Genomic DNA, 57671 nt, shown 5'->3' on the forward strand with positions numbered 1-57671 from the left:
ACCACCGCAGGACGCGGCGGTGGCGTATAAGCCGGTGCCGCTGCGGGCTGAAAAGTCACCACCTCGGTGCGACGCGGTTCGGCTTCACGCACCACTGCAGGACGCGGCGGCGGCGTATAGGCCGTCGGCGCTGCCGGCTGGAAGGTCACCACCTCAGTACGACGCGGCTCGGCTTCGCGTACCGCCGCAGGACGCGGCGGCGTATAGGCCGTTGCCACTGCGGGCTGGAACGTCACCACCTCAGTGCGACGTGGTTCGACTTGCCGTACCGCCGGACGCACGGCGGGACGCAGATCCTTCCCGGGTGCCGCCGCCAGAAACGCGAGGAATTCATCGGCCTGAGCCGAAGCGCTGTGCAACCCCACCGACAGGCTCCAGACCAGTGTGGCCAGCAGGCTCAGGCGAAACGCCGGCGCAGCCGTGCCCTGTGCCGACGGCTTCGGCCGTCGGTCATGTGTGTAAGTCATGATCATCTCTCCCGGAAGGCTTCGCGCGCCTTGAGCACGGGCTTGAGCAGGTAATTGAGGATGGTCTTTTCACCGGTACGGATTTCCACCGATGCCACCATCCCCGGAATGATCGGCAGCGACTTGCCGCCCGCCGTCAACTCACTGCTGTCGGTCAACACCAGCACGCGGTAGTAGGTGTCATCCGGGCGACCCGACGCCGCTTTCTGGTCGTCCTTGAGGGTGTCCGGGCTGATGTGTTCCACCCGGCCCTTGAGGCCGCCATAAATCGCGTAGTCGTACGCGGTGATCTTCACGGTCGCCGCCAGGCCTGGGCGCAGGAAGGCCACGTCCGAAGGGCGGATCTTGCCTTCCACCAGCAGTTGTTCTTCCAGGGGCACGATCTCGAGGATGTGCTCACCCGGCTGGATCACCCCGCCAATGGTGCTGACGCGCACGTTTTTCACGGTGCCGCGCACGGGGGCGGTGATGGTGGTGCGGTCGTGCACATCCGCGCGGCCAATCAGGTTTTCGCTGATCTGCGACAGTTCCAGCTCCAGCTTGGAAAGCTCGGAGTTGGCGTCTGCCTGGAACTTGTTGGTGCGCTCGACGATTTGCGACTTGATGTCGTTGGCCGAACGGCGGATACGCAACAGCTCCACTTCCGACATCAGGCCCTTGGCCGCCAGCGGCTCGGCCAGGCGCACCTCACGGGTCGATAACTGATAGCTGCGCTCCAGGGCACTGATGCTGTCGTTGAGCGCGCGTTTGCGCGACTCGTAGGCACGGGTCTCCTGGGCCACCACGTCCTTGTCCTGCTTGACCTGGTCGTCGAATTGCAACGGCTGGTTATACGCCTCGGAACGCAGACGGCTGATCGACGCCTTGAGGCCGATCACCTTGGACAGCACCTCGCGGTAGCTGGACTCGGCACGGGTCGGGTCGATGCGCAACAGCACATCGCCCTTCTCGACGATGGCGCCTTCGCGCACATTCATGTCCAGCAGAATCCCGCCTTCCAGGCTCTGGATCACCTGCTCGCGGCTCATGGAAATAATCTTCGCTTCGCCCAGGGTGATTTCCTCGACGCGGGCGAAATACGCCCACACCACGCCGATCACCAACACGGCAGCGATGAGGTACAACACCAGCTTGGAACCCGGCGTGGTCTGGGACAGCAACGACTCTTGTACATCGTTCATGAACGCGGCGTCGCCGGGCTCAAGGTTGGCCTTGGGTTTGCGGCCGAAAAGTGTGCGGATCACGGGGCTACCTCTCCTGTCGCGGGGCCTGAAGCAGGGGAAGCCGCGGATCGTGTTGCGTGGTTCGGTGACGCTTGAGCACGGGGGCTTACGCTAAATGAAGGGGCCGCTTTGGCTGACGTCGGCGCTTGCACCGGACGAACCGGAGCCGGGGCCGGACGTGCCCTGGCCGGCGCAGCCTTGGCAGGTGCAGCCTCAGCCGTTTGCATCGCTTGGGGGTCGGCCTTGCTGGTCAACGCCTCAAGAATCTGTGCTTTCGGGCCATCGGCCACGACCTTGCCGTCGTCGACCACCACGATGCGATCCACCAGCGCCAGCAACGAGGGGCGATGGGTCACCACCACCATGGCCTGGCCTTCGGTGGCACGCTTGAGGTGGTCCAGGAACGCCATCTCGGTCTGGGTATCCATCGCGCTGGTCGGCTCGTCGAGCAGCAGCATTTTCGGCCGCGCCAACAGGCTGCGTGCCAGGGACACCAACTGCCGTTGACCGCCCGACAAGCCCTCGCCCATTTCGCCAATCGGCAAGTTGATGCCCTTGGGGTGCTTGGCGGCGATATGGTCCAGGCCGGTCAGGCGCAGCACCCGCAGGAACTCCTCGACCGTGGCATCCGGGCGGCCGAGCATCACGTTTTCACGCAGCGAGCCGTAGAACAGGCGTGCATCCTGGCCGACATAACCCACCGCCTTGCGCCAGTCGGCCGGGTCGATCTGGTTGACGTCCAGGCCATCGGTGAACATCTGCCCTTCCACCGGTGCGTACAGCCGGCCCATCACGCGCAACAGCGTGGACTTGCCACTGCCGATACGGCCGAGGATCGCCACCCGCTCGCCGGGGGCGACGGTCAGGTTGATGCCTTGCAGCACCGGTGGGTTGGGCTGCATCGGCGGTGCCGGGTACGAAAAGCCGACGTTCTTGAGGGTCAACTGGCCCGACAGCGGGGGCTTGGACAGGTACTGGCCTTTAGGGTCGCGGTCCACCGGCATGGCCATCAGGCCGTTGAGCGAACCGAGCGCGGCCTTGGCTTGCTGGAAGCGTACCGCCAAGCCGATCACCTGGCCCAACGGCCCGGTGGCGCGGCCGGCGAGCATCACGGTGGCGATCAGGCCGCCCATGCTGAGGTCACCGGCGTCGATCAGGTACACGCCGATGATGATCAGCACCACGGTCTGGATCTGTTGCAGGAACGCCACCACGCCGGTCGCCAGGCTCGACAGCGAACGGGACTTCATGGACGTGGCCGCCGACAGCGCGCTGAAGTTTTCCCAGCGACGCTGCATGTAGGCTTCGCCGCCCACGGCCTTGAGGGTTTCCAGGCCTTCGACCGACTCCACCAGCACGCCTTGCTTGAGCGCGCCTTCGCGCATGTTTTCTTTCATGGTGCGCGCCAGTGGCCATTGGATGATCACACTGATGATCAAGATCAGCGGAATCAGCAACAACGGCACCCAGCCCAGCGGGCCGCCCACCACAAAGATCACGCCGACGAACATCAGCACGAACGGCAGGTCGGTGAGCGCCGCCAGCGTGGCCGAGGTGGCGAAGTCGCGCACCGATTCGAACTCGCGCAACTGGTTGGCAAACGAGCCGGACGAGGCCGGTTTGTTTTCCATGCGAATCGACAGCGCCTGGCGGAACAGCATGGTGCCCAGCACCAGGTCGGCTTTCTTGCCGGCCACGTCGAGCAAGTGCGCCCGCACATACCGTGCAATCGCTTCGAAGATCATGGCGATAGAGACGCCGATGCCCAGCGACCACAACGTGACAAACGCCTGGTTCGGTACCACGCGGTCGTACACGTTCATGGTGAAGAAAATGGTGGCCAGGCCCAGCACGTTGATCAGCACCGCGCCAATGGCCGCACTGCGGTAGTAGCTGCGATAACGCCACAGGGTGCTGAGCAACCAGTGGCCGGCCGGGCGCGGGGTTTCATCGCCGGCGCGCAGGTCGACCTTGGCGCGGGGCTTGACCAGAATCGCGTGGCCGGCGTACATCGCATCGAGGCCAGCCTGGTCCAGCTCGACCGGCTCGAGGCTGACTTCCGGCAGGATCACCTGGTAGTAGCAGGCGCGCTTGCCTTCGGCGTCGTCGCGCAATGTGCGGCCGAGCAAAATGCAGCCGCCCTGCTCCTTGCGCAGCAATACGATCGGCACCAGTTGCTGGGGCAACGCTTGGGCGCGGCGCTCCACCAACCCGGCACTCAGGCCGGCGGCAGACAACGCGGCCAGCGCCAGCGACGGCGCCAGCATGCCACCCTTGGGTAGGCCAGCGGTCAGCGCTTCAGGGCTTTTGCCCACGCCGTAGTGATCGCAGATCCACGACACGCTGTCGAGCAGCGTGTCCTGGACCGTCGTTTGGGTGGCGGGCAACACGGGGGGCTGCTCGCTTGGGCCAACAGGCGCGTCTGTAGTCATCACAAGAGTCCTGGGCCGCCGGTGGCGACCGCATTGAAAATGGATGTCTCAAGGCTGGCCCTGTCGAGCAGGCCGGCCTTGGAAACCGTTAGGAGAATTCTGACGAGACGGCCTGCCTCTAAGAATAAGACCTGTCCCAAAAGGGCTGACCCCACCGCCCTTGCGGGCAGGTGCACGCCCCACTGACAGCACGTCTCACGGACGGCCCAGCTCCACCTTCACCACCACACGCCGGTTCGGCGCATAGCAGGCAATTTGCTGCGCACGGCTGCCGTAGCAGCTGAACACCGCCGGCTCGCGGTTGCCGGCGCTGGAGGCGCTGATGATGGATTCCGGGATGCCTTTGTTGATCAACAGCTGGCGCAGTGTGTCGGCACGCTGCTGGCCCAGTTGCTGGTTTTTGGCTTCGTCGCCGATCGGGTCGGTATGGCCGATCACCTGCACACTCTTGACCTGTGCATCGTCGTCATGCAGGTCGTTGATCAAGCGCGCAATGGCCTGGTGCCCGGCTTTGGAAATATCCCCCGAGCCGGCTTTGCCAAACGCAAACAGCACGTCACTGGCCAGCTCGTAGTGCTTGAAGCGCGATTCGTCCACCAGGTAGTCGTAATGCCGGCACGCTTCGACCGACGCCGCGCGGGACACGGCGTGCACCTGGGTGCGCGAGGTGGTCAGTTCGGCCTCGGCCGCATCGCGGGCCACCGGCAGCGGGAAGGTGTTGCCGTCTTCGCGTACACGCAGGTAATAGGTCTTGCCGCCTTGCAGCGTGGCCTGGTACAGGTCGCTGTGCTTGCCTTTATAGGTCGGCATATCGTCCAGGTAAGCGCCCAGGGTATGGGTGCCCGGTGCCACGCAAAACGTGGTGTGGCCGCCCGGCAGCAGGCCGGCGTGGAACTCACGGTCGACGTACACATGGGCCGCGCCTTTGCGCTGCACCCCGCCCAGCGCGCGGTAATACACGACCTGGGCCTGGTCTTCGCCGATGGCCGCCACCGGCTCGTAGGTGGCATCGAACACTTTGCCGGCCACGGGTGCCGGCACATTGGCCAAGGCCTGGAAATTGAACAAGGCTGCGCCGATCAGCACGGCAGCTCGGTTCCTGTTAAGTAAAAACATGGGCGTCACTCCGCCGTGGCCACCAGCGAACCGGTGACGGTTTATTGAGTCGAGAAAAAGGCCGCAAACGCACAGCGCTTGCGGCAAAGAACGGGAAGCCCGAAGGCCTCCCGGGGCGGTTTTAGCGTGAGGGCGTTACTGGCCGCTCACGTCCACGCGGACCACGACGCGACGGTTTGGCGCGTTGCACGCCACTTGCTCGGCCTTGCTGCCGTAGCATTCGTCGGTCACGGGCTCACTGCTGCCGGCGCTGCGCGCAATCACGGCGGTGGACGGAATGCCACCGTCGATCAGCAGGCGGCGTACGGTTTGCGCACGCTTGAGGCCCAGGGTCTGGTTGGCCTGGTAGGAACCGATCGGGTCGGTATGGCCCACTACAACCACGCGGTCGAGCTTGGCGTGTTCGCGATTGAGTTGGGTGACCAACTCCAGGATCGCCACACGGCCACGGCTGCTGATGTCCTGGTAGCCCGACTTGCCGAAGGCAAACAGTACGTCGCCGGACAAGGCGTAGTCCTTGAAGGCCTCGGCCGGTTTGTCGACGAAGTTGCACTGCTGCACCTTCGAAGCACGGGACAGCGCCTGCACCTGGGCACGGCTGCCGGCCAGCTCGCGCTCGGCGTCGGCACGGGTCACGGCCAATGGCGCGCCGTTACCGTTTTCACGAACCTTGAGGAAGTAGGTCTTGCCGCCTTCCAGCTTGGCCGAGTACAAGTCGGTGGTTTTGCCACGGTAGCTCGGGGCATCACCGATGTAGGCACCCAGGGTACGGCTGCCCGGCTCCACGCAGAAGGCGGTGTAGCCGCCTGGCAGCAGGCTGGTGTGGAACTCGCGGTCAACGTAAACGTTGGCCGAACCGCGTTGCTGGCCATCGGTGCCACGGTAGTAAATCACCTGGGCCTGACCGTCGGAGACCGGGGCCACCGGCTGGTAACCATTGCCGAACGACTGGATGTCCGCCGACCGGTAGGTGTATTGCTGTTCTGCGTGAGCCAATGGCATCGCGCAGACGGCCGCCGCGAACAGCGCAGCGGTAAGGGTGTTGTTGCGTGTAAACATGATCAAAACTCCGCACGGGTGCCGCTGGGCACCCGGGCTAAAAAAGTAAAAGACAATTGAAGAGCGGCAGTCACCTGCCTGGATCAACCTGGGCACCCGAGCCCCGGGACAATCCCCGGGGCCGGGTGGGCCGGCTTACACCAGGTTGGTGGTGACGCCGTCTTGAACCAGCAGTTGTGCGTCCTGGGACGAGTGTTGGTAGACGTTGTAAACCACGCCCGCCACCGTCGCGGTGCCCGCACTGGCCCAATCACCCGGATCGGTGCCGTCTGGCAGCAGATCCGCGAGGTTGACCACATCGCCGGCATTGCCCTTGATCATCATCTGCGTGCTGTCATCACCGGTGAACAGACTGTTGCCACCCTGTGCCAGGACATCGCTCAGCGACAGGTTCAACACGTTGTCGCCGGTGCCGGTGATGTCGATGACTTCCATCGACGTCACTTGGCCTTCGGCCAGGGCGGTCAGGTCAAGGACCTGGTTCGCGCCGGTGAGGGTCAGCGTGTCGATGGCGTCGGTGCCTTCGGCTTCGACGGTGCGCTCTTCGCCTTCGGCCACTTCGATGAGTTGGTCGGCGGCGGAGAGGTCGTCGTTGAGGTCGCTCAAAGAAACGTTATCTTCCGGAACGTTTTTTTCATCGCCAAAAATTATATTATCAATACTCATTATAATATTTTGACCAACCGGAGGCTGTAACTGAACCACTTCAAAACTCGAGAAGATTTGCCCATCGGGGATCTTGATAGTTGTAAGGTTATTCGTTTCTCCAGCTCGAATATCATAGGTATGAACTACCTCACCATTCTCACCAAAGAAAACAATTTTCCCTACAATAGTGCCGTTAGGCCTATCGGTATTAACACCAATCTCGAGGGAAAGTTGACTAGCCGAAACCCCCTTCATATCAAAAACAGCTTTTTGCTCGGCATAACCGATTCCGTTCCCCCCAAAATCCCCGCTCTGAAAAACCAGGGCACTACCGCCAGACAACTTGTTAACAACGCTCGAACTACCCGAGGTCACTACTCGAGTCACAGTTAGGCTGCCTATGTCATGCGTTACGCCATCTACAAGGAGCGAATAAGGACCAAAACTACTTACAACAGAAAAATCGTTGGCACTAGTGACAATATTGTCCACATGCATTTGAATATGGTGACCAGAAGGGGGCTGCAACTGAACCAATTCAAAACTCGAGAACATCTGCCCGCCGGGAACTTGAATATTTTTAAAGTTATCCACCTCCCCAGTGCGAATGTCATAAGTGTGAACTACCCCACCACCCTCATCAAAGAAAACAATTTTCCCTACAATAGTACCGTCAGGCCTACTGGAATTCATGGCTATTGTAAGGGAAAGTTTATTAGCCGACTCGCCTTTCAGATCAAAAACCGCCTTTTGTTCAGCATAACTGATTCCGTTCCCCCCAAAATCCCCGCTCTGAAAAGCCAGGTAATCACCGCCAGTCAACTTGCTAATAGCGCTCGAACTACCCGAGGTCACTACTCGAGTCAAACTCATAGGGCCAAGGTCAATAGTTACACCATCACCTATAAGGGCATATGCTCCAAAAGAGTCCACCACAACCGGCCGATGGAAAACACTCACCAAATCAAAATCAAACAACGCACTTTGCGGCCCGGTATTACCCGCCGCATCCGTTGCAGTGGCGGTCAAGCTATACGCCCCCAACTCCAAAGGATCCGCAGGCTCGAGCGACCAATTACCGGACGCGTCGGCCTGGACCGAATCCAGCAGTTGACCATTGGCATAGACGGTCACGATGGCGCCCGGTTCGGTCGTACCGTTGATCACCGGCGAACGGTCATCGGTTTCACCGCCATTGGCGATGGTTTCTGGCAGTGTCGGGGTACCGGTGCCTACGTCATCGCTCAGAGAAGTGATGACAGCCACTGGGCCAACGGTGTCGACAATCACAACCCATGGTGCAGACGGCGCACTGGGGTTGCCGGCCTGGTCACGGGTGATCACGGTCAGCGAGTGGGAGCCATCGTTGAGGGAGGGCGAAGGGGTGAAGCTCCAACGCCCATTCTCATCGACCTTCTCAATCCCGAGCAGCTCGCCATTGTCGTAGATTTCGACCGTATCACCGGGTTCCAGGCCCTCACCGCTGAGGGTCGGGGTGTTGTCGTCGGTGGTCTGGCCACTTCCGATCGGGCCCTGGATCGTGCCTACGTCGTCTGTCACCGCGCCAATCGCCGGAGCAGACGGCGCCGTGGTGTCGACGATGACGGTGAAGGCCGGCGTCGGTGCACTTTCGCCGCTCGCCGGGGTGGTGATAGTGGCCGTCAGGTTGTGAGTGCCAGGGGCCAGCTCGGGCATCGTGAAACTCCACGCACCGGTCACTGGGTCGGCCACAACGGAATCCACCAAGGTGGTGCCGTTGTAGATGTTGACGGTCGCACCCGGAGTGGCCTGGCCATTCAGGGTCGGGGTGGTGTCATCGGTGGATTCACCGCTTTCCAGCGGACCTTTGTAGAAGCCAGCGTCGTCGACCACGGAGGTGATGGAGATCTCCACGGCCGTGGCATCCACGATGAACGTCATCGCCGGGCCCATCGGGCCAACGTTACCAGCGGCATCTACCGCCTGGGCAGTCAGCGAGTGCGGGCCGTTCTCCAGGGCTATGGTCGGGGTGAAGCTCCAGTTGCCGTCGCTGTCAGCGGTACGGCTGTCGAGCAGGGCGCCATTGTCATAGATCATGACCACGGAGCCAGGCTCCGCCATGCCTACGAACGTCGGGTTGGAGTCGTCGGTGGTTGCGCCGGACGGAATCGGGCCGGTCACGGCGCCAACGTCATCGATCAACTGCTGCTGAGTGGGAGCGGCCGGGGCGCTGGTGTCCACGATAATCGTGTAGACACCCGTGGCCGGGCTCAGGTTATCGGCAGGGCTTTTGGCCTGGGCGGTCAGGTTGTAAGTGCCGTCCACCAAAGCCGTTTCAGGGGTGAACTCCCACTGACCATTCTCTACTTTGGCAGTGCCCAGCAGCTGGTCACCGTTGTAGATCAAGATGGTATCGCCCGTTGTGCCGGTACCTGTGATGGTCGGCAGGTTATCGTCCGTCGTTGCATCTTTACTCACGTTGCCCTGGATGCTGCCTTGATCGTCCACCACACCGGTGATGGCAGGCGCGGACGGCGAGCCGCCAGTGACAATCTGCAGATCGAAGGCAGGGGTAGGCAGGCTGACGTTGCCGGCGCTATCGGTCGAGGTCACCGTGAACGAGTGCGGGCCGTTGCTCAATGGCAATTGCGGCGTGAAGCTCCAGCTACCATCGGCACCTGCCGTGACTTTGTCAAGGATGGCGCCGTTGTCGTAAATGGTCACCACGGAGCCAGGCTCGGCGGTGCCAGTCAGCTCCGGGCGGGCGTCATCGGTAACGTCACCTGGGTTCAGGTTGCCGGTGGAGTCACCTTCGTTATCGATGACCGCACCGAGGGTCGGGGTAACCGGTGCCTGGGTGTCGACGATAATGGTGATCGGATCGGAAGGCTCGCTTGGGTTGCCCGATGGGTCTTTGATCACGACCACGATTTCGTGGCTGCCTTCAGCCAGCTCTTTGCCAGTCTCCGGAGTGAATTCCCACTTGCCGTCGTCGCCCACAACCACGCTACCGATTGGCTCGCCGTTGTCGATGATGACCACGGTATCACCCGGCGTTGCGCCGCCACCGCTGAAGGTTGGGGTTTTGTCGTCGGTGCTGTCGCCGTCGCCGATGCTGCCTTGGACAGGGCCGACGTTGTCGAAGATGTCGTCAATGCCGCCCTTGCCCGGGCCTGGTTTTTCAGGTGCGGTGATGTCGATGACGATAGGGAACGGCAGCGAAGGCACGCTGATGTTGCCGGCAGCGTCTTCAGCGGCGATGGTGAACTCGTGGGCGCCCTCGGCCAGTTCAGTTTTCGGGGTGAACTCCCAGTTGCCGTGTTCGTCTGCGAGGGCGGTGCCGATGGGTTCGCCGTTGTCGTAGATGTGCACGATGGCGCCCGCTTCAGCGGTGCCTTTGAGCGTCGGGGTGGTGTCGTTGGTGCTGTCGCCGCTGGCCAGCAGGCCCTCGTTTGGCGCGGTGTCGTCGTACACGCTGTCGATGAGCGGGGCAGCGGGTGCGACGGTGTCGACGATGATGATGTGGCCAGGCGAAGGCTCGCCTTTGTTACCGCCAGCATCAACCGGAACGATCACGATGTTGTGGGAGCCGTCAGCCAGACCTGGCTCTGCAGGGGTGAACTCCCACTTGCCGTCGTCGCCCACCGGCGCGGTGCCGATGACTTTGCCGTTGTCTACGATTTCTACAGTGGTACCCGGCCTGCCGATACCGGTGAAGGTTGGGGTTTTGTCGTCGGTGGATTCGCCTGGGCCGATCAGGCCTTGTTTGTCGCCCACGTCATCGGTGACGCTACCCAGCGAGCCTTTGTCGCCGTTACCGCCGCCAACCGGGGTGGTTGGGTCGTTGTTGTCGTCTTTGTTACGCGTGGCGGCATATACGCCACCGAGCAGGCCCAGTGCGCCCAGGCCCAGCAGTGCAGGCCAGAACCAGCCGATACCGGCGCCAGCGACCAGGCCATTGCCAAAACCGGCCAACGGTTGGGCGCCCAGCACTTGGGCCGACTCTGCGCCGTCGTACAGGAACGCAGCAGCGCCATCCTGGTCACCGTCAGAGGAGATGTATTCGTAGTAGGAACCGTCTTCGGCGAGGCCGACCAGTTGGCCGCCGCTGCCTTCGAAGTTTTCGATGATCAGTTGAGCCTGGTCCGGGTCAGTGCCTTCCAGGGCGATGTGCAGGTTTTTGCCCACACGCTTGATGGTGAGGTTTTCGGGCGCGAAGCCTTTTTCGCCTTCGCCAATGATGTACTTGCCACCCTGTACGGCCTTGATGCGTACAGGAAGACCCGTTTTGGCGGCACCGAGGTCCACCGTTTGGGTAATCGTCTTGCCGTCTACCACGGCGATATTCACAGAGTTAGCGTTCACGTTTTCTGCCTTTGAGTTAGTCAGGATTGCGTACACCGGTTTGTCCGGCATTCCTATCAACCAAGCCACTCCGTTAAGAGGAATCCTTGGATGTCGGAATTCTCCTCACTCGACGTAATAGGCAATATAAGAACTGTCTCAAAACCCCTCAGGCTTAACTATTTTTGTGTGCAATTACTGTGTTGACCGCGCATAAACAAAAACCCGCACGAGGCGGGTCTTCACGATAAAACGAATAACTAACATTGCCAGGGTCAGGCTGTCTTTGAGATTTGTCTCAAAGCCCTTTCATCGTTCGGTATTGGGACAGACGCTTGAACAGATCCATGTCACTGGTCACGCCCAACTTGCGGTACGCCGCCAACTTTTGCGTGCTGACGGTTTTAAGGCTGCGGTTGAACATTTCAGCGATTCGCGTCACGGTCAGCCCGCTGATGCACAGCCTCAACACTTCACGCTCGCGCAAAGACAGCGAAGCGTGGGACGCCAAGGCTTCTTCTGCGCCGGTGGCCTCCCACCAGGTCGACACGGTGTCATTCTCTTGCGCCACGACGATGCTGGAGCAGAGGTAGCGCTGGCCGCATGCCAGCATTTCGATTGCGCGGATAAACACGCCCAGGGGCTGGCGCTTGCAGACCACGCCTTGCACACCGGCGGCCAGCAGGAGCATGGCAACCCTGGGGTCGGCCTCGGGCACCACGACCAATACCCAAATATGCGGGAACTGCGCCCTCAAGGCCTTGATGAAGTCCTGCGCGGCACTGTGTTCCAATTCATTGTCCATGACCAACAGGTCCAAATGGCCCTGCTCGATCGCCTGCCAGGCACTGTCCGTGGTCTCGAACAGGCCTGTTACTTCAATACCGGTTTGATCAGCCAGGTGGTAACGCAACCCCTGACGGACCACCTCATGTTCATCCAGCACCCCCACTCTGATTAACCCAGACATCACACACCTCGTCTTCCCAGGAATTTAACCTGCATCCTTTTTCGCGCGGCCTAAACCATTTAACGCCGAATTGAATAATGGCTTCGCTGCTGTTAGCGAATACCCCGTATTAGAACTGTCGGGCGCAACACCCGTTAAAAGGTCACTTCACACCCAGGCTGCGAACCGGAATGTTCGATCGATAGAACCACAGTAAGGGCTGAGACAAAGAAAGGCTTTAAGAACTGTCTCAATAACCGAGACACACAACACCTCGGCCAAACTTAGTTAATTGAGACATTTCTTAAATCACTGAGGGGTGTGCGGCGGACACACTAAAAAGTACTCACGCCTGCCAACACAGTCCCCAGCGGGTTGATGTTGGCTTATTCGTCTTATTTGGAGCCTTACCATGTTTGCCTGCACGCCTGTGCGTTTCGCTCGTCCCTTGCAGCTGTTATGTGTACTGACCCTGGGTTCTGTTTCAGTGGCCGCCCACAGCAGCCCACTCACCCGAGACAATGGCGCGGCGGTGGGCGATAACCAGAACTCGCAAACGGCCGGAACCAACGGCCCGGTGCTGCTGCAAGACGTGCATCTGATCCAGAAGCTGCAGCGTTTTGATCGCGAGCGCATTCCGGAGCGCGTGGTGCATGCACGGGGCACAGGCGCCTACGGCGTGTTTACCGCCAGCGAAAACCTGGTAGACCTCACCAAGGCCGCGCTCTTTACCGCCGGCACCGTCACACCGGTGTTCGTGCGTTTTTCTTCCGTGGTGCACGGCACCCATTCACCCGAAACCCTGCGTGACCCACGAGGGTTTGCCACCAAGTTCTACACGGCCGAAGGCAACTGGGACCTGGTCGGCAATAACTTCCCGACGTTTTTCATCCGTGACGCGATCAAGTTCCCCGACATGGTCCACGCGTTCAAGCCCGACCCACGCACCAACCTGGGCAACGATGCGCGGCGCTTCGATTTCTTTTCCCACGTGCCGGAAGCCACCCGCACCCTGACCGAGCTGTATTCCAATGCCGGCACCCCGGCCAGTTACCGGGAAATGGATGGCAATGGCGTGCATGCCTATAAGTTCGTGAACGCCAAGGACGAGGTGAGCTACGTCAAGTTCCACTGGAAGAGCTTGCAAGGCGTGCGCAATTTCACCCCGGAAGAGGCCACCCGTGTGCAAGGCACCGACTTCAGCCACATGACCCTCGACCTGATCAAGCACATTGAAAAAGGCGAATTCCCGAAGTGGGACCTGTACATCCAGGTGCTCAAGCCCCAAGCGCTGGCCACGTTCGACTTCGACCCGCTGGACGCCACCAAGGTCTGGCCAGAAGTGCCCATGCGCAAGGTCGGCCAACTGGTGCTCAACCGCAACCCCGCCAACGTGTTCCAGGAAACCGAACAGGTGGCGATGGCCCCTTCGAACCTGATCCCCGGCATCGAGCCGTCGGAAGACCGCTTGCTGCAAGGGCGCTTGTTTTCTTACGCCGACACACAGATGCATCGCCTGGGGGCCAACGCCCTGCAACTGCCGATCAATGCCAGCAAAGCCCCTGTCGATAACGGCAATCAGGACGGCGCGATGAACACCGCCTCGACCCTCACCGGTGTCAATTACCAACCGAGCCGGCTGTTCCCGCGCGAGGAATCTTCCGCTGCACGTTACAGCATGCTCCTACTGACCGGCAGCACCCAGCAGGCCAAGATCCAGCGCGAGCAGAACTTCAAGCAGGCCGGTGATTTGTATCGCTCGTTCAACAGCAAGGCGCGCAAAGACCTGATCCACAGCTTCGGCACCTCCCTGGCGCAGGCCGACACCGTGAGCAAACACCACATCCTGTCGTTCCTCTACAAGGCCGACCCGGAATACGGCGCTGGCGTGACGGATGTGGCGAAAGGCGACCTGGAGCAAGTGAAAAAAATGGCGGCGCTGTTAAGCGACTGAGCCTTCCCTCGACGGCCGCTTCGGCCATCACCCCACAAGGCCTGCGCTCACTGCGCGGGCCGTTTTTTTTATCGCGACAAGGTGCAACGTGGATTTCAAATTCGATCAACTGATTCAACACAGCGAGGCTTGGTTACCCGTCATTCTGGAACACAGCCTGAACATTACCCTGGCCGGCCTCACCCTGGTGCTGGGTTGGTGGTTCATCAGCACGGTGACGCGGCGCATCGGTGAAGTGCTGGGCAAGCGCAGCGTCGACAAAACCTTGCAGGGTTTCGTCGGCAGCCTGGTCAAGATTGCCCTGAAGATCATGCTGGTGATCAGCGTGGCCTCGATGGTCGGCGTGCAGACCACCAGCTTTGTCGCCGCCCTGGGTGCGGCGGGCCTGGCGATTGGTCTGGCGTTGCAAGGCAGCCTGGCCAACTTTGCCGGTGGCGTGTTGATCCTGCTGTTTCGCCCGTTCAAGGTGGGCGACAAAATCGAAGTTCAGGGCGTGTATGGCACGGTCGATGCCATCCTGATTTTCCACACGGTGATTCTCAGCACCGACAACAAACGCATCGTCGTGCCCAATGGCGGTTTGTCCAATGGGGTGGTGGTGAACTTCTCCAGCGAAGCCACGCGCAAAGTGGTGTTCGACGTGGGCGTGGACTACACCGCCAACCTGGACACCGTGCGGCAGGTGCTGCTGGGCCTGTGCGACGACCCGCGCATTCATCGCGACCCCGAGCCGGTGGTGGTGGTGACCACGTTGGGCGACAGTGCGATCACCGTATCGCTGCGCGTGTGGACCGACAATGATGACTACTGGGACGTGCTGTACCGGCTCAACGAGAAAACCCGCTGTGCCTTGGCCAAACAGGGTATCGGCATTCCCTTCCCACAACGGGTGGTGACCTTGGTCCAGGGGTGATCCGGCCGGCACAAAAAAGCCCCGCGCTCTTGGCAGAGGCGGGGCTTTTTTGTTTAACGCGTGTTGATCAATGAAAGCGCTTGGCGGTCAGGTAGCTCTTGTTCCAATAGGTGTTGCTCAACGAGTCGATGCGGATGGTCTTGCCGGTCCTGGGCGAGTGAATAAAGCGATCGTTACCGATGTAGATCCCCACATGTTTAAGCTGCGCGGCCCCGTTATGTTTAAAGAACACGGCGTCGCCGACTTTCAATTGGTTGCGCGCCACGGTCTTGGCGTTCGACGCCAGCATCGTGGTGGTGGTACGCGGCAGCTTGATACCGGCCTCGGTGCGGAACAGGTACACCAGCAGCCCGCTGCAATCGAAGCCATCCTTGACTGTCTGGCCGCCCCAGCGGTAAGGCGTGCCGATCAGCTCGTGGGCCCGCTCCACCACGCCGTTGATCCTGGGGTTCGCCTGGGCGGCGAGGCTTGAGTCGTGGCGCATAAAGCTCACGTTCATCGCGTCGGCGCGGGAAATAGATGCGAATAAATACTCGAACAAACAAAAAACAGAACCTGCCACTAACGATAACTTGAACACGATAAACACCCTTGAATGTTTCTAAACCAGAAGAAACACAAGGGTATTTATAGGAACCCTCCCAAAATATGAGACTTGTCTCAGTAATCTTGGGAGCGCTCTTAGGCCGACAAACGGAAATTCCTACGCTTATCGGTAAGACAACGTCAGTGCATCAGCACAGCCGGATAGTCATGCAGCAACACCGAACCCTGCATGGCCGCCAGGGCGTCCTTCAAGGTGGATTGCTCCAACGCGTCCTTGGACTTTTTAACCTCCTTGGCTGCGTGTTCCAGCAACGCCAGGTAGTCGCGTTTGGACGAGCCATCTTTGGGCTCCACCGTGTCTGACACCAACTGGGCCATCTCGTACTTCTGGGTCCGGGTGTTCTGCACCGCCGACTGCGACACAGAAGCACTCGCCAGTTGGCCATCCTTATAGGAGAAGCTCGCGGTGCTGCTGGCCTTGTCCTGCACGTGCACATACAGGTAGTTCTGCGATTTGCGGGTATCATCCAACACCGGTGGCTCGCCACCGCCGAGGCTTTTGTGGAAGTTTGCCGACAGCACCGACTGCTGGTTCTGGGTCACGCTGCGGTCCGCGCTGCTGCGGCCATTGACCTCGGTCTTCTGCGACACGGTGTAGGAGAAGCTGTCGACTTCCTTAGGACGCATCGGGTTGGACGCACCGACGGCCTGCTTGATCGAGGCCTTGAAGTCCGCCAGCCCCGTCAGCAAACCTTTGTCGGTCGGGTTGTTGCTCAAGGCATTCGGTGCGCCAACCGTTTGGGGATGGTTGCTGTTCATGGCACTGAACGCGTCCTTGAACATCGCCATCAAGTCAGCATTGGCGCTACCGCGCTCCTGCACCCGGTCGAACTGGGCGAGGTAGGTTTTCAGCGCGTTGGCTTGCTGTTTGGCGTCACCCTGTATTGCGGTGTTTTTCAGGTCCACGGCCAAGTCGATGTCACCGGCCGGGCCACTCATGCGTGTGGTGCGGGTTTGGCTGTCGGCGTGGAACGCCAGGCTCAGGTCCTCGTCCGCCTGGTTTTTGAGCTTGGCGTTGAGGTCCACCGACTTCAGCACGTGGGTGTCGAACTGGGTCAGTTTGCTCAGGTCGAGTTTCGGCGGTACGGCGGTCAAGCCATCGACCGACGCCTGAAACGCCGCCCCCAATTGGCCGACGGCTTTGAGTTCATCCGCGGTCAAATCGCCGCCGTCGACGGTGGCCTGCACGCCCAAGCCGTGTTTCTGACTGAACAGGCTGAACGTCACCGTCTTGCCGCTGGCGGTCTTGATGCTGAGGCTGACCTGGTTGTCGGCCTTGCTGTGCAACACCGCCTGGTCGGCCTTGATCCCGCCCGTATCACCGGCACGCTCTGCCGTGGTGTTGAGCACCGATTGTGAAATCCCCGCCCCGCCGCCCCCGATGAACTGATCCACCAACGCAGCACCGAGGCCGCTGTAACGGCTGGCCGTGGAAATTGAACCGAAGCGTTGGCTGATCAACTGGGTGACGGCGTCCTGATTATCGTTTTCCCAGGCCCACACGGTCTCGCGGCCGGGGAGCTGCCCGTTTTTGGAATAGAGATCGATAACGTCGGCCACGGGATTTCCGAGGCTGACCACGGAAGAGGGCCTGGTCGGCGAGACGTCGAGGGTGTTGGCCAGTGCTGCCGGGGGTGAGGTCGTGGCGGCGCGAAGAATGAGGGGATTGGTCGCGATGATCGGCGTTAGCGTAGTCATGACAGTCCGTGTCTTAAAAGCTGATTAGCCTTCAATCTAACCAAGACACGCCGCGATTGACAGCATTGAGATCAAAATTTACGGCAAAGGGCCACGTCAAAAAACCGGCCCTTTGCCATTATCTTCAGGTCAGAAGCGGTAAGTCACCGAACCACCAAAACCATTGGCGCTGTTTTCGTACTTGGCGTCGTAGGTCAGGGCCAACTGAGGGTTGTTGTCGCGCACCTTGATCGGCTCTTCCTTCAGGTAGGAATAGGCCACGTCGAAGGTCAGGTTATCCACAGGGGTCCAGCCGGCACCAAGGCTGAACACGGTGCGGTCGCCCGTCGGAATACGCACGGAGCGGTCGGTGTTGTTGGTTGGGGTCTGGTCCACCGAGAAGCCGGTACGCAGCACCAATTGCTTGTTGAGCTGATACGACAGGCCGATCGCATGGGACCAGGTGTCGTGCCAGTGCTGCTCTTCGGTGATGGAGTCCAGGCCGGCCAGTTGCGCAGTGAGGTCGGACACGCCGGTGTTGTTGACCGTGATCTTCTTCAACTGGCTCCAGCGGGTGTAGGTACTGCCCACGTAGAGGGTCAGGTCATCGGTCAATTGGTGGGTGACCGAGAAGTCCACAGACGATGGGGTGGTGACGTCCAGCTTGGCGTCATACTTCTGCGGCCCGCCGTCCAGCAGGTCGGTCAGCACGCCCGAGGCGTTGGTGTGACCGCTCAGGTGGTAGACCACTTGCGAGTGGTACGTGACGCCGATGCGGGTGCTGTCCAGGGCCTGCACCAGGATACCGGCGTTGAAGCCCGTGGCGGTGTCATCCCCTTTGATCTTGGCGGTTTCGGTGCCCAGGCCAAACGCCGGGACCTTGGAATCCAGCTCGCCGCTGATTTTGTTGAAGGTAGGGCCGAAACCGACCGAGACCTTGTCGTTGAACGCGTAGCTGACGGTCGGCTGCACGGTGATGACCTGAACCTTGCTCTTGTTGCCAAAGCCGTTGCCCTGGAAGCTGTGTTCATAGTCGGTCACCAGGCCAAACGGAGCGTAGACCCCCAGGCCAAAGGCCCAGTGCTCATCGATCGGCGTGACCAGGTAGCCCATCGGCACGGCAATGCCGGGGACCATGTCGCCTTTGTTGGTGCCCGGGTTGTCGGCGCCGCCTTGGGAAGAGCTGGCGTCCTTGATGTTGGATTTGGCATCGAGGTAGGTCGCGCCGATGCTCACTTCATTCTGTTTGATGCGGGACATGCCGGCCGGGTTGCCGAACACCGTGCTGGCGTCGTCGGCCGAGGAAGAGCGACCGGCGTAGCCCGTACCCATTGAACTGATGCTTTGTTCATTGAGCGCGAAACCACCGGCGAGCAGGTGTGTGGAGGCAAGCGAAACGGCGAGCGCCAGGGCGCTTCTCAGAGTTTTTTTATTCATTATTAGGACTCGAATGATTGGGCAGCGATGAGGAAACTACCAACGATCGAGCGGGGCGATTATGAAGAGTTTTTCATGCTCAGGATTGTCGGACAATCCTATTGGTTTCAAAGACTTTGAGCGTTTTACGCTGTCTTTTTATGACTTTTTAACCCGATCGTGACCGGCGGGTTTCACACCGTTGACCCTGTCGATTCCAACGTTTTTCAGGGGCAGCCAATGGCAAGCATTGGCTGCCCTCTTCGCCCTACGGGTTCCAGTATTTATTGGCCGCCGCGATGGTGGCGAATTCTGTCGCCACCACCTGGCCGATGCCTATCAGCATTGCCGCGTCATTGGCGTACACATCGCGCAAGCGGCCGCGCACCGCCTCGTCGGGTTGGGTGGCCTTGATCACCAGCCGCGCCATCTTGATCGCCAGCTCGCGCCCCTCTTCCGGGGTGGCGGTGATCAGTGAATTGTTCGGTATCAGACTCATCAGGGCGTTCCTCTTATTATCGATGGGGCGATGGCTTACTGCCGACGGCCGAATGAAACAGGGTAGGCGGCGGAACGCGCATTGATCATCGGATCCTGCGGTTCGATGCCGGCCGGCACGTTGTTGGGCAGGAACATCAGGCTTTTCTGCGCGGCGACGTTGTCGGCCACGGCCTGGGTGATTTCAAGCGTGCCCAGTTCTACCACGGGGCGGCTGGCGGGCCAGGCGATGGACGGGTCGTCGAGCTTGTCGCCCTCGGCGGCTTGCTGCACCACCAGTTTGAAACGCACGGCGCCCTTGGCGATGCGCTGCTGGATCTCGTCGCTCAAATAATCCGGCTTGGCCTTGGCGGTTTGCGCCTCGCTGAGGAAGTGGCTGCCGCTGACCGGCAGGAACTGGTAGCGACCGAAGGTGACCTTACCCGCCGCGTTGATGAAGCGGAACGTGTTCACGCCGTAGTACGGCAGCGTGGCGAAGCTTTGCGGCGCCGGTTTAGGTGCGGTGAGGAAGGCCTTGGCCACCGGGTGCGTGCCGAGGTAGCCGTCCAGCGGGGTCGGCTTGGCGACATCCGGGCCGCTGGTGCCCAGGGCAATCAGCAGGTCGCGGAAATCATCGGCCGTAGGCGACGGAAAGCCGTTGAACGAGTGCGCGACGATATCGGTGCTGCCACCGCCCGGCAGGCTGAAACGCACCGCCAAGCCACGTGGGCTGGCCAGGCCGTGGTTGTCCGGAATGTCCGGGATACCGGCGAAGTTGGAGAAACGCACGGTGACCGGCACCGCCGTGGCTTGCAGGTGCGGCGCCTTGCTGATGGCCGCGGCGGCAGGGCTTGGGGTGAAACGGCCTTCGAGCACGGTCCCTTTGGCATGCACCGCACGGGCGCCGGCGTGTTTACCGAAGACGCCGTTCAAGGCGTCCACCAGTTGGGTGGGTGTGGACGATTGCGGTGGGTCTTGCGCCAGGGCGCTGCCTATCAAGGAGAAGGCGAACGGGAGCGCGATCAACAAGCGTTGGGCGTTTTTCATGGGACGGACCTGCGGGTGGGTGGGGGATTTCGGCGAATTCTAATCACCTAACGACAATAATGACAATATGTTTTGTCATTATTGTTTTTCCTCTTCGATCCACGCCGTATGGCGTTATACTCAGCCTCCCTCAAACCCCAGCGAACCGAGCCACTCGTGAGTACCAAAAGTGACATCCTGCACCTCCTCCAGCGCGAGCCACTCACCGTGGTGCAGTTGTGCGAATCCCTGGCAGTCACGCGCAATGCGGTGATCGTGCAGCTCAAGCAACTGGAGGCCGAGGGGCTGGTGCGGCGCAGCAAGGTTCGCCCGCGCAACACAGTGGGCAAACCGCCGGTGGTGTTCGAAGCGGCGCCGGGCAGTGAGGACGTGACGTCCACGGCCTACCAAGTGTTGCTGACCCAATTGCTCGCCACGCTCAAGGATCGCTACGACGTCGACGAACTGGGCGATGTGCTGGAACAGACCGGTCGCCAACTCGCGCAACGTGCCGGCCTGGCCAACCCTGCCACGTTCGACAGCGGCCTGCGCGCCGCCATGGCCGCCGCCGATGCCCTGGGCGCCAGCACTGAGGCCGTGCCGCAAGAAGGCGGCGTGATGGTGCGCAACTTCACCTGCCCGGTGGGCAGCGTGGTGCGCGAAGAACAGTGCGTGTGCCGGGCGATGGCGGCGTTTTTCTCCGAAGCCACGGGGATGCCGGCGAGCGAGCAGTGCCTGCGTGAAGATCGGCTGATTTGCCAGTACTTCATCGAACAACAGCCAGCGACGGCTGAATAAGGCGGTCGGCACCGCCAATCGCAAACATTTCTAAATGTTTCTTCATAAAGCCAAACCGTCATCAAAAAGACACATATCGGGAATTAAATCGTCACGTCTTAGACAGGTGGACCCCTCCACTTACCCCTTCCCTTGAGGTGTTGTCGTGATGTTGCCGACTAAAAAAACGCTGTCTGTTTTGTTGTCCGCCCTGTGCCTGAGCGGCGTGGCCCACGCCACCGACGTGACCGGTGCCGGCTCCAGCTTTGTGTACCCGGTGCTGTCCAAGTGGTCCCAGGACTACAGCAAGAACTCCAGCAACCGCATCAACTACCAGTCGATCGGTTCGGGTGGCGGCATCGCCCAGATCAAGGCGGCCACCGTCGACTTCGGCGCCTCCGACGCCCCGCTGTCGGCCGATGACCTCAAGGCCGGTGGCCTGGGCCAATTCCCCAGCGTGATCGGCGGCATCGTGCCGGTGATGAACGTCGAGGGCGTGGCCGCAGGCCAGCTGAAACTCGACGGCGACACCCTCGCGAAAATCTTCCTCGGTGACATCAAGGCCTGGAACGACCCGGCCATCGCCGCCCTCAACCCGGGCCTGAAACTGCCCAGCGCGAACATCACCGTGGTGCATCGCTCTGACGGTTCGGGCACCTCGTACAACTTCACCAACTACCTGTCCAAAGTCAGTGACAGCTGGAAAACCAAGATCGGTTTCGGCACCACCGTACCCTGGCCAGTGGGTGTGGGCGGCAAAGGCAACGAAGGTGTTTCGGCCTACGTGAAGCAGATCAAGAACTCCATCGGCTTCGTGGAATACGCCTACGCGCTGCAGAACAAAATGACTTTCGCCCAGTTGAAGAACGCTTCGGGCAAATTCGTCGAGCCTAACGCCAAGGCCTTCCAGGCGGCTGCGGACACCGCCGACTGGGCCAGCGCCAAGGACTTCAACCTGATCATGACAGACGCCCCAGGCGAAGGCGCATGGCCAATCACGGCCACCACCTGGATCATCATGTACAAGCAGCCCAAGAATGCTGAGCAAAGCCAGGCGGCGTTCAGCTTCTTCAAGTGGTCGCTGGAAAAAGGTCAACAGCAGGCGGCAGCGTTGGACTACGTAGCACTGCCGGACTCTCTGGTGTCGCGAATCGAAGGTTACTGGAAGTCTGACTTCACCCACTGATTCGCCCTACGACCACCGCCCTCAATCACCTGGGTGATTGAGGGCGACGGTGAGCACATCTGATATGAACGACACCGTCCAACCTCTGGTTATGACTACTCACGCCAGCGACACACACGGCGACCGCCGCGCCGCTCGCGATCAACGCCACGATCTGTGGTTCAAACGCTCGATGTTCGGGGCCGCCATGCTGGTGCTGCTGTTGCTGGCCAGTATCGCGGCCTCGACGCTTTGGGGCGGAGGCCTGGCCTTCCGCACCTTCGGTTTTGACTTCATCACCAGCACCGAGTGGGATGCGGTCAACAACCACTTTGGCGCCGTGGTGCCCATCTACGGCACCCTGGTGACGTCTTTCCTGGCCTTGCTGATTGCGGTGCCGGTGAGTTTTGGCATCGCGATCTTCCTGACAGAAGTGGCACCGCCCTGGCTGAAAATGCCGGTGGCCTCGGCCATCGAGTTACTGGCTGGCATCCCATCGATCATCTACGGCATGTGGGGGCTGTTCGTGTTCGGGCCGTTCATGGCCGAGCACTTGTCCCCGCTGATCAACGACTACCTGGGCGCCCTGCCCTTCGTGGGCTCGCTGTTCCAAGGGCCGCCGTTGGGGATTGGCATGCTGACCGCAGGCATTGTGCTGGCGGTGATGATCATGCCGTTCATCACGTCGGTGATGCATGAAGTGTTTCGCAGCGTGCCGACACAGTTGAAGGAATCGGCCTACGCACTGGGCAGCACGACGTGGGAAGTGGTGTGGGACATCGTCCTGCCCTACACACGCTCGGCGGTGGTCGGCGGCATCTTCCTCGGCCTGGGCCGCGCACTCGGGGAGACCATGGCGGTCACCTTCGTGCTGGGCAACGCGCAGCAATTTTCTGCGTCGTTGCTGATGCCGAGCAGTTCGATTGCGTCGGTCATCGCCAACGAGTTCAGCGAGGCCTACACCGACCTGCACCGCTCCGCGCTGATCGCCCTGGGCTTCCTGCTGTTTATCGTGACCTTTGTCGTGCTGGCATTGGCCCGGCTGCTGCTCATGCGTCTGTCCCGCAAGGAGGGGTTATGAGTCCCAACGAACGCCTCTACCGCAAACGCGCACTCAAAAATGGCGTAGCGATGTTCCTCAGTTGCGCCGCCACGGCCTTTGGCCTGTTGTGGCTGGCGTGGATCCTGCTGACGACCATCATCAACGGGTTTCAAGCACTGAACCTGCGCCTGTTCAGCCAGATGACCCCGCCCCCCGGCACCGAAGGCGGCCTGGCCAACGCGTTTTATGGCAGTGCGCTGATGTCGGTGATTGCCTTGCTGATCGGCACGCCCATCGGCTTGATGGCCGGTATCTGGCTGGCCGAGTTCGCGCGCCATTCACGCCTGGGCACCACGGTGCGGTTCATCAACGACATCCTGCTGTCCGCGCCGTCGATCGTGCTGGGGCTGTTTGTCTACACCGCCGTCATCCTGCCGCTGAACCTGCTGACCAATCACCAGGTGGGGTTTTCCGCCATCGCCGGTGCGCTGGCCTTGGCCCTGCTGGTGATTCCGGTGGTGGTGCGCACCACCGATGAAATGCTCCAGCTGCAACCCTCGACCATGCGCGAAGCGGCGCTGGCCCTGGGTGTGCCGCAATGGAAGTTGACGCTGCAGATCGTGCTGAGGGCGGCCAAGGCCGGTGTGGTGACGGGCATCTTGCTCGCCTTGGCCCGGATCACCGGGGAGACCGCGCCCCTGCTGTTTACCGCCTTCGGCAACCAGTTCTGGAGCAGCAACCTGCTCAAGCCGATCGCCAGTGTCCCCGTGGTCATTTTCCAGTACGCCATGAGCCCGTTCGAAGACTGGCACGCGCTCGCCTGGGCCGGTGCATTGGTCCTGACGTTGTTCGTGCTGCTGCTCAGCCTGGCATCTCGCCTGATCCTTTTACGCAATAGGTCTCACTGATGGACGCCACCGGCATAGATCACGAAAAAACCAAAATCCGCGTGCGTGGGTTGGAGTTTTTCTACAACCACCAGCGCTCCCTGAAATCCATCGACATCGATATCCCGGAAAAACGCATCACCGCCATCATCGGCCCGTCGGGCTGCGGCAAGTCCACGCTGCTGCGCGTGTTCAATCGCATCTACTCGATGTACCCTAAGCAGGAAGCGCGCGGCGAAGTGCTGCTCAATGGCGAGAACATCCTCGCCCCCGGCTATTCGATGAACCGCCTGCGCAGCCACGTCGGCATGGTGTTCCAGAAGCCCGTGCCGTTCCCGATGTCGATCTACGACAACATCGCCTACGCGGTGCGCCATCACGAGAAACTGTCGCGGCGCGAGATGAACGACCGCGTCGAACAGGCCCTGCGCGGTGGCGCGCTGTGGGATGAGGTGAAGGACAAGCTCAACCAGAGCGCCCAGAGCCTCTCAGGCGGCCAGCAGCAGCGTCTGTGCATCGCCCGCACCATCGCGCTGCGCCCGCAGGTATTGCTGCTGGACGAGCCCACGTCGGCACTCGACCCGATCTCGACCGGGCGTATCGAACAATTGATCACCGAGCTGAAGACCCAATACACGGTGATCATCGTGACCCACAACATGCAGCAGGCGGCGCGGGTGTCGGACAACACCGCGTTTATGTTCATGGGGGAGCTGATCGAGTATGGCAATACCGATGAGATCTTCACCAAGCCGACGATGAAGCAGACCGAGGACTACATCACCGGGCGCTTTGGCTGATAGCCGCTCGGCCAAAAAAAACGGGGGAGCCCTTAAGGGGGCTCCCCCGTTGTGTTTTCGCAAGGCAAAAAAAAACCCGGAAATCCTCACTTGCGTGGGCCTTCCGGATTTTCTAAACCGCCAAATATGGTGGGTCGTGTGGGATTCGAACCTACGACCAATTGGTTAAAAGCCAACTGCTCTACCAACTGAGCTAACGACCCGCTGTGTGGTGGCGCGTATAATACTGATTTCTAAGGATTATTCAACACCTTATTTTAAATAAATCAGAAATAACGCGTAGGGTCCGCAATTCCGGCCGCTTGGAAGCCTTCTGCACGCAGTCGGCAGCTATCACATTTCCCACAAGCACGGCCGTCATCGTCTGCCTGATAGCAGGAAACAGTCAGCGAGTAATCGACGCCAAGTCCTACGCCAGCCTTCACGATATCGGACTTACTCAGGTTCTGCAGCGGCGCGAGGATACGGAAGCCCTGCCCCTCTACACCGGCCTTTGTCGCCAGGTTGGCCATGCGCTCGAACGACTCGACGAACTCCGGACGGCAGTCCGGATAGCCCGAATAGTCCACCGCATTCACGCCGATAAAGATGTCACGGGCGTTGAGCACTTCCGCCCAACCCAGGGCCAGGGACAGGAACACGGTGTTGCGCGCTGGCACGTAGGTGATCGGGATGCCTTCGCTCGGCGCTTCCGGCACGTCGATGCTGCTGTCGGTCAATGCGGAGCCGCCGATACCGTTGAGGTTCAGGCCGATCACCTTGTGCTCGATCACACCCATTTCACGGGCGACGCGAGCGGCGGCGTTCAGCTCGGCGCGATGGCGCTGGCCGTAGTCGAAGCTCATGGTGTAGCAGCTGTAGCCTTGTGCCTGGGCCATCGCCACCACGGTGGCGGAGTCGAGGCCACCGGACAACAGGATTACAGCGCGTTTTTGATCAATCGTGGGTTCAGTCATATCAGCGTCCCGGCTCGTCGTTCCAAAGGTATTTGTGTAGCTGCAACTGCAGGCGTACGGGCAGGTTATCGGCAACCACCCAATCGGCCAGGTCCCGTGCGTTCAGGTCGTGATGACTTGGGGAAAACAGCACCTCGCCCGCGCGACGATCCAGGCCATATTGGATCAGCTTGGAGTTCGCCCAGTCGTAGTCTTCACGGGAGCAGATGACGAACTTGACCTGGTCGTTGGCCGTCAACAGCTCGATGTTCTCGTAGCGGTTGCGGTGCGCCTCCTTGGAGCCCGGGGTCTTGAGGTCGACCACCCGGCTCACACGCGGGTCGACCGCGGAGATATCCAGGGCGCCGCTGGTTTCCAGGGAAACCTCGTAACCGGCGTCACACAGCTGCTGGAGCAAAGGGATGGCATTGGGCTGGGCCAGGGGCTCGCCGCCCGTCACACAGACGTAGCGCGGCCGGTAGCTGGCAACCTGCTCCAGGATGTCTTCGAGGGTGCGCACAGTGCCGCCACTGAAGGCGTAGGCGCTATCACAGTATTGGCAACGCAAAGGGCAACCGGTCAGCCGCACAAATACAGTGGGCAGGCCAGCCGTTCGCGTTTCACCCTGTAACGAGTAAAAAACTTCGGTGATGCGTAATGTGTCTTGCATAGTCGCCACGGGCGTAACAGCTAAACAGGCTGTCCGCCTCCGTCAGGCACTTCAAGGGATCCCGCCAACGCGTAAACCCCAGGAAGCGTGTTTCATAAAAGGGCGTGGATTCTAACGAAAAAACCCGCGTCAGGCGCGGGTTTCTTCTAAACGGGCAAGCATCGCTTACAAGCGTTGCAAATCCCGTTGAGCCAACTGGGCAGCGGATGTCCCGGGATACTGGGCCACCACCTGCTGCAGAATGCCTTTGACCTTGTCGGTATGACCCAGGCGGCGCTCTACGTCAGCGAGTTTGTACAGCGAATCCGGCACCTTGGCGTGCTTGGGGTACAGCTGGCTGACCTTGGCAAATGCCTGGCCTGCTGCTTGCAGATCACCCTTGGCCAGGTTCACCTCACCCAACCAGTACTGGGCGTTGCCCGCGTACTGGCTGTTTGGGTATTTGCGCAGGAATGCGGTAAAGGCCTGGCTGGCCTTATCGAAATCCTTGGCTTTGATCAGGTCGAAGGCTGCGTCGTAATACAGCTTTTCCTTCGCCGGATCACCCGGTTCGCTGCTGGCGGCAGGGGCTTGGCTGGCAGCCACGGCCCCTGCTGCGGCACCACCGGCAGCAGCGTTTGGCGCGCCACCGGTAGAAGAATTATCAGGAGTTGCGGCAGGTTGAACGCCGGCTCCAATGCGTCGATCAAGATCCTGGTATCGCTCCAGGCCTTCTTGCTTGAGCTGGTTCACTTGATTCTGCAGTACTTCAATGGCGCCTTGTTGCTGCGCGATTTGATCCTGCATACGTTGCAGCTGGTTGAACAGTTCGCCCTGTGCCGAGGGGGCGGACGTAGCCGCTCCCCCCGCATAGGCGCCGTTCGTGCCATAACCCGCTGGCGGATAACTGCTCCCGCTATTGTTATAGCCAGAGTTGCTATCTTCCACAGGAACCGCAGCCCACACCGCAAGCGGTGCGAGGCTGAGAGCCAATACAGTTAGAGCACGACGGCACGTTCGCATGACGAATTACTTACGCAGTTCGACGCGACGGTTCTGAGCCCAGGACTGCTCGTCGTGGCCAGTAGCAACTGGACGCTCTTTACCGTAGGAAACCAGTTCCAGTTGGCCTGGAGCAACACCTTGCAGTACCAGGTAGCGCTGAACGGCTTTCGCACGACGCTCGCCCAGTGCCATGTTGTACTCACGAGTACCACGTTCGTCGGTGTTACCTTCCAGAACAACGCGAGCGCCGTTAGCTTTCAGGTCCTTCGCGTGAACGTCCAGAGCGCGCATGGCTTCTGGCTTCAGGTCCGAACTGTCGTATTCGAAGTAGAAAGTGGTGATAGCGCGCAGAGCAGCTTCTTCGCTCAGGGAGCCGTCAACTGCACCAGTGTTAGCGCCGTAACCAGCGTTTGGATCAACAGCTGCGCCTTCACCGGCATTGTCGCCGCCTTTAGACGAGCAACCAACGGCTACGGACAGAGCCAGAGCCAGAGCAGCAAACTTACCAAACTTCAGCATTTCCATCGTGAAACTCCTAATGAACCCCAGTGTGTTAAGCAAATCTTTTTGTAGCGCCGCGTCAGTTCAGGTAAGGGGACCAGGATGGTTCTCTGACTTCGCCTTGAGCGGTAGGAAGTGGGAGCCTTACACGTCCATTAATGGACACGAGCATCAAGACTCCCCGGCCCTGCTGGCGGGTGGCGTAGATTACCATGGTGCCGTTGGGCGCAACAGTGGCTGACTCATCAAGGTTGGTATCTGTAAGGATTTTTACCGTTCCACGCTGCAAATCCTGGGCCGCAACCCGGAAATTAGTGAAACCATCCTGACGGTGAATCATTACCAACGTCTTTTCATCGGCCGAAAGTTTAGGGTTGGCGTTGTAGTTACCAATAAAAGTAACACGCTCCGCACCACCACCATTCACATTAGCCTTGTAGACCTGTGGCTTGCCGCCTCGGTCAGAGGTGAAGTAAATGGTCGAACCATCCTTGCCCCAGAACGGTTCGGTGTTGATGCCCGGGCCGCTGGTTGCACGCGTGATCTGGCGCGTGGCCATGTTCATCACGTAGATATCCGGGTTGCCGTCCTTGGACAGCACGAACGCCAGGCGCGAACCATCCGGCGACCAGGCAGGCGCGCCGTTGAGGCCTTCGAAGTTGGTGATCTGCTCACGACGGCCAGTATCGATGTGCTGGACGAAGATACGCGGACGCTTCTGTTCGAAAGACACGTAGGCAATACGCTTGCCGTCCGGCGCAAAGCGCGGCGACAGGATTGGCTCACGGGATTGCAGCAAGGTCACGGCACGGGCGCCGTCGTAGTCCGAACGCTGCAAAGTGTAACGAGTGTTGTCTACAGAGAAACGCTCAGCCGTAACGTACAGCAGGCGTGTCGAGAACGCACCCTTGATACCGGTGAGTTTTTCAAACGACTGGTCCGAAATGTAGTGGGCCATGTCGCGAATCTGCTCGGCGGTACCCGAGACGCTGCCGGTCAGGACCTGCTGCTCGGTGGCCACGTTGAACAGCGTGTACTGGATCTGCAGGCGACCGCCGGCTGGCACGATGTTGCCCACCATCAGGTACTGCGCGCCCACGGCTTTCCAGTCGCGGAAGATGACTTCGCTGGCCTGGGTCGGCTGGCTGATCATGTTGCCTTTGTCGATTGGCGCGTAGTAACCGGAGTTGCGCAGGTCGTCGCTGACGATCTGGGCCATGTCGTCCGGCAGCACGCTGCCGCCCTGCCAGCCAAACGGTACGACGGCAATCGGGGTGGCCCGATCGCTGCCGCTGGTGACCAGGATGTTCTTTTCATCCGCCGCCGCTATCCCTGCCATACAGCAAATAACGACAAGCATTCCTCGAAGAATGTTTCTCACGGGGCTAGATCCTCAGGTGTGAATGTCATCTTGAATGAACGATAGGGAGCGAAGTCACTTGGTTTCATTCCCTGCATCTCGGTCAACCGGCCAATGTTCTTGACCGCTGCAACCGCCGAACTGTCGAACGATCCATCGCCACTGGAACTGGCCACGCCGACCGAAGCCACCGTACCGTCCGGCAACATACCGATCTGCAGTACCACTTTCATGCCTTTGCGTGCCGAAGGTGGACGTGTCCAGCCTTCTGCTGCCCGCGCTCGAATCAGGTCGTCGAAACTGCCCGCGACTTGATCGCCCTGCTCATCGGCCAAGGCTTGCTGACGCTGCGGCGTGTCGGAGAGCAAGTCTGCCAAGGCCTGGGCCTTTTTCTCTTCGGCGGATTTGCGCGCTGCTTCCTGGGCCTTTTTCTTGGTGGCGTCGGCGGCAGCTTTCTTCTTCGCGTCGTCGGCGATTTTCTTCTTCGCCTCGTCTGCTTCAGCTTTTTTCTTGGCGTCTTCGGCGGCTTTCTTCTTCGCGTCTTCGACTATCTTTTTCTTGGCGTCTTCAGCGGCCTTTTTCTTGGCCTCTTCTTCGGCAGCTTTCTTCGCTTCGTCTTCGGCTTTCTTCTTGGCTATATCAGCCAATTGTTTCTCTTCGGCCTTTTTCGCTTCGGCAGCTTTCTCGGCTTTCTTGGCTTCATCAGCCTTTTTCGCCTCGTCGGCCTTCTTCGCTTCGTCAGCCTTTTTCGCTTCCTCGGCCTTTTGAGCCGCCTCTTCTTTCTTTTGTTCCGCAGCAGCCTTCACCGCTTCCTGCTCGACCTTCTTCTGTTCCATCTGCTCGACTTCAGTCTGGCGCGCAGCCGACTTCTGGGCCTCACCCGCAATCTTCTGATTGGTCTGGGTGGTGGCCTGGCTCTTCGATTTCAGCTGATACAGGGTCGCCTGCACGATCGGCTTGGCTGGCGGCAGGTCCGGAGTCATGGCAAAGCTGACAAACAGCATGCCAAACACCAAGACGTGCAGGGCAATTGCCCAGACGCTAGGCCAGAAGTAGCTTTCCGAGGCGGACGGCTCTCGCTGTTGCTGCATCAGGGCGCCTCGGTAATCAAGCCAACGTTACCCACGCCGGCCTTCTGCAGCCCGCCCATGGCGCCCATGACGGAGCCGTAGTCGACCGCCTTGTCACCGCGGATGAAGACCTGGGTGTGCTTGCCGCCTTCGTTGCCGGAGCGAATGATCTTGGTCACCGCATCGGTCATCGCCGGCAAGGTCAGCGCCTTGTCCTGCTGCTTCTGAGTGTCGACTTCGCTGCCAAGGTTCCAGTAATAGGTCTTGTCGGACTTGATCGAAATGGTCAGCACCTGGGTGTTGTTGTCCTGGGGCAAGGCTTCGCTGGAAACCTTGGGCAGGTCAACCTTCACACCCTGGTTGAGCATCGGCGCGGTCACCATGAAGATCACCAGCAGCACCAGCATCACGTCGATGTAAGGCACTACGTTCATCTCGGCGACCGGCTTGCGCTTGGTGCGTGCTCGAGTGATTAAAGCCATCGGGAAATACCTGCTTATTCTTCGCTGGTGTGCACTTTACGGTGCAGGATCGCCTGGAATTCGTCGGCGAAGGTGTAGTAACGGCCAATCAGGTTTTCGCCACGGGCGGCAAAACGGTTGTAGGCGATTACTGCGGGGATGGCAGCGAACAGGCCGATCGCGGTGGCGATCAGGGCTTCGGCGATACCCGGGGCCACGGTGGCCAGGGTCGCTTGCTGGGCCTGGGCCAGGCCACGGAAGGAGTTCATGATGCCCCATACGGTACCGAACAGGCCGATGTACGGGCTCACGGAACCGACGGTAGCGAGGAACGGCAGGCTCTGCTCCAGCTTCTCTTCTTCGCGGGAGATGGCAACGCGCATGGCACGGGCCACGCCCTCCATGACCGCTTCCGGGTCAACACCAGGCTGCTGGCGCAGACGGGAGAATTCCTTGAAGCCGGCGCGGAAGATCTGCTCGACGCCCGAATCCGGGTCCGGGTTGCTGCCGGCCTGGCGATACAGCTTGGACAGGTCGATCCCCGACCAGAAGCGCTCCTCGAAGCTCTCCAGGGCACGTCGACCGGCACGCAGCAGGTTGCTGCGCTGAAAAATCATGACCCAAGAGGTAACCGATGCGGCTACCAGGGTCAGCATGACCAGTTGAACCACGACACTGGCATTGCTGACCAGGCTCCACATGGAGGAATGGTCGACGACGGTAGGTTCCACGCTAAATCTCCTGCTTTGATTGTTTACCCGCGCCGCTTACGTCGGCAAAGGCCGCACGTAGAGCTTCGGGAATGGCCCGGGGTTTCAAACTATTGGTGCGCACACAGGCCACCAGGAACTGCCCCTCACAGAGCAGCGTTGCATCCGTCGCCCGCCTGACCTGCTGTTTGAAGCGCAGGCTGACACGGTTCAATTCGATTACTTCAGCGCTGACCAACAATTCGTCGTCCAGCCGCGCCGGCGCGTGATACCGCGCCTCGCTGGAATGCACGACAAATAACAGGTCCTCCCCTGCCAGCTGGGATTGGGCAAAGCCCAGCTCCCGTAGCCGCTCGGTTCGAGCCCGCTCCATGAACTTGAGGTAGTTGACGTAATACACGATGCCGCCCGCATCGGTGTCCTCGTAATAAACGCGACAGCGATGTGCGAACGACTGATCCCCGTTTTGCGCGCGCATACTCTAGTGCTTACTCCTCAGGTTGCCAATCCGGCTGGGCAACTGTTTTTTCATCCATCGAAACATTTCCAGTCACTGAGTGACGACACCAGCCACTAGGACAGCACAAACTTCAGATAAATCGACTGGCGTGACCTTTTTAATCGTCCACTGCATCGAGGAATTCGTCTACCACGGGCATCTCACCCAATCGTGACGGAATGTTTAACCCAAAGTGCAAATAGGCATGGCGCGTCACCACTCGCCCCCTTGGCGTGCGCATGATGTAACCCTGCTGGATCAGGTAAGGCTCCAGCACGTCCTCGATGGTATGACGCTCCTCGCTGATGGCCGCCGCCAGGCTGTCCACACCCACCGGGCCACCGTCGAACTTCTCGATCATGGTCAGCAGCAGGCGTCGGTCCTGGTGATCGAAGCCGTGCTCGTCCACGTCCAGCAGGTTCAAGGCCAGGTCGGCCACGGCCTTGGTGATGTGCCCCTTGGCCCGCACTTCGGCAAAGTCGCGCACACGGCGCAGCAAACGGTTTGCAATTCGCGGCGTGCCACGGGCGCGGCGGGCGATTTCAAACGCGCCTTCAGGGTCCAGCGGCAAACCGAGGATGCCCGCCGAGCGGCTGACAATGGTCGCCAGGTCGCCGGTGCTATAGAACTCTAGACGTTGAACAATGCCGAAACGGTCTCGCAACGGGTTGGTCAGCATGCCCGCACGGGTTGTGGCCCCCACCAGGGTGAACGGCGGCAGGTCGAGCTTGATCGAGCGCGCGGCAGGGCCTTCGCCGATCATGATGTCGAGCTGGAAGTCTTCCATGGCCGGGTACAGCACTTCTTCGACGATGGGCGAGAGCCGGTGGATCTCGTCGATAAACAGCACGTCATGGGGTTCAAGGTTGGTCAGCAGCGCCGCCAGGTCGCCCGGACGCTCCAGCACCGGACCGGAAGTGGACTTGATCGACACCCCCATTTCCTGGGCGATGATGTTGGCCAGGGTGGTCTTGCCCAGGCCAGGCGGGCCGAAGATCAACGTATGGTCCAGGGACTCACTGCGCCCGCGCGCCGCCTGGATGAACAACTCCATCTGCTCGCGCACGGTGGGCTGACCGATGTAGTCGGCCAGGCTCAGGGGACGGATGGCCCGGTCCTGGATTTCTTCGCGGTCGCGTGGGCCGGTGGCCGCGATCAGACGATCAGCTTCAATCACTTAAATCATTCCCTTCAGGGCTCGGCGGATCATGTCTTCGCTGCTCAGGTTCTTGTCCTTGATGGCCGACACGGCCTTGCTGGCCTCCTGCGGCTTGTAGCCCAGGGAGATCAGCGCGCTGACCGCATCACTTTCGGCACTGGCCACCTGGCTTGCCGGCATATCCGGCTGGTTCGGCACCAGGGCAAACATGCTCGGCGCGACTTCCCAGGCCTTGAAGCGGTCCTTGAGTTCCACCAGCAGGCGCTCGGCGGTCTTCTTGCCGACACCCGGCACCTTGGTCAGGGCCGAGGTGTCCTGGGCGGAAACCGCACGCACCAGCTCATCCACTTCCAGGCTCGACATCAACGCCAGGGCCAGCTTGGGCCCCACGCCGTTGAGGCGGATCAGCTCACGAAAGAAGTCACGGTCACGCTTGCCAATGAAACCATAGAGCAATTGCGCATCTTCGCGCACAACGAGGTGGGTATGCAGGGTCAGCGGCTCGCCGACTGACGGAAGGCGATACAGGGTGGTCATAGGCACTTCCAGCTCATAGCCCAACCCATTCACATCCAGAATCAGGTGCGGCGGCTGTTTCTCAGCCAGGGTGCCGCGCAAGCGTCCAATCACGGTTCGAATCCTTAAAGCGTAGGGTCAGATCAAGGCCTGACCGGAAAAAACGATTGCGCTGATGCTATCAGAGACGCAGCCGCCCGCCACGACTGCGTGCAGTGCCCAAGCCGTGAGGCAACAGGCTGGAGCGGGTATGGGCGTGGCAAATGGCGATGGCCAGGGCGTCGGAGGCGTCGATTTGCGGTTTGGCGGTGAGCTTGAGCATGTGCATGACCATCATCTGCACCTGCTCCTTGTTGGCTGCACCGGTGCCGACCACGGCCTGCTTGACCTGGGTCGCGGTGTATTCGGCAATCTCCATGCCCTCCTCGGCCCCGGCCACGATGGCCGCGCCACGGGCCTGGCCAAGCTTCAGCGCGGAGTCGGCATTTTTGGCCATGAACACCTTTTCGATGCCCATGGTGACCGGCCCGTAGGTCTGGATCACTTCCCGTACACCGCGATAGACGATCTGCAGGCGCTCGGCCAACTCGCCTGCGCCGGTGCGGATGCAGCCCGAAGCGACGTAGATGCAGCCGCGAGGGGTTTGTTGCACCACGCCAAAACCGGTGATGCGCGAACCGGGGTCGATACCTAGGATTAAAGTCATAACGCCTGCGGGTTGGGTAAACACAATTTCTGCTACAAAGAAGATCCAATGTGGGAGCGGGCTGCCCGCGAAGACGGTGGATCAGCCAATATTTTCAGCGACTGGTACACCGCATTCGCGGGCAAGCCCGCTCCCACATTTTGATCTACGTCTGGCCTCAGCTTAGCTGTGCGGCGACTTCTTCCGGGATATCGGCATTCGAATACACGTTCTGCACATCATCCAGGTCTTCGAGCATATCCAGCATCTTCAGCACTTTCTGCGCGCCATCCAGGTCCAGCTCGGCGCTTGTGGTCGGCAGCATCACGATTTCCGCGTCTGTGCCTTTGAACCCGGCCGCTTCCAGCGCGTTACGCACGGCGTAGAAGCTGGCAAACGAGGTAAACACGTCGATTGAGCCATCTTCGTTGGTCACCACGTCATCGGCATCAGCTTCCATGGCCGCTTCCATCAGCGCGTCTTCGTCCGTACCCGGGGCGAAGGAGATCTGCCCCTTGCGCTCGAACAGATAGGCCACCGAACCGTCGGTGCCGAGGTTACCGCCGCACTTGCTGAACGCATGGCGCACGGCCGCTGCGGTGCGGTTGCGGTTGTCGGTCATGCACTCGACCATCACCGCCACGCCACCCGGGCCGTAGCCTTCGTAGCTCAGCTCGACCATGTCGTCGGTGTCGGCAGCACCGGCACCACGGGCCACGGCGCGATCGATGATGTCGCGGCTCATGTTCGCGCCCAGGGCCTTGTCCAGCGCCAGGCGCAGACGCGGGTTGGAACCCGGGTCACCACCACCCTGGCGGGCGGCGACGGTCAGTTCGCGGATCCACTTAGTGAAAATCTTGCCTTTCTTGGCATCCTGACGCTCTTTGCGGTGCTTGATGTTCGCCCACTTGGAATGGCCAGCCATAACACAACTCCGAAATTCTGTAGAAACCTTGATCAACCCCGCCCCAGGCGGGAGGTAGTCCTTTAACGCAAAGGCGCATCCGAAGATGCGCCCTTTTAGACTGCGTAAACCTCAGTGCGCTTTCACGCAGTGGCCTTACTCAGCCTTTGGCGTCTCACGCAGACGGATGTGCAGTTCGCGCAAGGCCTTGGCATCCACCACGCCCGGAGCCTGGGTCATGACGTCCGCAGCACTCTGGGTTTTCGGGAAGGCGATCACTTCACGGATCGACTGGGCGCCGGTCATCAGCATCACCAGACGGTCCAGGCCAAACGCCAGGCCACCGTGCGGCGGTGCGCCGTACTTCAGGGCGTCGAGCAGGAAGCCGAATTTCTCTTCCTGTTCCGCTTCGTTGATACCCAACAGGCGGAATACCGCTTGCTGCATCTCTTTACGGTGGATACGGATCGAACCGCCACCCAGTTCAGTGCCGTTGAGCACCATGTCGTAGGCACGGGACAACGCGCCAGCCGGGTTGGCTTCCAGCTCGGCCGGGGAGCACTTCGGCGCGGTGAACGGGTGGTGCAGGGCGCTGAAGCTGCCGTCGTCGTTCTCTTCGAACATCGGGAAGTCAACGACCCACATCGGGGCCCATTCGCAGGTCAGCAGGTTCAGGTCGTGACCCAGCTTGATGCGCAGCGCGCCCAGGGCTTCGCTGACGATCTTGGCCTTGTCGGCACCGAAGAACACGATGTCGCCGTCGACTGCACCGACGCGGTCGAGGATCGCGTTCAGGTTGTCCAGCGGGATGTTTTTCACGATCGGCGATTGCAGGCCGTCAATGCCGTTGGCGCGCTCGTTGACCTTGATGTACGCCAGGCCCTTGGCACCGTAGATGCCGACGAACTTGGTGTAGTCGTCGATCTGCTTGCGCGGCATGCTCGCGCCACCTGGCACGCGCAGGGCGGCAATGCGGCATTTAGGGTCGTTGGCCGGGCCGCTGAACACCTTGAACTCGACTTCCTTGAGCTGGTCGGCCACGTCCACCAGTTCCAGCGGGTTACGCAGGTCTGGCTTGTCGGAACCGTAGCGGCGCATGGCTTCTTCGAAGGTCATGTGCGGGAAATCACCGAACTCCAGGTTCAGTACTTCCTTGAACAGGTTGCGGATCATCTGCTCGGTCAGGCCCATGATCTCTTTTTCATCGAGGAAGCTGGTCTCGATGTCGATCTGGGTGAATTCCGGCTGGCGGTCGGCGCGCAGGTCTTCGTCGCGGAAGCACTTGGCGATCTGGTAGTAACGGTCGAAGCCGGCCACCATCAGCAATTGCTTGAACAGCTGCGGCGATTGCGGCAGGGCGAAGAACGAACCGGCGTGAGTACGGCTCGGCACCAGGTAGTCACGCGCGCCTTCCGGGGTGGCCCGGGTCAGGATCGGCGTTTCCACGTCCAGGAAGCCGTTTTCGTCGAGGAAACGGCGGATGCTGGTGGTCATGCGCGAACGCAGGCGCAGCTTCTCGGCCATTTCCGGACGACGCAGGTCCAGGAAGCGGTAGCGCAGGCGAGTTTCCTCACCGACGTCGGAGAATTCGTTGAGTGGGAACGGCGGGGTTTCCGACTCGTTCAGCACTTCCAGCTCATAGCCCAGCACTTCGATGCCGCCGGACGCCATGTTCTTGTTCACGGCACCGGCCGGACGCAGGCGAACCTTGCCGGTGATCTTCACGACGTATTCGCTGCGCACGCGGTCGGCAGCGGCGAAGCTTTCGGCGCGGTCCGGGTCGAACACCACCTGGGCCAGACCATCACGATCACGGATATCGAGGAAAATCACCCCGCCGTGGTCGCGGCGACGGTGAACCCATCCGCAAAGGGTGATTTCCTGACCTTCCAGGGTCTCGTTCAGTTGGCCGCAATAGTGGCTGCGCATCATGGTAGTGGTTTCACTTCTCGTAATTCGAAATTCGGTGGAGGCCTGCCTCGTCACCGTACATTAAAGCAGGGGACGGATAATGCAGGAGCCTGCGCGTTGAGTTCAACTCAGTCTGCTTTGTCGCCGCCCGCCAGGTTCTTCTTCGAGCCGGTCTTGAAGTCGGTCTCGTACCAGCCGCCGCCACTCAGGCGGAAGCCTGGCATGGACAACATCTTCTTGAGGTCCGGCGCCTGGCAGGCCGGGCAATCGACCAGCGGCGCGGCGCTGATCTTCTGAATGGCTTCCAACTGATGACCACAGGAAGCACATTGGTAGTCGTACATGGGCATGGCGATGTCTCGGCGATCAGAACGTTACTGCGCCACGCCTGTTCCGGGGCAACCCCTGCATGCGCAGCAAAGCGCGGGATTATATCTGTTAAATCGAGGCAGCGCAGCCGGCTTTCTGCCCGGGGCCGCGCCGCCCGTGAAGCGGGCCGGCCCCGGGCAGGCAGATTACTCCGGGTTGTGCGAACAGGCGCGGTCCGCGAGCACGTGAACCACGCACACGACCCTGACCAGCCCGCTGAAGTTCTTCACCCCGCCATAGCGCAAATGCACTTCCCGGTCGACGTAGGACAACAACGCGCTGACCGAACAGGCGTTGATCCTGGCGATCTCCGTGAGGATGTTCCAATAGATCAGCTCAAGCCGCAGGCAGGTGGAAAACCCATTGAGCCTCACCGACCGGGACAACGGCTTGGCCAACCCCATGTCGAACCCCTTGGCAAAGGGGTCGATCTTTATCTTATGAAAACCACCGGCTTCCATCACTCCATTACCCACTCCGCGTGACATACACCTGACACTCCATTGCCAAACAGCCGCCCATGGGTTTCTCCCATTGGGCAATGGGCCTTATCAAACAGCAGGAAACAAAAGGCAGCCAGAAGACGGGGAGCTGAACGTTGTAGGACAACGCCAGGAAGCGCAGAGAAACAAGTGGGCGGCGCCAGGACAGCGCCACCCGGTAGGTAGGGTTACTGGTTTTCGAGCAGGGAACGCAGCATCCACGCGGTTTTCTCGTGAACCTGCATGCGCTGGGTCAACAGGTCGGCTGTCGGCTCGTCGCTGACCTTGTCAAGCAACGGGAAGATACCTCGTGCAGTTCGCGTGACCGCCTCCTGGCCCGCCACCAGTTGCTTGATCATCTCTTCGGCACTGGGCACGCCCTCCTCTTCCTTGATGGACGACAGGCGGGCATAGATCGAATAGGCACCCGGCGCCGGAAACCCCAGGGCACGGATGCGCTCGGCGATGGAGTCCACGGCCAGCGCCAGTTCGTTGTACTGCTCTTCAAACATCAAGTGCAGCGTGCGAAACATGGGGCCCGTGACGTTCCAGTGGAAGTTGTGGGTCTTCAAATACAGTACATAGGTATCGGACAGCAGCCGTGAAAGCCCATCGACGATGGATTTACGGTCTTGTTCGCTGATACCAATATCGATTGCCATGTTTTTCCCCTTCAATTGACGAGCATTCATTGATCAGGTGCAGGACCACTCTAGCAAGAGTGCAGACGGCATGCAGCCCGATGCCCGGGTACAAGGTGCGGCAAATCGCCCCCCACGTGCGAATGACGCCGGTCCGCACTAGGTAGGAAACATCGCCAAAAGCACGCTGAAAAGCCCGCACCTGTCTAGGACAAGTGTTTGACGCAGAAATGCCCTGCTCGCTGTAACACCCCGAAATGCTTGATTTGAGTAGGCACAGCCTTTGCTGTTAAATAGACGACGTGTGGCTGCCGTTATCGTTCTGCGGCACGTCACATAGGCTGATAACCGCGCACGTGCTCAACGCCTCCCATTGTTCAGAAGCGAACCGTGCCAGTCAGCTCTTCCGCGTGATCCATCTTAAAGTGAGTTAATCAAAATGTTGAAAATCGTCCACCTGCTAACGGGCGTTGCAGCGTTGCTGCTGTCCTTTATACCGAGCTTGCAACAGGGAAGCCCTCCCTACCTGGAACAACACGACGCTCTGTACCTGGCCTTGTTCGGCCTTCTTAACCTGACGCTGGCTCCAGTGATTCCTTACTGGAACAAAGGCACGCGTCATCAACTGCAAAACCTGGTCAGTGCGCTGCTGGTGCTGACCGTTGTCGTACAAACCCTCACCCTCCTGGCACCGATGCCTGAAGTGGGCGGCCATCCGGCCATCCTGCTCAGCCTGGTGATTGCTGTGGTCGCCATCGTTCTTCACCTGGCCATCAGCTTCTACCGTTCGTCCCCTGCGGCCGCCTCGCAAAACTACGACATGACCAACCGGGATACCGGGACCGTCAAGTGGTTCAACACCTCCAAAGGCTTCGGCTTTATTTCCCGCGATTCGGGCGACGACATTTTCGTCCATTTCCGGGCTATCCGCGGCGAAGGCCATCGTGTCCTGGTCGAAGGCCAGCGCGTGGAGTTTTCCGTCATGAACCGTGACAAGGGCCTGCAAGCCGAAGACGTGATCGCGGCACTGCCACGTCGCTGATTGCACCCTCGCCACAAAAAAACCGCGATCCAGCCTTGCTGGATCGCGGTTTTTTAATGCCCGGCTATCAGTGGCGAACCATTAATAGTGTGGCGGTGGCGCTTCTTCTTCCGAGGTCTCGAACTGGCCGCCCATTTCTTCCTGACGCTTGAGCAGTGCAGTCATCTGCAGTTGCAGGCGTTCGACCGCCCGCTGCTGGGTGACGAGGATGTCATTGAGGGTCTCGATGGTGTCGTCCTGGAAAGCCAGGCGGCTTTCCAGGTCCGTCACACGGTCTTGCAAATCCATAAGTCAGTCCTGCCACTCAAGCGTGGGAAAAGATGAAGTCAGCCGGTAACAGTTCACGCAAGCGCGCGCGAATCGCGGCCACCTGATCCTCGGTGTAAGGCTGCGCCGGATGCTTGCCCCATACCGGAGCAGGCCAGGCAGCGTCATCACGCCTGCGCACGATCACATGCACATGCAATTGGCTGACGACGTTACCCAGCGCACCAATGTTCATCTTGTCGGCGGCCAGGCCTTCGTTCAGCACTTGCGCCAAGGCCGTCGTTTCCCGCCACAACGTTTGTTGATCGGCGACATCCAGTTGAAACACTTCGCTGATACCGTTGATGCGCGGCACCAGGATGAACCATGGATAGTTCGAGTCATTGGACAGCAGCAGGCGGCACAGCGGGAAGTCCCCGATGGCCAGTGTGTCTTGTTGCAGGCGTTGATCTAGGGCGAACACCGCGGGCACTCCGTTCGGCAGGTCAGTTTCAAGGGCCCAGCATACCTGCGAATGCCCGGGGCTTCACGGCGAATACAGCTCGAACAATGAGCGCCTGGGCCAGATCCGGCAAAAAAACTGCACCCTTTCGAGGCAGTCCGATATTTGAGCTACGCTAGACCGGGCCTCAACGGGACGCACCAAAATGACCCACCTGTGCCTCAAAGGGATCCGCCAAGTACCCACTCATGAGGGTGAACCGGTAACGTTTTTGCCTGGCACGGGTTTTGTGTACCCCCGAACCGATGGAATGGCTGGGCGTCAAGCCCAAACCAAACGGCGTAAAAAGCCCGTGCTTATGCGGTTTTTACATTGCTGTAACGCTTTTCACGAAAAAATGACATTCGGTTACCGGTTTGTGCACGCTTGTTGCATTCACCCACACATCGTCGGCAACGACACGCGCCAGGAGGCCGGTGTTTCGCGATAAAAAACAGTAGCGTTTCAATGCGTATCCAGGACGGAATCAAACTTCCAAAGGGTTTGAAAACAGCATTGAAGTTGTCAGTCCGGGAACATTCGGACTGTGAATTTGCGACATGGAGCTAGCAATTTACGACAGCCTCGTAAAGAAGCTGAAAGGATAGATGGGTAAGTATCGTCAATAGAGTCTGCGTGATATAACTTTGCGCCGACACAAAAAAGAAAGAGCCGCCCAGATAAAAATACAGGTGGGACGGCAGTACTCTTCCTAAAACCAAAGGAGCAAATCACGATGCGCGTGATGAAGTGGAGCATGATCGCCCTGGCTGTTTCAGCAGGCACCTCGCAGTTCGCAATGGCGTCCGCCCAGGACGATTCCAAGGGCTTTGTTGAAGACAGCACTTTCAGCATCAACACTCGCCTCCTGAACTTTGGTCGCGACTTCCGTAACAACGACACCGGCAAAAGCCGCGTCAACGAAACCGGCCTGGGCTTCAACGGCCTGTTCCAGTCGGGCTACACCCAAGGCACCATCGGTGTCGGTGTTGACGTCATCGGCCTGCTGGGCGTGAAACTGGACAGCGGCAAGGGTCGTTCGGGCACTGGCCTGTTCCCAACCGGTTCGGACGGTCGTGCACAAGACGATTACTCCAAAGGCGGCGGCGCTGTTAAGTTCCGCATCTCCGACACCGTGCTGAAAGTCGGCGACCAATACACCACCGCTCCTGTCTTCGCTTCCGATGACAGCCGTTTGCTGCCAGAGCTGCCACAAGGTATCTCGATCACCAGCAACGAAATCAAAGGCCTGAAACTCGAAGGCGGTCACTTCACTTCCAGCGTGGCACAAGCACAGACTTACCGTGACAGCCTGGGCCTGACCAAAACCGACTTCATCGGTGGTGTCTATGCCCTGACTCCAGAAGTCAGCGCCAGCCTGTACTACGCGAAGACTGAAGACTACTGGAAGAAAACCTACGCCAACCTGAACTGGACTCACGCGCTGAGCAACGACCAGTCCCTGGCCGTTGACTTCAACATCTACAGCACCAAGAGCGATGGCGCCGGCCTGCAACGCGCAGAAAAAGACGGCACCACCAAACTGGATAACCGTGCGTACAGCCTGCAAGGCGCGTACACCATCCAGGCTCACACCTTCACCCTGGCCTACCAGAAAGTCAGCGGCGACGGTGACTACGGCTACGGCGTAGACGGCGGCGGCACGATCTTCCTGGCCAACTCCATCGCCCGTTCCGACTTCAACGCTGAAGACGAGAAATCGTTCCAGGCTCGCTACGACCTGAACATGGCCACCTTCGGCGTGCCAGGCCTGAGCTTCATGACTCGTTACGTGAAAGGTACCGGCGCGAACACCGCCGACACCTCGAACGGCAAAGAGTGGGAACGCGACATCGAAGCCAAATACGTGATCCAGAGCGGCCCGGCAAAAGACCTGAGCCTGCGCGTACGTCAAGCGACCTATCGTTCGTCTGACGGCGTGTACTACGGTTCGGCGTCCATCGACGAACTGCGTCTGATCGCGCAATACCCGCTGAACATCTTGTAATAGCTCGTTTGATTACAACGATGGCTTAAGGCTTCGGCCTTAAATAAAAAGCCGCCCCCTTGCAAACAAGGGGGCGGCTTTTTTATTGCTGTTTTATTTCAATCGAAAAATAACTAGCAAGCTAACTAACGAGATTAACCCGTCGACCTCGAACCTGACCTTTTGGCCAAGTTCGATGCCCTTGCACTTAGTTACTTCGTAACACTTTCCTGCATCACTCGAATAACTCGCTGTGGAAATGGAATATCAATCCCGGCAGCCTTCAAGCGGTCACGTGCAAGTTCATTGAGCATGAACACTACATCCCAGTAATCCGCCGTTTTGGTCCAGCAACGCAGGGAAACCGTGATCGAGCTGTCCCCCAGGGTCGACACCACCGCCACCGCAGCCGGATCGGCCAATACCCGTGGGTCCTTGGCCAGTTCCAGCAGGACTTCACGCGCCTTCTGCAAGTCGGCTTCATAGTCCACGCCCACGTCGAATACCACTTTGCGCGTCGGCTGACGGTTGGTGTTGGTGATCAGGCCGTTGGACAGGCTGCCGTTGGGGATGATCACGGTCTTGTTGTCGCCGGTGCGCAACACGGTATGGAAGATCTGGATGCTGTCGACCGTGCCCGACGTGCCCTGTGCTTCGATCCAGTCACCAATGCGGAACGGGCGGAACAGCAGGATCAGCACGCCGCCGGCAAAGTTCGCCAGGCTGCCTTGCAGCGCCAAACCGATGGCCAGGGTGGCGGCACCGATCGCGGCAACGAACGAGGTGGTCGCCACGCCGATCATCGACGCCACGTTGACCACCAGCATGACCTTGAGCGCAATGTTCGCCAGGCTGGTGATGAAGTGTTGCAGCGCCAGGTCTGCGTTACGCAGGGCCAGCAAACGCCCCACTCGATGAGTCAATACGTTGATCAACCACCAGCCGATGGCCAGGGTGATCACCGCCAGCAAAAACCGGCTGCCGTATTCCATGATCATCGGGATCCACGATTCCGAGGTCTTGATCAGGTGATCCACTTCAGCGTTCAAATCCATCTACATTCTCCTGTCTAGCGGATGTTCGGTGTTTTCAGGTGCCCAAAAATGCAATTGAGCCCCGCAGGGCTCAATAGTAGGCAATGGCTCTGGGGCGTGGGACGCCAAAAACGCCCTCAGGTTCCCCAAAGTGCCATCAGTCGCGAAAGTTATTGAACTGCAGCGGCATGTCGAAGGTCTTGGCGCGCAGGGCCGCGATGGCCTCTTGCAGATCGTCACGCTTCTTGCCGGTAACGCGCACCTGCTCACCCTGGATGGCGGCCTGGACCTTGAGCTTGGCGTCCTTGATATGGGCCACGATCTTTTTCGCCAGCTCCTTGTCGATGCCTTCCTTGAGCGTCGCTTCCTGCTTCATCAGCTTGCCGGAAGCGTAGGCGTCCTTGACTTCAAGGCATTGCACGTCGATCTTGCGCTTGACCAGGGACAGCTTGAGGATTTCGATCATCGCTTCCAGCTGGAAATCGGCTTCAGCGGTCAGGTTGACAGTCAGTTCCTTTTCCTTGAACTCGAAGCTGCCCTTGCCTTTCAAGTCATAGCGACGGTCCAGTTCCTTGACGGCGTTCTCGACGGCGTTGGTGACTTCGTGTTTGTCCAGTTCGGATACCACGTCGAACGAAGGCATGTCATTTCTCCAATATAAGGGGCGGGCTCAGTAGAGATGGAGCGCGCCCGAGCTAAAATGCCGGGGCATTATAGCGGTTCTTTCGCCCCGTTCATCGTGGGCGCCCCAACGGAGCACAAACAGATGTCGACCACCTGGCACATTCTCGGCGCGGGCAGCCTGGGCACTCTCTGGGCCACACGCCTGGCCCGTGCGGGCGTGCCCGTCCGGTTGATACTGCGCGATGAAGCGCGCTTGGCCAGCTACCAGGCGGCAGAAGGCCTGACCCTTGTAGAACAGGGTGTCTCGAATACCTACCCGGTAATCGGCGAAACGCCCGACAGCCCGGGGCCGATTCATCGCCTGCTGGTAGCGTGCAAAGCCTACGACGCCCAAAGCGCCGTCGCACAGTTGCAGAACCGACTTGTACCGGACGCCGAACTGGTCCTGCTGCAAAACGGCCTCGGCAGCCAGGGCGCGGTGGCGGCCCAGTTACCCCAGGCCCGCTGCATGTTCGCCTCCAGCACCGAAGGTGCGTTTCGCGACGGCGACTGGCGCGTGGTGTTTGCCGGTCATGGCTATACGTGGCTGGGGGACGCTGCCCATCCAACACCCCCGCTGCTGCTCGAAGACCTGAGCGCTGCCGGCATCCCCCACGAATGGAGCACCGACATCCTCACCCGCCTGTGGCGCAAGCTGGCCCTCAATTGCGCGATCAACCCACTGACCGTGCTGTATCAATGCCGTAACGGCGGCTTGCAGGCCCATCAGTGCGAAGTGGCGACCCTGTGTGCGGAGCTGGCCGAACTGCTGGAGTGCTGCGGCCAACCCGCAGCCGCCCACGACCTGCACAGCGAAGTGGAACGGGTGATCCAGGCCACCGCTGCCAACTACTCCTCGATGTATCAGGACGTGGCCAACGCCCGACGCACCGAAATCAGCTACCTGCTTGGGTACGCTTGCCTCGCGGCGGCTCGCCATCAATTGACCCTGCCGCACCTGCAACAAGTGCAAGCGCGCCTGGTCGAGCAGTTGCGCGCACGCGGATTGCCCAGCGACTGAACCACGCGCTACCCTGCCTACTTGTCTATTGCCTGCGAAAAACCTGATGCCACTGCGCCAGCGTCTAGAAAACCTACCGGTCGGGCAGAAACTGCTGGCCGCCTTGCTGGTGCTGCTCACCACCGTGTTGCTGGTGGCCAACCTGACTTTTATCAGTGCGGCCTACTGGATCTCCCAGGAAAGCATGGCGCCCCAGGCCCTCCAGGCCATTGGTCGGCTGGTGTCCAACCCGGCGCTCGCCGCCGAAGCCCTCGAATCCCCCTCCAAGGCCGACGCGCTCCTTAACGAACTGACCAGCTATTCACCGCTGCGCGCGGCGGCGCTGTACGACGGCGAAGGCAACCGCCTGGCCCAGATGCAACACGGCGATCGCCTGCACTTGCCGGACAACTACCGGCACATCGAAGCCTGGCGCGTCACCGAGTTTCGCAGTAACCAGGTCATCACCCTGCCCCGTGCCGGCCAGCCTTCCGGGCACCTGCTGCTGGTGGCCAGCAGTGAGCTGCCGGTGGCCTTCTACACCGGCACATTGACCGCCAGCCTGGGCATCCTGATTTTCAGTGTGCTGTTGTGGCTGATCATCGCCCGTCAGATCAAGCGCCTGATCACCCGGCCGATCCACGAACTGGAAGAGCTGTCGCGCCAGGTCACCCGCGAAGAGAACTACGCCCTGCGCGCCGGCCGTGGCAACCACGACGAAATCGGCAGCCTGGCCGAAGCCTTCAACACCATGCTGTCACGCATCGAAGCCCGTGAGCAGCAGCTCAAGCGCGCCCGTGACGATTCCCAGGCCGCCTACGACCAGGCCCAGGGCCTGGCCGAAGAAACCCGCCACACCAACCGCAAGCTGGAACTGGAAGTCCAGGTGCGCAGCAAGATCGAGAAAAAACTCACCGGTTTCCAGAACTACCTCAATAGCATCATCGACTCGATGCCCTCGGCGCTGATCGCCCTGGACGAACAGCTCTACGTGACCCAGTGGAACCAGGAAGCCAGCGCGCTTTCCGGCACGCGCCTGGATGAAGCGCTGAACCAGCCGATTTTCCTCGCCTTCCAGCCGCTCAAGCCCTACCTGCCCCAGATCAAGGCCACGGTCGAACAACACACGGTGGAACGCATCGAGCGGGTCACCTGGGTCAAGGACGATGAGCCCAAGCATTACGCCCTGACCTTCTACCCGCTGATGGGTGGTGCCGGGCGCGGCGTGGTGATCCGCATCGACGACATTACCCAGCGCCTGTCCCTGGAAGAAATGATGGTGCAGTCGGAAAAAATGCTCTCGGTGGGTGGGCTCGCCGCTGGCATGGCCCACGAGATCAACAACCCCCTGGGCGCGATCCTGCACAACGTACAGAACATCCGCCGGCGCTTGTCCCCCGACCTGCCCAAGAACCTGGAGCAGGCCGAACAGGCCGGCATCGAGCTGGACACCGTCAACCGCTACCTGCAAAGCCGCGAGGTGCCGCAACTGCTCGACGGCATCCAGCAAGCCGGTGCACGGGCGGCGAAGATCGTCACCCACATGCTCAGTTTCAGCCGGCGCAGCAACCGGCAGATGGCGCCTTGCGACCTGCCCGCGCTGATTGACCAGGCGGTGGAGATCGCCGGTAACGACTTCGACTTGACCATCGGCTTCGACTTCAAGGGCCAGGCGATCATCCGCCAGTTCGACCCGCAACTGGGCCCCGTGCCCGGCACCGCCAACGAACTGGAGCAGGTACTGCTCAACCTGTTGAAAAACGCCGCCCAGGCGATCCACCTGCGCGAAGACGACAGCGAGCCTGGGCGCATCATCCTGCGCACCCGGCTCAACCCGCCGTGGGCGGAAATCCAGGTGGAAGACAACGGCATCGGCATGAGCGAAAACGTGCGCAAGCGCACCTTCGAGCCCTTCTTCACCACCAAGGAAATCGGCCAGGGCACCGGGCTTGGGCTGTCGGTGTCGTACTTCATCATCACCAACAACCACAAAGGCCAGATGGAAGTGCACTCCACGCCGGGCCAAGGTACGTGCTTTACCTTGCGCTTGCCGCTGGCCGGCAGCCAACTGCCCCCCTACGAACTTACCCAACTGGAGCACTGACCATGGGCTTTCGCCTGTCGAAGATCTACACCCGTACCGGCGACAAGGGCGAAACCGGCCTGGGCGATGGCCGCCGTGTGCCCAAGGACCACCCACGGGTGGAGGCCATTGGCGAGGTCGATACGCTGAACAGTCAGTTGGGGTTGCTGTTGGCCAACCTGGAAGAACAGAGCGGCAAGCACCCTGAACTCAAGGACGTGATCGAAGTGCTTACGCCTTGCCAGCATCGTTTGTTCGATCTGGGCGGCGAGCTGGCGATGCCGGTGTACAAGGCGTTGAATGCCGCTGAAGTGGACCGATTGGAAGCGGCGATTGACCGCTGGAACGAGGAAGTGGGGCCGCTGGAGAACTTCATCCTGCCCGGGGGTTCGGCGCTGATTGCCCAAGCCCATGTATGCCGCAGCCTGGCGCGCAGTGCAGAGCGGCGGTGTCAGCAGTTGAATGCGGTGGAACCGTTGGACGGCGTGGGGTTGGCGTATATCAATCGGCTGTCGGACTTGCTGTTTGTGGCAGCGCGGGTGATTGCCAGGCGCCAGGGTGTGGCGGAGGTGTTGTGGCAGGCGGCTGCCAAACCCCATTAGTTTTCAGTGCCTGATCTGACGCCTTCGCGAGCAAGCCCGCTCCCACATTCGACCGCATTCCAAAGGTAGAACTCGGTCAAGTGTGGGAGCGGGCTTGCTCGCGAAGAGGCCCGTCAGAACACCATCAAACCTCAGGCCAGAACGCCCGGATGCCAGCAACACCCTGGGCACCGGCTTCCCAAGCCTGCTCCCGCTCAGCCGGCCCAACGCCACCCAGCAGAAACACCGGCTTGCTGAACCCACTGATCAAAAGCGCCGCCTGCTCCCACCCCAACGGCTGCGCGTCAGGATGAGTCTGGGTCGGTTGCACCGGCGACAGCGTGACAAAATCCACGTCCATCAACTCGGCCAGCGCCAGTTCCTCGGCATTGTGGCAAGAAGCCGCCAACCAGCGGTCCTTGGGCAGCGGCCGGCCTTTGCTCGCGTATTTGCGCAGTTGCGCCGAGGTCATGTGCCAGCCCGCCGAGGGGAAATCCCCCAACCACTCAAAGGGCCCCTTGAGCATCAGTTGCGCCTTGCCCGCACACAGGCCCACGGCGTCCACCGCCAAGTCCCGGTATTTAGGGTCGTAGCCGTTGGGCGCACGCAGTTGAACCAGCTTGATGCCACCGGCAATGGCTTTCTGGATACCGCGCAACAATGCGGGGGTTTCCAGCTCGCCAGGCGTGATCAAGTACTCGGCAGGCAAACGCGCTGCGGCAACGATGGGCGCATTGGCTGCCGGGAACTCGTAGTTGATCAGGTCCCGCTGGGCCACCCATTCCAACGGCTGCCCTTCGGCACCATGGGGTTCGCCGGTAAAGGCCGAGACTTCCCAGACATCCAGTAATACCTGTTTGTCCGGGTAGTCATGCTGCACCTTGATCAACGGGCGTGCCGCCGTGACCTGAATGCCCAGCTCTTCCTGCAATTCGCGGGACAGGGCGGTTTCAACCGACTCATCGGCTTCCACCTTCCCCCCGGGAAACTCCCAGAGGCCGCCCTGATGCTGGGTATCGGCGCGGCGCGCCAGCAGGATCCTGCCGTCGACACCGCGGATCACCGCTGCTGCTACATGCACTCGTTTCACCGCGCTTATCCTCTTAGGTACGGTATTCCGCGTTGATCTTCACGTACTCGTGGGACAGGTCAGTGGTCCAGATGGTTTCGCTGCACTCACCGCGGCCCAGCTCGATGCGGATGGTGATTTCTTCCTGCTGCATCACCGCCGAGCCCTGGGCTTCGGTGTAGGTCTCGGCACGCGCGCCACGGCTGGCGATGCACACGCCGCTGAGGAACACGTCGATCTTGCTCACGTCCAGGTCTGGCACGCCGGCACGGCCGACGGCAGCCAGGATACGGCCCCAGTTCGGGTCGGAGGCGAACAGCGCGGTCTTGATCAGTGGCGAATGCGCCACGGTGTAACCCACGTCCAGGCATTCCTGGTGGTTGCCGCCGCCATTGACTTCAACGGTGACAAACTTGGTCGCGCCTTCACCGTCACGCACGATGGCCTGGGCCACGTCCATGCACACTTCGAACACCGCCTGCTTCAACGCCGCGAACAGCGGGCCGCTGGCCTCGGTGATTTCCGGCAGGTTGGCCTGGCCGGTGGCGATCAGCATGCAGCAGTCGTTGGTGGAGGTGTCGCCATCGATGGTGATGCGGTTGAACGACTTGTTGGCGCCGTCCAGGATCAGGCTGTGCAGCACGTCACGGGAGACTTTGGCGTCAGTGGCGATGTAACCGAGCATGGTGGCCATGTTCGGACGGATCATGCCTGCGCCCTTGCTGATGCCAGTTACAGTGACGGTGACGCCGTCGTGTACGAACTGGCGGCTCGCGCCTTTTGGCAGGGTGTCGGTGGTCATGATGCCGGTGGCGGCGGCAGCCCAGTTATCCACAGACAGGTCGTCCAGCGCGGCTTGCAGGGCACCTTCGATCTTCTCGACCGGCAGCGGCTCGCCGATCACGCCGGTGGAGTACGGCAACACTTGGCTGGCATCAACCCCAGCAAGCTGGGCCAGCTTGGCGCAGGTGCGCGCAGCGGCCACCAGGCCTGGCTCGCCGGTCCCGGCGTTGGCATTACCGGTGTTGGTCAGCAGGTAACGAATGTTACCGGCTACGCGCTGCTTGGCCAGGATCACCGGTGCTGCGCAGAACGCATTGAGGGTGAACACGCCAGCGACGGTTGAACCTTCGGCACAGCGCATCACCACCACATCCTTGCGCCCCGGGCGCTTGATGCCGGCCGAAGCGATACCGAGTTCAAAACCGGCGACCGGGTGCAAAGTGGGCAAAGGACCAAGACCAACAGCCATGAATGCGCTCCTTAAAAATGAGGTGATATCTGTGCCGTCGTAAGCGACGGTGAAATTAATGGCAAAACGCCGCGACGGCAAAGGCCGGTCGCGGCGCGGGGTGTTGCAGCGTCAGGCAAAAATCTTAGTTGATTTCGCCGTGGCAGTGTTTGAACTTCTTGCCCGAACCGCACCAGCACAGTTCGTTGCGGCCCAGCTTCTGGTCGTTGCGAACCGGCGTCTGGGCCAGGGCCACATCGACCTCTTCGCCCAAGACTTCAGGTTGCTCAAGACCCGGGGCTTCGTCGTGCTGGAACTGCATGCGCGCAGCCAGCGCCTCGGCTTCCTGACGCAGGCGTGCCTCTTCCTCGATCGGGTCTTCACGACGCACCTGAACGTGGGACAGCACGCGGATCGAATCGCGCTTGATCGAGTCCAGCAGCTCGGAGAACAGCGTGAACGACTCGCGCTTGTACTCCTGCTTCGGGTTCTTCTGGGCGTAGCCACGCAGGTGGATACCGTGACGCAGGTGATCCATGGTCGACAGGTGGTCTTTCCACAGGTCGTCCAGCACGCGCAGGACAATCTGCTTCTCGAAGGTGCGCAGTGCTTCGGCACTCGCCTGCTCTTCTTTCTCGTTGTATGCGGCCAGCAGCTCGGTCATGAGCTTCTCGCGCAGGGTCTCTTCGTACAGGTGGTCGTCTTCGTCCAGCCATTGCTGAACCGGCAAGTCCACACCGAAGTCGCTCTTGAGTGCCGCTTCCAGGCCGGCAACATCCCACTGCTCTGGCAGGGACTGTGGCGGAATGTGTGCGCTGACGGTGGCGTTGAGCACGTCCTGACGGAAGTCAGCGATGGTCTCGCCAATGTTGTCGGCGGCCAGCAACGTGTTACGCATGTGATAGATCACTTTACGCTGTTCGTTGTTGACGTCGTCGAACTCGAGCAGTTGCTTACGAATGTCGAAGTTGCGGCCTTCAACCTTGCGCTGCGCTTTCTCGATGGCGTTGGTCACCATGCGGTGCTCGATCGCTTCACCGGACTGCATGCCCAGAGCCTTCATGAAGTTCTTCACGCGGTCCGAGGCGAAGATGCGCATCAGGCTGTCTTCCAGCGACAGGTAGAAGCGGCTGGAACCGGCGTCACCCTGACGACCGGCACGACCACGCAGCTGGTTGTCGATACGGCGCGATTCGTGACGCTCGGAAGCGATCACCTGCAGGCCGCCGGATTCCAGCACGGCCTGGTGGCGTTTCTGCCAGTCGGCCTTGATCTGGGCGATCTGCTCGGGGCTCGGGTTTTCCAGGGCCGCGACTTCCACTTCCCAGTTGCCGCCCAACAGGATGTCGGTACCACGACCGGCCATGTTGGTGGCGATGGTCAGTGCGCCTGGGCGACCGGCCTGGGCGATGATCTCGGCTTCTTTTTCGTGGAACTTGGCGTTGAGGACCTTGTGCTCGATGCCTTCCTTGTTGAGCAGGTTGGACACGTGCTCGGAAGTCTCGATGGTGGCAGTACCGACCAGAATCGGGCGACCCTGGGCCATGCCGTCCTTGATGTCATTGATGATTGCCGCGTATTTCTCTTCAGCCGTCAGGAACACCAGGTCGTTGAAGTCTTTACGCGCCAACGGCTTGTTCGGCGGGATGACCATCACGGCCAGGTTGTAGATCTGGTGGAATTCGAACGCTTCGGTGTCGGCCGTACCGGTCATGCCGGACAGTTTGTTGTACAGACGGAAGTAGTTCTGGAAGGTGGTGGACGCCAACGTCTGGCTTTCGGCCTGGATGTTGAGGTTTTCCTTGGCTTCGATGGCCTGGTGCAGGCCTTCGGACAGACGACGCCCCGGCATGGTACGGCCGGTGTGTTCGTCGACCAGGACCACCTGGCCGTCCTGCACGATGTATTCGACGTTGCGGTGGAACAACTTATGGGCGCGCAGGCCGGCGTAAACGTGGGTCAACAGGCCCAGGTTGTGCGCCGAGTAAAGGCTCTCGCCTTCAGCCAGCAGGCCGATCTGGGTCAGCATGTCTTCGACGAACTGGTGACCGGCTTCGTTGAGTTCGACCTGGCGGGTCTTCTCGTCGATGGTGAAGTGACCTTCTTTGGTCACCACGCCTTCAACTTCTTCAACGTGCTGGGTCAGGCGCGGAATCAACTTGTTGATTTCGGTGTACAGGCGCGAGCTGTCTTCGGCCTGGCCGGAGATGATCAGCGGGGTACGGGCTTCGTCGATGAGGATGGAGTCGACTTCGTCGATCACGGCAAAGTTGAGTTCGCGCTGGAATTTTTCTTCCATGCTGAACGCCATGTTGTCGCGCAGGTAGTCGAAACCGAATTCGTTGTTGGTGCCGTAGGTGATGTCGGCAGCGTAAGCGGCGCGTTTCTCTTCCGGCGGCTGGAACGGCGTTACCACGCCGACGGTCAGGCCGAGGAATTCATACAGCGGGCGCATCCAGTTGGCGTCCCGGCGAGCCAGGTAGTCGTTCACCGTCACAACGTGCACGCCCTTGCCGGACAGTGCGTTGAGGTAAACGCCCAGGGTTGCCACCAGGGTCTTGCCTTCACCGGTACGCATTTCGGCAATCATGCCTTCATGCAAGGTCATGCCGCCGATCAACTGGACGTCGAAGTGGCGCATGCCCATGACACGCTTGCCGGCTTCACGGGCGACCGCAAAGGCTTCGGGAAGCAGCTTGTCGAGGGTTTCACCTTTGGCTATGCGGGCCTTGAACTCTTGGGTCTTGGCGCGCAATTGGTCGTCCGACAGGGCAACCATCTGCTCTTCGAAAGCATTGACCAGTTGCACCGTCTTGAGCATGCGTTTGACTTCGCGCTCATTCTTGCTTCCAAAAAGTTTCTTTAACAAAGGCGCAAACATATCGGCAGGTTCTTCCACACATAGGGATGGAGGGCGCACCGTGAGTGGCCCGAGCAGCCCTCACGGCCGCATGCGAACGCGCATTCTACCCGGAATCGTGGGTGAGGAAAGTGGCGTTGTTCCCCGATGCTGGCATGGTGCTGTGAGAGGGCCTGTTTAAAATAAGGGCTTTTACCGGAACTTCAACCCATGGAGCGCAGAAGTTACCTATTGATTTGGCAAGCGTTGACCTGCAGTTGCATTGCCCGGGGGCCTGCGGGCGCTTTCTGTTAAGATGGCGGCTCTGTTACTTAAGGTGTCTAAACATGGCATTTCGCCCTCATACAGCTCGCATCCCCAGCGTGTTGCTCCGCGAAGCCAAGCCGTTGAAAGCCATCTTTGGCCACGCGCAACGCCTGGGCCATCTGCAACGCCTGCTCGAAAGCCAATTGCAACCGGCCGCACGTGAACATTGTCATGTGGCGTCCTGGCGTGAAGGCAATTTGCTGTTAATTGTCACCGACGGTCATTGGGCCACACGCTTGCGCTACCAGCAAAAACGCCTGCAACGTCAATTGATGGCCTTCGATGAGTTCGCCAACCTGATGCGCATCCAGTTCAAGGTGCAGCCGCCTACCGTGCAACAAGGCGCAGCGGGCCACACGATGGACCTGTCGGTAAATGCCGCCGAAACCATCCAGGCGACGGCCGACGGCATCAGCGACCCCGGCCTGCGCGCCGCCCTGGAACGGCTCGCCGCCCACGCCAAGCCCAAGGCCTGAACCGTTACTTGCGCTTGCTGCCACCCAGCAACGACCCCAGCAACCCCCGCACCAACTGGCGCCCCATCTGATTGGCCGCCTGCTGCATCGCGGATTTCAGCGCCTTGCCCGCCGTAGTGCCCAGAAAGGCCCCCGCCTTGTCCGTGAAACTTGGCTCTTCGGTAGCCGGCTTGGCTTCTTCGGTCGTCCCCAGGTCTTTGCGCGCCATCAGCACTTCATAGGCCGACTCCCGGTCAATCGGTTTGTCATAGCGCCCCAGCAACGGTGAACTGGCAATCAGCGCCGCGCGTTCGGCCTCGCTGAGCGGCCCGATACGCGACTGCGGCGGCGCCACCAGTACGCGCTGGACGACTTCCGGCGTGCCTTTTTCCTGCAGCGTGCCCACCAACGCCTCACCTGTGCCCAGCTCGGTCAGCACCGCCAGGGTATCGAAGGTGGGGTTCGGCCGAAAACCGTCTGCCACTGCCCGCAGGGACTTCTGCTCCTTGGTGGTGAACGCCCGCAGGCCGTGCTGGATGCGCAGGCCCAATTGCGCCAAGACCGTGTCAGGCAAATCCCCCGGAGACTGTGTGACAAAGTAAACGCCGACACCTTTGGAGCGAATCAAGCGCACCACTTGCTCCAACCGCTCCTGCAACGCCTTGGGCGTATCGGCAAACAGCAAGTGGGCCTCATCAAAAAACAGCGCCAGCAACGGCTTGTCGGCATCGCCGCGTTCGGGCAATTGCTCGAACAACTCCGCCAACAGCCACAGCAGGAAGGTCGCGTACACCTTGGGCGCCTCATGCACCCGGCGGCTGGCGTCGAGCAGGTGGATACGCCCTCGCCCATCACTGGCGGGTTGCAGGATGTCTTCAAGCTGCAGGGCCGGCTCGCCAAACAAGGCCTCGGCGCCCTGTTGCTCCAGGACCGCCAGGCGCCGCAGCAGGGCCTGGCTGGAGCCGGTGGTCATCAGCGCCGCGTCCTCGCCCAGCAATTCCGGGTGGTAGCGCAGGTGGTTGAGCAGCGCCTTGAGGTCCTTGAGGTCCAGCAGCAGCAAACCTTCGCGGTCGGCCACCTTGAAGGTCGCGTAGAGCGCCGACTGTTGGCTGTCGGTGAGTTCCAGCAGCGCGCCGAGCAACAATGGGCCCATTTCGCTGATGGTGGTGCGCAATGGATGACCGGATTGCCCGTGGATATCCCACAGCGTCACAGGGTAGGCCTTGGCGGTGTACCCCAGGAAAGGCATGCCGGCGATGCGCTCGGCCACCTTGCCCTGCGGATTGGCTGCGGCCCCGAGGCCACACAGGTCGCCCTTGATATCAGCCGCGAACACCGCGACGCCCGCGTCGCTGAAGGCTTCCGCCAGGCGTTGCAAGGTGACGGTCTTGCCCGTGCCGGTCGCACCGGCAATCAGCCCATGGCGGTTGGCCAAGCGCATGGCCTGGGCGATGGGTTGGCCGTCCAGGCCCGCGCCGATAAGGAGTTGCGTGGTATCAGGCATTTCGTCACCTCTGGTTAATCTTTAGTGCCGCCAGGTCGATATAGAGAGGTGTGAGACCCACAAAGTCTAAAAATAGGTCGGATAGTTCCTACAGGGACCAACGGAGCTATCGCAAGAAATATCACACCTTTTTTGACGCTGCCATTTTGCGCATCCCATAAGGACGCGCTTCGGATAATAAGACCTTAGCGGACCCTACAAGCCATGAATAAAAATCTGCGCTTCAGCCACAAAATCCTGCTTGCAGCCTCCCTTATCGTCATCGCCGCATTTGCGCTGTTTACCCTCTACAACGACTACCTGCAACGCAACGCCATTCGCGACGACCTCAACAACTACTTGCATGAAATGGGTGATGTCACCGCCAGCAACATCCAAACCTGGCTCACCGGGCGCATTGCCCTGGTTGAAAACGCCGCACAGAACATCGCCATCAACCCGGAACCCTCCGCCGTTGCCAAGCTGCTCGAACAGAAAGCCCTGACGTCATCCTTCATGGCGACCTACGTGGGTGACAGTAAAGGCGCGTTCACCATCCGCCCTGACACCAAGATGCCGGACGGCTTCGACCCGCGTGTTCGCCCCTGGTACAAAGGCGCCCAGGCCAGCAACGGCTCGACGCTCACCGAGCCCTACATCGATGCCGCGACCGGCAAACTGATCATTTCCATCGCCACGCCCAGCACCCAGGGCGCCCAGAGCATTGGCGTCGTGGGCGGCGACCTGAGCCTGCAAACCCTGGTGGATAACATTGGCGCGCTGAACTTCGGCGGCATGGGTTATGCCTTCCTGGTCAGCGCCGATGGCAAGGTCTTGGTACACCCGGACAAAAACCTGGTGATGAAGACGCTGGCCGATGTGTACCCAAAAAACACGCCGACCATCAGCACCGGCTTCAGTGAGGTCGAAGCCAACGGCAAGGACAACATCGTGACCTTTACACCGATCAAGGGTCTACCCTCGGTGAACTGGTACCTCGGCATTTCGGTGGATAAAGACAAATCCTTCGCCATGCTCAGCGAATTCCGCACCTCGGCGGTGATTGCCACGCTCATTGCCGTGGTGATCATCATCGCCCTGCTCGGCATGTTGATCCGCATCCTGCTGCAACCGCTGCACGTGATGACCCGCGCCATGCAAGACATCGCCGACGGTGAAGGTGACCTGACACGCCGCCTGGCCATTCAGAACCACGACGAATTCGGCACCCTAGGGAACGCGTTCAACCGCTTCGTGGAGCGCATTCATACGTCGATCCGCGAAGTGTCCTCAGCCACCGAGCAGGTCAATGAAGTGGCACTGCGGGTGGTGAGCGCTTCCAACTCATCGATGATCAATTCCGACGAGCAGGCCAACCGCACCAACAGCGTGGCGGCGGCCATCAATGAACTGGGCGCCGCTGCCCAGGAAATCGCGCGCAATGCGGCGCAAGCCTCGCACCAGGCCAGCGATGCGCGGCACCTGGCCGAAGATGGCCAGCAGGTGGTGGAGCGCAATATCAAGGCCATGAACCAGTTGTCCGAAATGATCAGTGCTTCGAGCAGCAATATCGAAGCGCTCAACAGCAAGACGGTCAATATCGGGCAGATTCTCGAGGTGATTACCAGCATCTCCCAGCAAACCAACTTGCTGGCACTCAACGCCGCCATCGAAGCGGCCCGTGCCGGGGAAGCGGGTCGCGGGTTCGCCGTAGTGGCCGATGAAGTGCGCAACCTGGCCCATCGCACCCAGGAATCGGCGCAACAGGTGCAGAAGATGATCGAAGAGTTGCAGGTCGGTGCCCGGGATTCGGTCAGCACCATGGGCGAAAGCCAGCGCCATAGCCACGACAGCGTAGAGATCGCCAACCTGGCCGGTGAGCGCCTGAACAGCGTGACCCTGCGCATTGGCGAGATTGACGGCATGAACCAATCGGTGGCCACCGCCACTGAAGAACAGACCTCGGTGGTCGAGTCGATCAACATGGACATCACCGAGATCAACACCCTCAATCAGGAAGGCGTCGAAAACCTGCAGTCCACCCTGCGTGCCTGTGCCGACCTGGAACAACAGGCGGCGCGCCTGAAACAACTGGTGGGCAGTTTCCGGATCTAACCCGCGCGGGGCGTTACTTACCCTCCGGTTCGGCCTTGCCCTTCTCTTGCTCCCACAGCTCGGCGGCACCCGGAAATTCGGTGCCGTCGTCGCTGCTCAGTTCTTCCGGGTCAAACCGGCTCAAACAGCCCTCCCCCAGGGTGGCCGGGGCCTTGGAAGTGGCCTTATCCAGTGGATCGCTCATGCTCTAAACCTCTGCG

At 60.4% G+C, this 57671-nt stretch carries 51 protein-coding genes, 1 tRNA gene and 2 pseudogenes; 15 read left to right on the forward strand and 39 right to left on the reverse strand.

All coding sequences use genetic code 11. The annotated features are described in order from the left end of the window. From M2394_RS22315 to M2394_RS22345, 7 genes and pseudogenes are all read right to left on the reverse strand, one after another. Positions 1–467: pseudogene (locus tag M2394_RS22315) on the reverse strand (hypothetical protein); the annotation flags it as partial. A gap of 2 nt (positions 468–469) precedes the next feature. Then, positions 470–1711, reverse strand: a complete 1242-nt coding sequence (locus M2394_RS22320; protein ID WP_259174627.1) for an HlyD family type I secretion periplasmic adaptor subunit — start codon at positions 1709–1711, stop codon at positions 470–472. Then, on the reverse strand, positions 1708–4122 hold the full coding sequence (locus M2394_RS22325; RefSeq protein WP_259174628.1) for a type I secretion system permease/ATPase: 2415 nt from the start codon (positions 4120–4122) through the stop codon (positions 1708–1710). Before M2394_RS22325 ends, M2394_RS22320 begins: the two co-directional genes overlap by 4 nt. A 195-nt stretch (positions 4123–4317) precedes the next feature. Next, on the reverse strand, positions 4318–5238 hold the full coding sequence (locus M2394_RS22330) for an OmpA family protein (protein ID WP_178921834.1): 921 nt from the start codon (positions 5236–5238) through the stop codon (positions 4318–4320). A 135-nt stretch (positions 5239–5373) separates the two neighbouring features. Next, positions 5374–6297: an OmpA family protein gene (locus tag M2394_RS22335; RefSeq protein ID WP_259174630.1), complete on the reverse strand. Its 924-nt coding sequence runs from the start codon at positions 6295–6297 to the stop codon at positions 5374–5376. 135 nt (positions 6298–6432) lie between these two features. After that, positions 6433–11340, reverse strand: coding sequence for an Ig-like domain-containing protein (locus M2394_RS22340; protein WP_259174785.1), 4908 nt, complete (start codon positions 11338–11340; stop codon positions 6433–6435). Between the two features lie 226 nt (positions 11341–11566). Continuing rightward, the gene (locus tag M2394_RS22345; RefSeq protein WP_259174631.1) at positions 11567–12238 is read right to left on the reverse strand and encodes a response regulator transcription factor; all 672 of its coding nucleotides are present in this window, start codon (positions 12236–12238) and stop codon (positions 11567–11569) included. A gap of 391 nt (positions 12239–12629) precedes the next feature. Between M2394_RS22345 and M2394_RS22350 the strand changes: the two genes are divergently transcribed. Next, on the forward strand, positions 12630–14171 hold the full coding sequence (locus tag M2394_RS22350; RefSeq protein ID WP_259174632.1) for a catalase: 1542 nt from the start codon (positions 12630–12632) through the stop codon (positions 14169–14171). An 88-nt stretch (positions 14172–14259) separates the two neighbouring features. Continuing rightward, positions 14260–15084, forward strand: a complete 825-nt coding sequence (locus tag M2394_RS22355) for a mechanosensitive ion channel family protein (protein WP_178921824.1) — start codon at positions 14260–14262, stop codon at positions 15082–15084. 67 nt (positions 15085–15151) lie between these two features. Here the strand turns inward: M2394_RS22355 and M2394_RS22360 are convergent, their stop codons facing one another. The 5 genes from M2394_RS22360 to M2394_RS22380 form a co-directional block, all read right to left on the reverse strand. Then, positions 15152–15568 carry a C40 family peptidase gene (locus tag M2394_RS22360; protein ID WP_259174633.1) on the reverse strand — a complete coding sequence of 139 codons (417 nt, stop codon included), beginning with the start codon at positions 15566–15568 and terminating at the stop codon, positions 15152–15154. 242 nt (positions 15569–15810) lie between these two features. After that, complete coding sequence (locus tag M2394_RS22365) at positions 15811–17250, reverse strand: lactate dehydrogenase (protein ID WP_259174786.1); 1440 nt, start codon at positions 17248–17250, stop codon at positions 15811–15813. Positions 17251–17517: 267 nt separating this feature from the next. After that, positions 17518–18804, reverse strand: a complete 1287-nt coding sequence (locus M2394_RS22370) for an OmpP1/FadL family transporter (RefSeq protein WP_259174634.1) — start codon at positions 18802–18804, stop codon at positions 17518–17520. Positions 18805–19051: 247 nt separating this feature from the next. Next, a complete protein-coding gene (locus M2394_RS22375; RefSeq protein WP_259174635.1) occupies positions 19052–19282 on the reverse strand; it encodes a hexameric tyrosine-coordinated heme protein in 231 nt (76 codons plus the stop codon). Between the two features lie 35 nt (positions 19283–19317). Then, positions 19318–20307 (reverse strand): catalase family peroxidase, encoded by a 990-nt coding sequence (locus M2394_RS22380; protein WP_259174636.1) that lies wholly within the window; start codon positions 20305–20307, stop codon positions 19318–19320. 156 nt (positions 20308–20463) lie between these two features. Between M2394_RS22380 and M2394_RS22385 the strand changes: the two genes are divergently transcribed. The 5 genes from M2394_RS22385 (at position 20464) to pstB (ending at position 24957) form a co-directional block, all read left to right on the forward strand. Beyond that, positions 20464–21084 (forward strand): metalloregulator ArsR/SmtB family transcription factor, encoded by a 621-nt coding sequence (locus tag M2394_RS22385; RefSeq protein WP_259174637.1) that lies wholly within the window; start codon positions 20464–20466, stop codon positions 21082–21084. A gap of 148 nt (positions 21085–21232) precedes the next feature. Further along, positions 21233–22249 carry a phosphate ABC transporter substrate-binding protein PstS gene (pstS, locus tag M2394_RS22390; RefSeq protein ID WP_178921814.1) on the forward strand — a complete coding sequence of 339 codons (1017 nt, stop codon included), beginning with the start codon at positions 21233–21235 and terminating at the stop codon, positions 22247–22249. A gap of 64 nt (positions 22250–22313) precedes the next feature. Beyond that, the gene (pstC, locus tag M2394_RS22395; RefSeq protein WP_176994412.1) at positions 22314–23309 is read left to right on the forward strand and encodes a phosphate ABC transporter permease subunit PstC; all 996 of its coding nucleotides are present in this window, start codon (positions 22314–22316) and stop codon (positions 23307–23309) included. After that, positions 23306–24178 (forward strand): phosphate ABC transporter permease PstA, encoded by an 873-nt coding sequence (gene pstA, locus M2394_RS22400; RefSeq protein ID WP_178921813.1) that lies wholly within the window; start codon positions 23306–23308, stop codon positions 24176–24178. The genes pstC and pstA overlap by 4 nt, the downstream gene beginning before the upstream one ends. Continuing rightward, on the forward strand, positions 24178–24957 hold the full coding sequence (pstB, locus tag M2394_RS22405; protein WP_178921811.1) for a phosphate ABC transporter ATP-binding protein PstB: 780 nt from the start codon (positions 24178–24180) through the stop codon (positions 24955–24957). Before pstA ends, pstB begins: the two co-directional genes overlap by 1 nt. 127 nt (positions 24958–25084) lie before the next feature. Here the strand turns inward: pstB and M2394_RS22410 are convergent. From M2394_RS22410 to M2394_RS22495, 18 genes are all read right to left on the reverse strand, one after another. After that, positions 25085–25160, reverse strand: a tRNA-Lys gene (locus tag M2394_RS22410). A 63-nt stretch (positions 25161–25223) separates the two neighbouring features. Beyond that, entirely contained in the window at positions 25224–25898 is a 675-nt protein-coding gene (gene queC / locus M2394_RS22415) for a 7-cyano-7-deazaguanine synthase QueC (protein WP_259174787.1), read from the reverse strand. A gap of 16 nt (positions 25899–25914) precedes the next feature. Further along, the gene (gene queE, locus M2394_RS22420; protein ID WP_176994303.1) at positions 25915–26562 is read right to left on the reverse strand and encodes a 7-carboxy-7-deazaguanine synthase QueE; all 648 of its coding nucleotides are present in this window, start codon (positions 26560–26562) and stop codon (positions 25915–25917) included. 165 nt (positions 26563–26727) lie between these two features. After that, the gene (ybgF, locus tag M2394_RS22425) at positions 26728–27564 is read right to left on the reverse strand and encodes a tol-pal system protein YbgF (protein ID WP_178921807.1); all 837 of its coding nucleotides are present in this window, start codon (positions 27562–27564) and stop codon (positions 26728–26730) included. Positions 27565–27570: 6 nt separating this feature from the next. Continuing rightward, positions 27571–28071, reverse strand: a complete 501-nt coding sequence (pal, locus tag M2394_RS22430) for a peptidoglycan-associated lipoprotein Pal (protein ID WP_003209827.1) — start codon at positions 28069–28071, stop codon at positions 27571–27573. A 55-nt stretch (positions 28072–28126) separates the two neighbouring features. Beyond that, a complete protein-coding gene (gene tolB, locus M2394_RS22435; RefSeq protein WP_178921805.1) occupies positions 28127–29407 on the reverse strand; it encodes a Tol-Pal system beta propeller repeat protein TolB in 1281 nt (426 codons plus the stop codon). Between the two features lie 17 nt (positions 29408–29424). Next, positions 29425–30498, reverse strand: a complete 1074-nt coding sequence (gene tolA / locus M2394_RS22440; protein WP_178921803.1) for a cell envelope integrity protein TolA — start codon at positions 30496–30498, stop codon at positions 29425–29427. Then, positions 30498–30950, reverse strand: a complete 453-nt coding sequence (gene tolR, locus M2394_RS22445) for a protein TolR (RefSeq protein ID WP_161634127.1) — start codon at positions 30948–30950, stop codon at positions 30498–30500. The genes tolA and tolR overlap by 1 nt, the downstream gene beginning before the upstream one ends. Before the next feature lie 23 nt (positions 30951–30973). Beyond that, positions 30974–31669, reverse strand: a complete 696-nt coding sequence (gene tolQ / locus M2394_RS22450) for a protein TolQ (RefSeq protein WP_010208111.1) — start codon at positions 31667–31669, stop codon at positions 30974–30976. A gap of 1 nt (position 31670) precedes the next feature. Continuing rightward, positions 31671–32126 carry a tol-pal system-associated acyl-CoA thioesterase gene (gene ybgC, locus M2394_RS22455; protein WP_015885610.1) on the reverse strand — a complete coding sequence of 152 codons (456 nt, stop codon included), beginning with the start codon at positions 32124–32126 and terminating at the stop codon, positions 31671–31673. A 139-nt stretch (positions 32127–32265) separates the two neighbouring features. Continuing rightward, on the reverse strand, positions 32266–33324 hold the full coding sequence (gene ruvB / locus M2394_RS22460; RefSeq protein WP_176994308.1) for a Holliday junction branch migration DNA helicase RuvB: 1059 nt from the start codon (positions 33322–33324) through the stop codon (positions 32266–32268). Continuing rightward, the gene (ruvA, locus tag M2394_RS22465; protein ID WP_178921801.1) at positions 33325–33936 is read right to left on the reverse strand and encodes a Holliday junction branch migration protein RuvA; all 612 of its coding nucleotides are present in this window, start codon (positions 33934–33936) and stop codon (positions 33325–33327) included. It abuts the gene before it with no gap. Between the two features lie 67 nt (positions 33937–34003). After that, the gene (ruvC, locus tag M2394_RS22470; protein ID WP_065908840.1) at positions 34004–34528 is read right to left on the reverse strand and encodes a crossover junction endodeoxyribonuclease RuvC; all 525 of its coding nucleotides are present in this window, start codon (positions 34526–34528) and stop codon (positions 34004–34006) included. 157 nt (positions 34529–34685) lie between these two features. Further along, positions 34686–35432, reverse strand: coding sequence for a YebC/PmpR family DNA-binding transcriptional regulator (locus M2394_RS22475; RefSeq protein ID WP_178921799.1), 747 nt, complete (start codon positions 35430–35432; stop codon positions 34686–34688). 135 nt (positions 35433–35567) lie between these two features. Further along, a complete protein-coding gene (aspS, locus tag M2394_RS22480) occupies positions 35568–37343 on the reverse strand; it encodes an aspartate--tRNA ligase (protein ID WP_178921798.1) in 1776 nt (591 codons plus the stop codon). Between the two features lie 107 nt (positions 37344–37450). Continuing rightward, a complete protein-coding gene (locus tag M2394_RS22485) occupies positions 37451–37672 on the reverse strand; it encodes an FmdB family zinc ribbon protein (RefSeq protein WP_178921795.1) in 222 nt (73 codons plus the stop codon). A 165-nt stretch (positions 37673–37837) separates the two neighbouring features. Beyond that, positions 37838–38179: a ribbon-helix-helix domain-containing protein gene (locus tag M2394_RS22490; RefSeq protein WP_259174638.1), complete on the reverse strand. Its 342-nt coding sequence runs from the start codon at positions 38177–38179 to the stop codon at positions 37838–37840. 182 nt (positions 38180–38361) lie between these two features. After that, positions 38362–38835 carry a Dps family protein gene (locus M2394_RS22495; protein WP_176994313.1) on the reverse strand — a complete coding sequence of 158 codons (474 nt, stop codon included), beginning with the start codon at positions 38833–38835 and terminating at the stop codon, positions 38362–38364. A gap of 418 nt (positions 38836–39253) precedes the next feature. Between M2394_RS22495 and M2394_RS30400 the strand changes: the two genes are divergently transcribed. After that, positions 39254–39856, forward strand: a complete 603-nt coding sequence (locus tag M2394_RS30400) for a cold-shock protein (RefSeq protein ID WP_083356990.1) — start codon at positions 39254–39256, stop codon at positions 39854–39856. 81 nt (positions 39857–39937) lie between these two features. Here the strand turns inward: M2394_RS30400 and M2394_RS22505 are convergent, their stop codons facing one another. Both M2394_RS22505 and M2394_RS22510 read right to left on the reverse strand, forming a co-directional pair. Then, positions 39938–40144: a SlyX family protein gene (locus M2394_RS22505; protein WP_015885618.1), complete on the reverse strand. Its 207-nt coding sequence runs from the start codon at positions 40142–40144 to the stop codon at positions 39938–39940. A gap of 16 nt (positions 40145–40160) precedes the next feature. Beyond that, positions 40161–40586, reverse strand: coding sequence for an HIT domain-containing protein (locus M2394_RS22510; RefSeq protein ID WP_178921791.1), 426 nt, complete (start codon positions 40584–40586; stop codon positions 40161–40163). A gap of 754 nt (positions 40587–41340) precedes the next feature. Here M2394_RS22510 and M2394_RS22515 point away from each other — a divergent pair. Then, on the forward strand, positions 41341–42612 hold the full coding sequence (locus tag M2394_RS22515; RefSeq protein ID WP_178921789.1) for an OprD family porin: 1272 nt from the start codon (positions 41341–41343) through the stop codon (positions 42610–42612). A gap of 191 nt (positions 42613–42803) precedes the next feature. On the opposite strand, the gene M2394_RS22520 is transcribed toward M2394_RS22515, so the two are convergent. After that, positions 42804–43646 (reverse strand): mechanosensitive ion channel family protein, encoded by an 843-nt coding sequence (locus M2394_RS22520; RefSeq protein WP_178921788.1) that lies wholly within the window; start codon positions 43644–43646, stop codon positions 42804–42806. Between the two features lie 136 nt (positions 43647–43782). Next, on the reverse strand, positions 43783–44268 hold the full coding sequence (locus M2394_RS22525) for a YajQ family cyclic di-GMP-binding protein (protein WP_178921787.1): 486 nt from the start codon (positions 44266–44268) through the stop codon (positions 43783–43785). 123 nt (positions 44269–44391) lie between these two features. Between M2394_RS22525 and M2394_RS22530 the strand changes: the two genes are divergently transcribed. Genes M2394_RS22530 through M2394_RS22540 form a run of 3 tightly spaced genes read left to right on the forward strand, consistent with a single transcriptional unit; the run spans position 44392 to position 47973 of the window. Next, complete coding sequence (locus tag M2394_RS22530; RefSeq protein WP_259174641.1) at positions 44392–45309, forward strand: putative 2-dehydropantoate 2-reductase; 918 nt, start codon at positions 44392–44394, stop codon at positions 45307–45309. Positions 45310–45355: 46 nt separating this feature from the next. After that, positions 45356–47392 carry an ATP-binding protein gene (locus tag M2394_RS22535; protein ID WP_259174642.1) on the forward strand — a complete coding sequence of 679 codons (2037 nt, stop codon included), beginning with the start codon at positions 45356–45358 and terminating at the stop codon, positions 47390–47392. A 2-nt stretch (positions 47393–47394) separates the two neighbouring features. Continuing rightward, positions 47395–47973 carry a cob(I)yrinic acid a,c-diamide adenosyltransferase gene (locus tag M2394_RS22540; RefSeq protein WP_259174643.1) on the forward strand — a complete coding sequence of 193 codons (579 nt, stop codon included), beginning with the start codon at positions 47395–47397 and terminating at the stop codon, positions 47971–47973. 124 nt (positions 47974–48097) lie between these two features. Here M2394_RS22540 and M2394_RS22545 read toward each other — a convergent pair whose 3' ends face one another. From M2394_RS22545 to secA, 3 genes are all read right to left on the reverse strand, one after another. Beyond that, positions 48098–49042: a Nudix family hydrolase gene (locus tag M2394_RS22545; RefSeq protein ID WP_178921779.1), complete on the reverse strand. Its 945-nt coding sequence runs from the start codon at positions 49040–49042 to the stop codon at positions 48098–48100. Between the two features lie 13 nt (positions 49043–49055). Beyond that, the gene (argJ, locus tag M2394_RS22550) at positions 49056–50273 is read right to left on the reverse strand and encodes a bifunctional glutamate N-acetyltransferase/amino-acid acetyltransferase ArgJ (RefSeq protein WP_178921777.1); all 1218 of its coding nucleotides are present in this window, start codon (positions 50271–50273) and stop codon (positions 49056–49058) included. A gap of 124 nt (positions 50274–50397) precedes the next feature. Continuing rightward, the gene (gene secA / locus M2394_RS22555; protein WP_259174644.1) at positions 50398–53133 is read right to left on the reverse strand and encodes a preprotein translocase subunit SecA; all 2736 of its coding nucleotides are present in this window, start codon (positions 53131–53133) and stop codon (positions 50398–50400) included. A 305-nt stretch (positions 53134–53438) separates the two neighbouring features. Between secA and M2394_RS22560 the strand changes: the two genes are divergently transcribed. Then, entirely contained in the window at positions 53439–53894 is a 456-nt protein-coding gene (locus M2394_RS22560; RefSeq protein ID WP_259174645.1) for a DUF721 domain-containing protein, read from the forward strand. A 4-nt stretch (positions 53895–53898) separates the two neighbouring features. Here the strand turns inward: M2394_RS22560 and M2394_RS22565 are convergent, their stop codons facing one another. After that, positions 53899–55377 (reverse strand): DUF853 domain-containing protein, encoded by a 1479-nt coding sequence (locus tag M2394_RS22565; RefSeq protein ID WP_259174646.1) that lies wholly within the window; start codon positions 55375–55377, stop codon positions 53899–53901. 204 nt (positions 55378–55581) lie between these two features. Here M2394_RS22565 and M2394_RS30545 point away from each other — a divergent pair. Both M2394_RS30545 and M2394_RS30550 read left to right on the forward strand, forming a co-directional pair. Continuing rightward, a pseudogene (locus tag M2394_RS30545) lies at positions 55582–56613 on the forward strand (cache and HAMP domain-containing protein); the annotation flags it as partial. A 93-nt stretch (positions 56614–56706) separates the two neighbouring features. Further along, complete coding sequence (locus M2394_RS30550; protein ID WP_405046581.1) at positions 56707–57471, forward strand: methyl-accepting chemotaxis protein; 765 nt, start codon at positions 56707–56709, stop codon at positions 57469–57471. A gap of 13 nt (positions 57472–57484) precedes the next feature. On the opposite strand, the gene M2394_RS22575 is transcribed toward M2394_RS30550, so the two are convergent. After that, positions 57485–57655 (reverse strand): hypothetical protein, encoded by a 171-nt coding sequence (locus M2394_RS22575; RefSeq protein WP_178921768.1) that lies wholly within the window; start codon positions 57653–57655, stop codon positions 57485–57487. Positions 57656–57671 lie beyond the last annotated feature (16 nt).

Source organism: Pseudomonas sp. BIGb0164, from assembly GCF_024810135.1.
Classification (GTDB): Bacteria; Pseudomonadota; Gammaproteobacteria; order Pseudomonadales; family Pseudomonadaceae; genus Aquipseudomonas.

Bases quoted from the DNA above. Each gene is read 5' to 3' on its own strand.
- secA (WP_259174644.1), bottom strand. From the start codon at position 53,133: ATGTTTGCGCCTTTGTTAAAGAAACTTTTTGGAAGCAAGAATGAGCGC.
- M2394_RS22530 (WP_259174641.1), top strand. From the start codon at position 44,392: ATGTCGACCACCTGGCACATTCTCGGCGCGGGCAGCCTGGGCACTCTC.
- tolA (WP_178921803.1), bottom strand. From the start codon at position 30,498: ATGCAGCAACAGCGAGAGCCGTCCGCCTCGGAAAGCTACTTCTGGCCT.
- M2394_RS22490 (WP_259174638.1), bottom strand. From the start codon at position 38,179: ATGTCACGCGGAGTGGGTAATGGAGTGATGGAAGCCGGTGGTTTTCAT.
- ruvC (WP_065908840.1), bottom strand. From the start codon at position 34,528: ATGACTTTAATCCTAGGTATCGACCCCGGTTCGCGCATCACCGGTTTT.
- ybgC (WP_015885610.1), bottom strand. From the start codon at position 32,126: ATGCGCGCGCAAAACGGGGATCAGTCGTTCGCACATCGCTGTCGCGTT.
- M2394_RS22485 (WP_178921795.1), bottom strand. From the start codon at position 37,672: ATGCCCATGTACGACTACCAATGTGCTTCCTGTGGTCATCAGTTGGAA.
- M2394_RS22505 (WP_015885618.1), bottom strand. From the start codon at position 40,144: ATGGATTTGCAAGACCGTGTGACGGACCTGGAAAGCCGCCTGGCTTTC.
- M2394_RS22565 (WP_259174646.1), bottom strand. From the start codon at position 55,377: ATGCCTGATACCACGCAACTCCTTATCGGCGCGGGCCTGGACGGCCAA.
- pstB (WP_178921811.1), top strand. From the start codon at position 24,178: ATGGACGCCACCGGCATAGATCACGAAAAAACCAAAATCCGCGTGCGT.
- M2394_RS22535 (WP_259174642.1), top strand. From the start codon at position 45,356: ATGCCACTGCGCCAGCGTCTAGAAAACCTACCGGTCGGGCAGAAACTG.
- M2394_RS30550 (WP_405046581.1), top strand. From the start codon at position 56,707: ATGATCAATTCCGACGAGCAGGCCAACCGCACCAACAGCGTGGCGGCG.
- M2394_RS22495 (WP_176994313.1), bottom strand. From the start codon at position 38,835: ATGGCAATCGATATTGGTATCAGCGAACAAGACCGTAAATCCATCGTC.
- M2394_RS22345 (WP_259174631.1), bottom strand. From the start codon at position 12,238: ATGTCTGGGTTAATCAGAGTGGGGGTGCTGGATGAACATGAGGTGGTC.
- M2394_RS22475 (WP_178921799.1), bottom strand. From the start codon at position 35,432: ATGGCTGGCCATTCCAAGTGGGCGAACATCAAGCACCGCAAAGAGCGT.
- M2394_RS22525 (WP_178921787.1), bottom strand. From the start codon at position 44,268: ATGCCTTCGTTCGACGTGGTATCCGAACTGGACAAACACGAAGTCACC.
- aspS (WP_178921798.1), bottom strand. From the start codon at position 37,343: ATGATGCGCAGCCACTATTGCGGCCAACTGAACGAGACCCTGGAAGGT.
- argJ (WP_178921777.1), bottom strand. From the start codon at position 50,273: ATGGCTGTTGGTCTTGGTCCTTTGCCCACTTTGCACCCGGTCGCCGGT.
- tolB (WP_178921805.1), bottom strand. From the start codon at position 29,407: ATGCTTGTCGTTATTTGCTGTATGGCAGGGATAGCGGCGGCGGATGAA.
- M2394_RS22370 (WP_259174634.1), bottom strand. From the start codon at position 18,804: ATGAATAAAAAAACTCTGAGAAGCGCCCTGGCGCTCGCCGTTTCGCTT.
- M2394_RS22375 (WP_259174635.1), bottom strand. From the start codon at position 19,282: ATGAGTCTGATACCGAACAATTCACTGATCACCGCCACCCCGGAAGAG.
- M2394_RS22325 (WP_259174628.1), bottom strand. From the start codon at position 4,122: ATGACTACAGACGCGCCTGTTGGCCCAAGCGAGCAGCCCCCCGTGTTG.
- ybgF (WP_178921807.1), bottom strand. From the start codon at position 27,564: ATGCGAACGTGCCGTCGTGCTCTAACTGTATTGGCTCTCAGCCTCGCA.
- M2394_RS22520 (WP_178921788.1), bottom strand. From the start codon at position 43,646: ATGGATTTGAACGCTGAAGTGGATCACCTGATCAAGACCTCGGAATCG.
- M2394_RS22340 (WP_259174785.1), bottom strand. From the start codon at position 11,340: ATGCCGGACAAACCGGTGTACGCAATCCTGACTAACTCAAAGGCAGAA.
- M2394_RS22575 (WP_178921768.1), bottom strand. From the start codon at position 57,655: ATGAGCGATCCACTGGATAAGGCCACTTCCAAGGCCCCGGCCACCCTG.
- M2394_RS22380 (WP_259174636.1), bottom strand. From the start codon at position 20,307: ATGAAAAACGCCCAACGCTTGTTGATCGCGCTCCCGTTCGCCTTCTCC.
- M2394_RS22360 (WP_259174633.1), bottom strand. From the start codon at position 15,568: ATGCGCCACGACTCAAGCCTCGCCGCCCAGGCGAACCCCAGGATCAAC.
- pstC (WP_176994412.1), top strand. From the start codon at position 22,314: ATGAACGACACCGTCCAACCTCTGGTTATGACTACTCACGCCAGCGAC.
- pstS (WP_178921814.1), top strand. From the start codon at position 21,233: ATGTTGCCGACTAAAAAAACGCTGTCTGTTTTGTTGTCCGCCCTGTGC.
- pal (WP_003209827.1), bottom strand. From the start codon at position 28,071: ATGGAAATGCTGAAGTTTGGTAAGTTTGCTGCTCTGGCTCTGGCTCTG.
- M2394_RS22540 (WP_259174643.1), top strand. From the start codon at position 47,395: ATGGGCTTTCGCCTGTCGAAGATCTACACCCGTACCGGCGACAAGGGC.
- pstA (WP_178921813.1), top strand. From the start codon at position 23,306: ATGAGTCCCAACGAACGCCTCTACCGCAAACGCGCACTCAAAAATGGC.
- M2394_RS22560 (WP_259174645.1), top strand. From the start codon at position 53,439: ATGGCATTTCGCCCTCATACAGCTCGCATCCCCAGCGTGTTGCTCCGC.
- M2394_RS22515 (WP_178921789.1), top strand. From the start codon at position 41,341: ATGCGCGTGATGAAGTGGAGCATGATCGCCCTGGCTGTTTCAGCAGGC.
- M2394_RS22350 (WP_259174632.1), top strand. From the start codon at position 12,630: ATGTTTGCCTGCACGCCTGTGCGTTTCGCTCGTCCCTTGCAGCTGTTA.
- M2394_RS22330 (WP_178921834.1), bottom strand. From the start codon at position 5,238: ATGTTTTTACTTAACAGGAACCGAGCTGCCGTGCTGATCGGCGCAGCC.
- M2394_RS30400 (WP_083356990.1), top strand. From the start codon at position 39,254: ATGTTGAAAATCGTCCACCTGCTAACGGGCGTTGCAGCGTTGCTGCTG.
- M2394_RS22335 (WP_259174630.1), bottom strand. From the start codon at position 6,297: ATGTTTACACGCAACAACACCCTTACCGCTGCGCTGTTCGCGGCGGCC.
- queE (WP_176994303.1), bottom strand. From the start codon at position 26,562: ATGCAAGACACATTACGCATCACCGAAGTTTTTTACTCGTTACAGGGT.